Raw genomic sequence first — 49,490 nt, 5'->3', positions numbered from 1 at the left:
CGTTGCGGTTACCCGGCAACGGTTTTCCGAGCGCGACGACCAGTTCGGTGTCGGCGTCGATGACGACCTGGTGGTTGGTGGAGTACCGGTAGTTCTTACTCTGCGCGGCGAGGTTGTGATCACGGGTCGGGACCAGGGTGCCGTCCACGATCAACACCGCACCACGGCCGAACCGGGCGCGGGGCCGTAGCGCCAACGCCGGTCCCAGGTCTTCGATCACCCGGGCCGCCGCTGATTTCGATATCCCGAACACCGCCGCGAGTTGACGCATCGTGAGGTTGGTCCGCCAGTAGGTGGCCACCAGCAGCACCCGGTCTTCGAAACACAACCCCCAGGGCCGGCCCCGCAACGGCCGGTCGGCGCCCTCGCGCCGCAACTGGGTGATCAGGCGAGCGAACGTGCGGGCCGCAGCCCGGAGAACAACTCCACCATCACCGGGTCAGCCGCCGAGATCACCACCGGTGACACGATACCTGTTGCCACTCAACAACTTACGGGACATCCCTTCGCAGCGGCCGGCCACCGTCGAGCTGGTAGGCGAACCGCCCGCAGGGGAGTGCGCATCGACGGCGGTACCGGAGGGTGTGAACGGAACGGGTAGGCACCCGGTGTCGGCGCCCTGGACGAGGTCGGCCATCTCGAAACAGGCAGTGCCTGCAAACAGTTCTGGTCCGTGTTCATGCGACATGGGCTCGCGCATTCGAGCGTGCTGGGCGAGGCTTCCACATCCACGATCTTGCGATGCATAAGCTGGATCACGCCTGCGCCGTGGCGGCGGTGTAGGAACGCAGGGGAAGGTCTCGCCTGTGAGCAATCGGCTGAGGCGAGACGCCCTGTCCCGGGTCTCGAGAAGGTGGGGTATGAGGAAGCTGGGTATGTCTCGTCGGTCGAGGCCTGCGGGCTCATCCGCACTGGGTTGGCCGACGGGATGGTGCCAAGTCAATAGTGAGTGAAAGCGAGGTGTCGGGCGACAAACGCTGGTCAACAAGTGTCGTCCGCACACGCGTGGGGGTGAGCCCGGGTCACGGGTGGTGGGGATGAGTGGTCCCCCGTCCCCACACGCGCGGGGAGCACGTCCGGGGCTGCTGCACGATGCGGTAGGCGGTGAGGTCGATGTGGGCGTTGATGTCCGCTGGTGGGCTGCCGGTGGCGGATAGTTCCACGCGAATACCTCCGGTGGGGCTCAGCTCGACCAATTCCGCGATGGCGTCCAAGCGTCTGGGGGCCGGGTCCTCGGTCAGGTCCACACACCGCCGACTCCCGCTCTTCTGCTCGCGCGGTAGCAACTTAGATGTCATACAGCTGGGGTACAAATACCTGGAGAGAAGGGGTCGGTATGACGCACAACAAGGACGATGAGGCGATACCCAACCCCAACGGTTGTCGGTGGTGCGGAGTGGATCGCGACGAGCATCTTCAACGCTGGGACCCTACCGCCGAGTGGCACACATGGGTCGAGCCCACCTCGGCGCAAAGAAAGAAGCGGATGTTGGCGCGACGGGCTCGTGGCCGAAGCTCGCTCGACTTGCTAGCCGGCTAGCACGCGCAGGTCAGCGAAGATCCCTCTTAGCTCACTCGGCACATCCTCGGGGCGATCGAGTCGGACAGCGACCTCCCACAGCATCTCAGGCTTGCCCGACGGGTGATGGCTACTGAATTCCTTCAGCATCTGCTCGACGTCGGCGCTGAACTTCTTCCGACCCCGGTGGTCGGCGAAGTGCTCGGGTGTCCAGACACCGTCTCTCGGCCAGGCCTCGTTCGCGGTTCGTGCCCAGGTCTCGTCGTCGAACAGCTCCTCCAATTCATCGGCGCCCGACCTTTGCCCCAGCATTCTCGTGATTTTGTCCGTGTCTTGGCCGAAGTGCCGGACGAGGTTGCCCTGCCGGAAGATCCGGCTCTTTCGCTCACTGTCGGCGTCGATCATCAGCATCACACTACGCCTGTGTTTGTGAAGGTAGCTAGCGAGTTGCAACGCACCGTCGTTGCCACCGCAAGCCCACAACGCGATCCCTGCAGCTTGCAACGACATGCCCTCGGACAGATTGAACAGTATCGGAATGGCCAGCTTTTCGGTCTCGCCCTCAACCGCAAGAAAGCAACGTTCGTGGAGCAAGACGGAATTGCGCAAGCCGACTGCAGTGGCGATCGCGCCGAGGTGGCGGTCGAACTCGGAGTGATCCGCGCTACCCATGCGCTGCATCACCGTTCGGCGTGCGCCGTCCAAGTGAAGCAACACCACATCTCGAATATCCACACCGTCGATGAGGTTCATGGAGTGGGTGGCGACGACAACGTTGACGTGCGTTGCCAGCGCCTGCCGTCGAATGATTTCCATGACCTCGCGCTGGAAGTGATAGTCCAGATGCGTATCCGGTTCGTCGTAGGCGATGATGACCTGGACAGGCGGCTCGACGTCTGGATCGTCGTCGCTGCCAGCAGGTTCGGCCAGTAGCTCACTGGTTCCTTCCCACACAGCCATCGAGATCCGGCGGGTGCTGCCGCGACCGGAGTGGTCCAAGCGCACCGCCTCCCCTGACGCCCGCTCCAACCGAAGGGAAACCGAGCGCAAGGCCGGGGTGACGCTTACCTCGGATTCAACTGTGACAGAGGTGATATCGGGGCACCGCTCCACGATGTGGTCGGCCAATGGCTTCGCTTCGATAGTCATGCGGTCGCGTGCGTCGGTTTCCAGCTGGCGAACACGGCCCTGTACGTCTTCCTCGGCCAGGTAGTTCTTGAATCGCACGCTCAGCACTGAGCGGATAGCTTCCTCCGGCGCCGATTGCCCTGCAAACTCGGCGATCCGTGGAAGCCGACCCAACAGGGCGGGAGGCATTCCACTCCAGCCTGCATAGCTGGAGTGCTGTCGACCGTAGTCGACCAGGCTGGCCAGTATCTGAGGCTTCGTCAATTTCGTCGTGCGGATCCCGTACTTGGCCGCCAGTTCCTTGAGTTCGGGGACCACCTTTCCGGCGAGGTCCCGCAGGTCTTCGTCGTCGGGCACCGGGCCCCAGATCTCGTACCGCGGCACGAGATCAGCGTCGGCCGAGCGCCGGAGACGCAGGAGAGCAGGTTGACACAGCTTCTCCTGCTCCCAGTGGTCCAGGCGAAATTCGCCTACTACCTCTGTGGTCGCGCAACGGCCGCCGGACTCGCCGGAGACGTAGGACCGATCGTCCTCTGTCAGGACGTGCGAGTCGAGAAGGAACGCGAGCGCGTTGAGCGCCGCAGACTTTCCGCCGTCGTTGGGACCCGCAAGGATCGTCGGACCACCGATCGGGATGTCCGTAACGTCGGCGAGTGAACGAAACCCGCGCACAGAGTACTTCTCAAGATGCACTTGCCAACCATCCAAGGCAGATCGTTGTGTAGGCCGTAACTCTCGACCCGTGGCCCGGATTCCGAACGCGGGCTATGGGTCCCAGAATCTACCAGGCAACACGGCCCGTGAAGAATCGGACACATTAGACGCCAACGTCCAGAACGGGAGTGGCGGGCCGCGACAGTTCTTCCACTGTGATCGACGCATTGGCCAGCCTCCGCGTATCCACCCGCAACAGCTGGTCACGCGAGTGGCTGGCCGGCTCCTCCCCGCTCATGCGAGGAGCACACCACGTCAGCCTAGGTCGCACTCCAGACACCCGACCCACTTTCGTTTCAACCCCTATCACCGTGGTGAGGGGTGCGCGGGACCTCGCAGGTTCAATGATCACCCGCGCCAGATCGAGAGGCACAGTTGCCCAGCCGACCTGCACGCAGCCGGGATCGGCGCCTCAGATCCGACCTGAACCTGCCCCACTTCAGCTTTCGCGCAGGGCGCGGGCAGTACCACAGCGAGTCACATCGCGATATCCGCGGCCTTGAGACCCACACGGCCGGGCGCTGAAGCCAGCGCGGGGGCCTGAGGTGCTCAAACGTTTGGATCGGTTCCAGCTCCGCCGAGCGTGCCGGGCTCGTCGTCGGACTGCTGGCCGCCGCCGGACGTGCCGCGCTCACCGATGTTGTGTCTAGTACGTTCACCACCGGACCATCGTCGACTCCCACCGAGCACCGCGCCTGAACCTTGCCGGGGCGGGACGGGGCTACTGCGCATGAGTAGCCCCGCACGGTTGCGCACAACAGCGATTTCAGTGTCGCAACACAAACCGAAGGATAGTGACCCCCAACCCAAGTGTCGCGACAAACGCAGCGCCGGCAGAGGCAGCGGTGTTCATGTTCGCCTGGCCGGAGCCGAGGATCGTCAGCATCGCGCCCAGCAAGCCCACAATGATGGCGAGCTCGATCACCATTATCAAGGCAAGGATCATCGTGGATCGCCTGGGCTCATCGCGCCGAGATTCAGCAGGCCGCATTGACATCGCCTTCTCCGCCCGCGACTACATCCGCCATCGGAAAGCACACGGCAAGGCGCATCGACGGCCCGCCCGGACGGCCGCGCAACGCTAGCCGGTCGCGTAGCTGAGGTTGTGCGGCACGGCGAGTCGACGTCACAGCCGAGGACGTGTGCGTGTGGGGAGAGCGGGTAGTGGATCGCCGGGTCATCTAGATCCTGTCTCGCTATTCGAGGTGGGTATGCGCCGAACTAGTCGTTGAGCGCCGACACCCGAGGTGCGGGTGCTAAGAGCTCGACGAGATGTGCTGGCACCCAATGGCACTCGTGCATCTGCAAGCGCATCTGCAAGCACGGTCGAGGATGCTAGCTCGAGAAGGAAAGTTCTGCCAATGGGCAAGTCAAACTTGCCAGTTAGCTGGGATGGGCGGCCGATAGGCAAGAGACTTCGTGCAAGTGGCATAGTGTTCCCATGGAGCGCGGTGGCTGGAAGCGCTTGGCGGAGCGAGTGGTTGCCAGGCGAGTCGAAGTAGGGATGCCCACGCGTCAAGCGCTGGCGGATGCCACAGGGCTGAGCTACCGCTTGCTCGGCGATCTCGAGCGTGGCGACCGCCCGGTGTCGGATGGCTCTCTGGCAGTCGTTGAACAAGCGCTCGGGTGGACCGCCGGCGTCGCGCGGAAGATAGTCGACGGTACAGCTACCGGCATCGGTGCAGCTGACTTCGATGGCCTGCTTTCCGTCGAAAGCGATGTCGCCGTGCGAGATCCTTTGTCCGCCATAGAGCGTTCGAGTTCTTCCGGGTTGCTTGACCGTGTCGGCCGACCACCGCTGGTTCCACGTCGGATCGCCCGAGTGGACTGGAATGAAGAACTGGTGCCAGGTGTGCGACCGACAGTGCTGCGGATTGCGTTAGGAGAATTCCTTCGTACTCGGCGTGACCAGCTCGGGTATTCACTTGAGCAGGTTGAGGCCGAAATCGGTTGCACCACAAAAGACCTGGCGGAGGTCGAGCAGGGCGCGGCGTTGATCGGACGGCAAGGGGCGTCGGTCGTCCTGAGCCTGTACGGGGTATACGACCGGCAGATTCATCAAGAGTTCTGGGAACTGGCGGAAAGCGCCGATCGGTCCGGATGGTGGACCACCTACACCGACGTCCTCCCCGATTGGTTCCAGCCATACATCGGAATGGAGCAGCGGGCCAAATCAATTCGCACATTCGAGTGTCAATACGTACCAGGAATACTGCAGACACCGTCCTACGCGCGCGCGGTAATCCAGCAGATGAGTCGACCCAGCGAGGTGTCACGCAAGGTCTCGGTGCGGATGCAACGGCAACGCGTGCTACATGAGCCTGGTGGTCCTACCCTGTGGGCCGTGATCGACGAGGTGGCGTTGGCCAGGTCGCCACAGGGCATAGCAATGGAAGAACAGGTCGGGCACCTGGCGAGGATGTCCGAGGAACGGAACATCACGATCCAGATTCTTCCGGCACATCGCTATCAGGCACCGAGGTCGTTCAGCGTTTTGAGGATGCCGAACGGAATACCTGACATCGTCTATATCGAAGAGTTGACCAGTGCGCTGTATTTGGATCGACTTGACGAAGTGGAAGAACATAGGAAGCAGATAGACCGAATCGGTATCGCAGCATTGACACCGATCGAGTCGGTTGAGTTCCTGCTGGAGCTACATGAACGCCTTCGCCATGGCGGGGCCGGTCCGGTTATCAGCCCGACAGGATATGAATGGTCGTCGGGCGCCGACGTTGTGGCCTGAGTCTCGGGTGTGCACCAGATTGTGATGTCGGGCCCGCCACTACCGCGGTCCAGATAGCTTGACTGGCAACCTGACTGCTCGCCAGCTGCGCCGAAAGCTGGGCACATCTCCGGATGGTTCGTTCGATCAGCGGCGCTGATTGCATCTCCAAGGCGATAAGACTTCCTAACAGGTTCTGTCGGGTAGCGACGAGTCCTGTTGTAGTGCAGGATGTTTCGTCGTGGCAGCGCCGTGGATCGTGGACGACCAGCTGTGGGCAGTGATCGAACCGCTACTGCCGGTCAAGGCGGCGGGAACACCGGGACCAGCACGGATGAACGATCGGTTTGTCCTGCAAGGGATCTTGTTCGTGTTGATCACCGGCATCGGGTGGGAGGACCTACCGCAGGAGCTGGGGTTCGGGTCCGGCATGACCTGCTGGCGTCGGCTGCGCGACTGGCAAACCGCCGGGGTGTTCGAGGCCGTGCACACCGCCCACTGCCACCGGGCGGGCTTGATCGATTTCGACCGCGTCATCCCCGACGGCTCGCACGTACGGGCCAAAAAAGGGGCGCCGACACCGGTCCCAGCCCGGTCGACCGCCGCAAAACCGGAGCGAAACACCACATCCTGACCTGCGGCAACGGATTTCCACTCGCCATCGTTCAGTCAGCGGCCAACGTCAACGACCACCTCGTACTACCCGAGCTCCTCGACCGAGTACGTCCACTACGAGGACGTCCCGGCCGGCCACGGGAGAAGATCACGACCCTGATCGCGGACAAAGGTTACGACTATCCGCGGGTCTACGACGAACTCGAACGTCGGCGGATCACCGGCTACATCCCACGGCGAGGCACCCGCGACAAAGTTACCGCCGGCCGCTGGATCGTCGAGCAAACACTGGCCTTGCTGCACCAATACCGGCGCTTAGCCATCCGGTGGGAACGCCGCACCGACATCCACCAAGGATTTCTCGACCTCGCCGCCGCGCTGATCTGCTGGCGACGACTCAGCAATCGAACCTGATAGGAGCTCTAAGGTCGCCCGGCGTCGTGGCCGAGAGAAGCAGACCGACTTCCGTCGGCCAAAAGGTGAGGTCGCTGTCAGCCATGGCGACCTTCGACGTGGTCGCGATCGTCCCACTGCGCTGAATCAGCCGCATGGGATGATCGTTCTCCACGCGGGCTCCCATCCTCGCAAACAGTTTCGGTGACCTTGATCGAACACGCGATATGGTATCGACGTAGGGCTGGAGCGCCTCCAGCGATTGGCCAGTCTGGTCCCCACACCCGACTCGACAACCTTGTGCGTGACCTTCTTCTGCGGCTCCTGAAACTTCGCGTTGTGTCCAGCACGGGCATCTCGATCACCGCGCATCCTGCTCGGTCAGCTGAATCCCGCGTTTCCGCTCAACGAGGTAGAACAGAATGTTCTCGATCGCGTCGGCTTGAACTCAAGCAGCATGCGCGTATGTTGGCGCCACGCAACTTCCCCAGGATGCTTCGCGACCGAGGTCATCGGGAGGACCTGCCTACTTCAGCGGATGCCGTCCCACAGGCCCCAGCGGGGAGTTGTCTTCGTCGTACGAGCCAAGAAGCACAAGCCCACATCCAAGAACCGTCGCCAGTCGATCGATGCGACGCGTCACAGGCACGTTCCGATCGCGCCGGGACTCGACAGTCAGCCCCTCCGTTACGTGCAGCAGAGCCTGCTCCAGCGCCGACAGATTCAAGCGGTCCTGGCTGCGTTCCCAGGTGTCAGCACGTCCCGAGGTGCGGTGTTGAATGTCGGCCCAATCCACAGGCCGCCGGGGATGTCGAGGGTGTGACATAACTGTCGTGGACTTGGTGAGTGAGTCGGTGACGCAATGGTGCCTGCCATCGTTGGCACCCAATTCACTGGGTGAGAGCACTACTGAGTTCTCCAGTACGGTGCCGGCGAGATAGGCGTCGTTGAAGTCATCCTGTGTGTGGAAGCAAGGTGCGACGTAGTAGACATCGCCGATTTCCCGGCCGGCGTTGACTTTTCGCTCAAGTTCTAGCAGTCGCTGGTGCTGATGTTCGTCAGTGTCAACGGCGAATCGGTAGTGCGGGTTGCCGATGTGGTCCCATGTGGGCGAGCTGGGATGGCGTCGGCTGACGAAGGTTGGGCGCTTGAATTGAAGGAACAGTGCGTACTCCACCATCGACAGCTTGGCATCCCAACCAAGTCTCTCTTCAAGCAGCAGTGATGGAAGCACAGGTGCGCCAGACCTACGGTAGATCCCGCTGAGAACACTTTCGGCTTCACGAATCGCGGCATAGCCAAAGCTGAACTCTGAAAAGTCGGTCTCCACGAGTTGCGCCCCCTAGATCATAGTTCCGCTGCCCACGAAACCGGCGACACTGTAAGCCCTTGCCGCAGATAAACAACGGCTCTACTCTACAACGCTCCGAGTGAACGCACTGGCCGCCGATCGACCGGTGCGGGCCGCCCATCCCGACGGGCAAGGGCGGCCGCCATGCGACCGCTCTCTGGCACCGGCCAGCTCAAAGACCATCCCCGCAGATGGGGGTGCGTAAGCTCGAAGCTTACACTCGGGTTCGCACCGCACCAGCAGTGTGGTTTTGGTGACGAAACCGTAGCAAAAGACTGTGCGGCACAGTGCGGCAGAATGTATCTCGGGCCTCGTGGACCAACCCCGCGGGTGCGGGTCCGGCACACCGTTCTTGCAACGTATGACACCGAGCAGCGCATGCGACCACGACTGGTCGCCGCGACGATCTGACTGCCATCCCACGCCCCTCGCGCTGGCCGCTGGCCGCTGGCCGCTGGCCGCTGGTGAGGAGGATTCACGCCAGCGCCCGCTGGCGTGCTGAGCTTACGTCGTTTCACTGCCGAGACCCTCCGACGAAGGCTGAAATCACCGCGATGATCCTGACCGCCGGTAATGCACGTATATTGCACGAAAAAAGCAGGTCATTACCCCAAGGGCTGTGACCTGCTGTTTTGCGGTGGTCCCAGCTGGTTTCGAATCAGCGACACAGCAGAGCTCTCGTAGCGATGCGGTTCGCCTCGACCGACCAGACGACCGAGGCGACCCCATCCCCATGCAACCCCACGCCACGACGGCGCCCGGGCGGATTCACCCTAGGCGCTCAGCACCACCGATATCGGAGCCACGCCAACGAAATCACAAGAGGCAGGCCGATTCGCTCGAGAATCGTTGAACCCCGCGCAACACTGCGGGGCCCTGCACAGCGACGGCCGCGGCACAGGCCGACCATGAACCATGACACTCCTTCGATGCCCCACCGCCTGGACTTGCCGCAGAGTTCCACGTGACCCACCTACGGCCATTCCCTCGCGCTTCGCTGGGGTCGGAATACCCCGTCTCAACGCCTGCCCTTGCGGGGAGGTCTCCGAGTACTGGACAGGCGACCAGTTTCAAAAGTGTGGGGTTTCTGTGAGAAATCGGCCAACCACGTCAAATCTCCGGGTATGAGAAAACCCCCTCCGACCGAGGTCAGAGGGGGTTTTGCCTGTCGGGCTGACAGGATTTGAACCTGCGACCACCTGACCCCCAGTCAGGTGCGCTACCAAGCTGCGCCACAGCCCGTTCTTGCCCCCGTCGCCGGGTGCTCGAAAAGATTACCGCACCTTTCCGCGAAGGTACTAATCGGCTGGTAGACGGCGGTTTCTGTGGGTCTTATATGTGCTGAAGCACGCATCTCGAGGAGCGTCAGCGGACACTCCGGCGCCCCCTCGAAACCAGTGCATCCCGAGCCGGGTGACCGCGCCCGGCGATGCCTCTGAACCGCACATCCGCCCACAGCCGACGACGAGAGGTAGCTGAGCACAGCCGATCTCGCAGGAGTCAGCGTGGTCGGCAACGCGGCCGAGCCGACCGGCAGCGGCGGCGATGACGATGAACACGAAAGCTTCGGTTCGGTTGGTCGATGGGGTCAGTTGCCGGGCGAACGGGGCCGGTGCAGGTAGCGGGTGTCGGTGACCTGATCGCCTGCGAGGCTTATCCCGGAGGAACGAACCTCGACCGATCTGTGGTTCGACATTGCTCGGCTTCCCGGTGCCATAGTCTTCGCAATCGAACTTCGGTGGTGGCGCCCCCGTAGCGGCCGGACGATCGCGATTCGTCCCGAGCCGAAGTCGGCAACCGTGAAAGTGGAGGAGCACAGGCGAGCGCTTCGTGACGGGCGCATCGAACTGCCGGCGGTCGGGAGCGTACAGCAGGTCGAGCCGCCGGGTCGGGGGTTCGATGGGTGGTGGGCCGATAGGTCACCTGAGGCGCATCTACCGGCCCACCCGACCTATCGGCCCACCGCCGAAATGACGGCGGTGTCACTGATTTCGAGCAGCCGACGGCGTGCCTTCGGATCGTCGGCCTGCGCGTGCGGACGGCTCTGCCTGGTGCCGTTGAAGTACCGGCCTGTCATCCGCGACAGGCCGGGGTCGCAGATCAGCCGGAGGGTCGCGTCCGTGCCTTCGGCGACGGTGCTGATCGGCGTGACGCCGGATTCCAGCACCATGGTCGTCGCCATGAGGGTGGCCGGGTGCAGGGCGTTCACGGTGACACCGGTCCCGTCGAGTTCCTCGGCGTACTCGATGGTCGCCATGATCATCGCCAGCTTGGCTCGGCAGTAAGCGGTGTACACGTCGTAGTCGTGCTCGGGCGTCGGATCGTCGAGGTCGATCTCCTGCTGACCGGCAGAGGCTACGTTCACCACCCGGGCCGGAGCCGAGGTCCGTAGCAGCGGAAGCAACCGCCGCGTCAGCCGATAAGGGGCCAGATGGTTGACCGCCCACAGCAATTCGTTGCCGTCGGCGCTGAGCTCGCGTCTCCCGTCCGGCCGGCCGCCGGTGCCGGCATTGTTCACGAGCACATCCAATCGCGAAGTGCGGGCGATGATCTCGTCGGCCAGCCGGTCCACCTCCGCAAGTCGCGACAGGTCGGCCAGGATGATCAGCGGAACGTGTCCGCTTGCTGCTGACACTTCGGCGGCGACCGCTGCGGCCCGATCGGGGTTGCGGCCGTGCAGGATCAGCCGGGCGCCCGCTGCGCCGAGCCGCACCGCGAGGTCGCGGCCGAGTCCGTCCGTCGCACCCGTGATCAGCACTGTTCGATCGACCATGCGGTCGATATCGTTGTCGCTCAGAGTCTTTCCTTGCGGTCTCATGTCCCGTCCTCGGTCCGGATACTGACCGACGTTGCGGTCAGGTCGAGCGCGACGTGTGTGCCGAGCGGCGTGTGCACGACGCGCGGCTCACCGGTGGCCGGCATCGGCAGGCCGTTCACGACGACCTCGACCCAGCGGACGATGGCGTCGCCGTCGCGCTGCGAGTGACGAACGATCTCGACATCACAGGGGATCGGCTCCGTCATCGACGACGAATCCGCATTCACTGCGTCGTCTCCGCCGTGGCGACGAGCGTGGCTCGACCCAGGATGTGGCCGGCGATGGTGAATCCGAGCAGAGCCGGCGTCGAGTCGGTGGCGATGCCGACGTCATCCACGTCCAGAGCGTGCACGGTGACGAAATAGCGGTGCTCACCGTGCCCTGCCGGCGGTGCCGCACCGATGTATCGAGGTCGGCGCGCGTCGTTCGGCAATTGGAGGGAGCCGAGCGGCAAACCGCTACCCGCGTCGTCCCCCGCACCCTCGGGAAGGGTCGTGGCCGTGGCCGGGATGTTGGCGACGGCCCAGTGCCAGAAGCCGGAACCGGTGGGGGCATCGGGGTCGTACACGGTGACGGCGTAGCTCTTGGTGCCCGCGGGTGCGCCGCTCCAGCTCAACTGCGGGGAAAGGTCTTTGCCACCGGAGGTGCCGGAGGACCACTGGGCGGGTGGCCAGGCGGCGCCGTCGCTCACCGTGGTGCTGGTGACCGTGAACGAGGCCGCCTCGGGAAGACGGGCGAAGGGATCGTTTGCGCTCATCATGTCGCGCCTTTCGAGTCGTACCAGACGAACAAGATCGACGATATCAGAAATAATCGATGATTTTGTAAATCATCTATGATTGAGTGATGACGCGGACAACCCCCACCCCGACCCAGCCGGCGAAGCAGATGCTTTCCGAGCAGGTCTACGCACAACTGCGGAACGCGATCATGCGCGGCGAGTACGCGCCCAGTGACGCGCTCAAGCCGCAGGATCTAGCCAGGCAACACGGCGTGAGCCTGGCCGTGGTGCGCGAGGCGCTGGTTCGGCTGGTCGGCGAGGGCCTGGCCGAACGGCTGACCAATCGCGGCTTCGCGGTCCCAGCTTTTACCGCTCACCGCTGGCAACAGATCGGGGAGGCCCGCCGGACCATCGAGCCAGTCCTGCTACGCATGTCGATCGAACGTGGTGACGTCAACTGGGAAAGCGACGTACGGGCCGCCCACCACCGCTTGGCGCGCACCCCGGCATTCACCCCGCAGGATGGCGAGTACTACAGCGAAGAATGGGCCGAGGCCCATCGGGTATTCCATCGCACACTCTTGGAAGGGTGCGGCAACCCGGTGCTACTGGAAACCTTCGACCGGCTGTGGGTCGCGAGCGAGCTGGCCCGCCGCTGGTCGGCACAGCGCACCCCTGGGCGCGACGGCATCGACGAGCATCGCCGATTGGAGGAGGCAGCGCTGGCCCGTGACCCCGACACTGCCGCCGACATACTGACTCGACACCTCACCCTGACGACGGCCGCACTGACAGAGCAAGAAGGCTGACACCGGGGAATCATCACCCTCGCCCATCGACGGAAAGCCGAGCAGCTCGCGTTATGCGCGGGGGTTCAGGCCAGGACGGCGGGCTTCAGCACCTCGCGACACCACTGGCGGAAGTCGGTAGGGGCGGGCGAGGTCAGGGACTTCTGCTCGGCGTCGTAGATGCCGGCATTCTGGGCGATGGCCATGTCTGCCAGGCCCTGCGCCCAGGCTTCACTCATCCCGTATTGCGTCATCGTCGTCTTGCTTCCGTCATGAACAACCGCCTCGAAACGCTGGCCGCCAACCCGCTGGGCCGGGCCCTGTAATCGGAGATGTACGCCGATGCGACCTGCGGGGCGAACGTCGCCCGGTTCGCGTTCCTCAGCCCCGCGGCGAGGCGGTTCTACCTCGACTGGGAACGGATGGCCCGCTTCGCCGTCGGCGCGCTGCGCACCGAGGCCGGGAAGAACCCCTACGACCGGGAGCTGTCGAACCTGATCGGTGAACTGTTTACCCGCAGTGACGCTTTCCGCGTGATGTGGGGCTCCCAGGACGTCTATGCCTTCAGCCAGAGCACCAAGCGCCTCAACCATCCGCTCGTCGGCGACCTGGTACTCGACCAGGAGACCATGCCCTGCCGGATGACAGCGGCCTGAGCGTGGTCGTCTACAGCGCGCCCCCTGCAACCGCCGCCGAGGAGAGCCTGAAGCTGCTCGCCGGCTGGTCCGCCACAACCGGACAGGAGCAGCACCCGGAATCCACCGGCGAGCTTCGTCCGCGGCACTGCGGACCTAGTCCGGCGGCAGCCATTCTTTGCTCAGCCTGAGGCCGCGAGCCGGGTGGCGTCACCGGGCGCGCATCACCACCTCCGCTCGGGGTTCCGCAGGGGCGGGCAGCACCGGACTGCGGCCGGTCGGTCCGCCCGCCGTGCCCGCGACCGGCGAAGTGTTCACCCCCACCGGGCCACAGCCTGTGCCCGTCCCCCGCGCTCCACGATCCCGGCATACCTTGTCGACCGGGCCTACTCGGATTCCGAGGCCTCGCGATGCACCACCTGGGCGTCGGTCCCGGGCGACATGATGCTCTCGTGGCCATCTTCAGCCCGCACCCGGTAGGGAGGCGCGCCGTCGTGGCCGAGTACTTCGACGATCTCGACAACATGATCGTGTTGCCCGACGACCCTGCCATGCACGACCAGCCGGTCGCCCTTCGCTGCATACATGAGTAGCCTCCTCGTCGACGGTGACTGATCTCCCGAATCCAACGGTACGACTGGGACGAACTCTCAGCCAGCGATGGCACGCAGATACGCCGCGCCGCGCGGTGAGATCTCGTAGCCGGTCTCCAAGCTGTGGGTCAGGCCGAGATTCTTCAGCTTCCGTACGTCGAGCTTGAACGAATCCTTGTCTCTGCCGAGACGCTCCGCCAGATCGGCCGCACGGCGACCGGGATGCTCCGCCACGGCAGCGAGAACCATATCTGTCCATGGTCCCCGGCGACTCGCCTTGTCCAGCCGGGCCAGCGCCGCGGAGATCTCGGCAACGTCCTGCGAGGACAAGTCCGCATCGCTCCTCAACGCCACCCGTTCGTCGGGCCCTACGTAGCGGACCTCGATCCGGAAGACCGGATCTTGCGGAGAGCCACGCAGGGCGGCTTTCACGGCTTCGGCGTCACGCTCTCCGGCGCGGTGCGCGGCGGCGTTCGAGATCTCGTGTGGCTCGATCCGGTCGACGCGGACGATCTCGACGATCCCGGCGCTGGTGTGCAGGGTGCCGCCGACCCGAACTCTGGGTGCCGCCCAGCGCCGGAACACCGTCGAAACCTCGCCGGCGGCGACACCGCGTGCGATGCGGTCGGTCAGAATCACTGCGCGTCCTCCCTGAGGCGGCCCGGTGACCCGATCGTAGCGTCGTGAACTTCAGGCGCTGATCGGCGCGGCCGTCACTCCGTAGCCGAGGTTGCCGAGGACTTCGCTGGTCGCCTTCGCGAAGTTCAGGGTGATGAAGTGCAGGCAGGGGGCGCCCTCGTCGATCAGACGTCGGGTCATCTCCGTCGCGATGTCGATTCCCTCGGCCCGCACGGCGGCGAGGTTCTCCTCCGGCCCGTCCCCCGCGGCGCGGCGCAGGCGTTCCATCAGCCGCTTCGGCAGCGACCGGCCGCTCAGCTCTTCCGCGCGCTGGACGGTACGCAGTGAAGTGATCGGCATCAGCTCGGGGATGATCGGCTTGGCGCCCTCGATCGGGTCGGCGGCCAGCACCCGGTCGCGCAGGCGCAGGTAGTGCTCCACGTCGAAGAACATCTGCGTGATCGAATACTCCGCGCCCGCACGCAGTTTCGCGACGAGGTGACGGGTGTCGTGATCGAGGTCGGGCGAGCGGTGGTGGCCCTGCGGGAACGAGGCGACACCGACGTGGAAGTCACCGAGGTCGCGCACGATGCGCACCAATTCCTCGGCAAACTCGACGCCCTCGGGATGCTTGCGCCACTCACCGAGCGGATCACCCGGCGGATCGCCGCGCAGGACGAGCACGTTGCGGATGCCGGAATCGGCGTAGGAGCCGATCAGTTCGCGCAACTCCGCGACGCTGTGCCCGACGGCGGTGAGGTGCGCGACCGGCAGCAGGGTGGTCTCGGTGGCGAGCTCACCGGTGATCCGCGCGGTGCGGTCCTTGGTCGACCCGCCCGCACCGTAGGTCATCGACACGAACGCCGGGTGCATCCGCTCGAACTCGCGCACCGTCCGCCACAGCCTCGCCTCACCCGCGGCATCACGCGGCGGATTGAACTCGACCGAGAACGGCACTCCCCGACTCGCGTGGGTCCGCAGACTCTGCGCGACCGACGGAGTCCGGGAGATCAACGGGGTCGGCTGCCCGTCGGTCGTGGGTCGTTCGGCACCGGTCATCGACTCTCCCCCAGTTCCACTAGTAGGTCGCCGCCCTCGACCTGCTCACTTCGCCACGGCGATTCGCCTCACGATACCGCCGCGCGGCGCGGAGACGGCCGCTTCCGGCTTCATCCGGTCACCACCGAATCACCTTCGGAGACAAGGCGACTCCCCGGCGAGCTAGGCCACGACCGCCCGTTGCGGCACTCCGACGTACTCGCTCAGTGGCCGGATCAGGGCGTTGGATTCGCCCTGCTCGATGATGTGCGCGGTCCAGCCGGTGATCCGGCTCATCACGAAGATCGGGGTGAAAACCTCGATGTCGAATCCGAGCAGGTAATAGGCGGGGCCGGTCGGAAAGTCGAGGTTGGGCTTGATGCCGGTGGCCTCGTGCATGGTGTGTTCGAGCGTTTCGTACATCCGCACCCATTTGCCGCCGTCGGTCGCGGCGGCGATGTCCAGGAACGCCCTTTTCATCGTGGGCACACGGGAATCACCGTTCTTGTAGACCCGGTGGCCGAAGCCCATCACCTTTTCCTTGTGCGCCAGCTTCGTGCGCAACCACTCCTCGGCCAGCGCGGGATCGCCGATCTCGAGCATGTCGTGCATGACCGCTTCGTTCGCGCCGCCGTGCAGTGGGCCCTTCAACGCGCCGATGGCGGCGGTGACCGCGCTGTAGATGTCGGACAGCGTCGAGGTGACGACCCTGGCCGCGAAGGTCGAGGCGTTGAAACTGTGCTCGGCGTAAAGGATCAGCGAGACCTCGAACGCCTTCACCAGCTCCCGCGACGGGATCGTACCGAAGCACATGTTCAGGAAGTTCTCCGCGTATCCCAGATGCGAGTGCGGCGCAATCGGATCCAGGCCGTGGCGGCGCCGGTGGTCGGCGGCCACGATGGTCGGCAGCACGGCGAGCATCCGAAGTGCCTTGGCGCGGTTGGCCTGTGCCGAGTTGTCGTCCTCGGCCGGGTCTTCGGCGCCGAGGTAGCTGATCGCGGTGCGGACGATGTCCATCGGATGGCAGTTGTCGGGCATCTTCGCCACCAGCGACAGCAGCGACCGGTCCGCGCGCCGGGACGCGCGCTCCTGCTGGCGGAACCGTTCCAGCTCGACATGATCGGGCAACTCACCACGCCACAGCAGATAGGCCACCTCCTCGAAGGAGCAGTGCGCGGCCAGGTCCTGCACGGCGTAGCCGCGGTAGGTCAGCGAGTTCGTTTCCGGGACCACCTTGGAGATCGCGGTGGTGTCGACGACGACACCGGCGAGTCCCTTGTAGATGGTCGGTACGGCGATCTCCGTCATCACTGGTCCCTTTCCAGAGCGAAATTGAAGATGTCGGAATCGAATTCGTTGTAGCGCTCGTACTGCAGCAGTTCGTAGAGGCGGCTGCGGTGCTGCATCCGGTCGAGCAGACCGGATTGGGTGCCCTGCTCGTAGATCTCGCGCAGCCCGGCCTCCGCGGCGAACATCGCCAGCCGCAGCGTGGAGACCGGGTAGATGACGGCGTTGTAGCCGATGGACTCCAGCGTCTGGGCCGAGATCAGCTCGGACTTGCCGAATTCGGTCATGTTGGCCAGCAGTGGTGCCGTGACAGCCGCGCGGAACTTCTCGAATTCGGCTGCTTCGGAGAGGGCTTCGGTGAAGATCAGATCCGCGCCCGCGTCGGCGTAGGCCTTCGCTCGGTCGATCGCCGCGTCGATGCCTTCGATGCCCGCGGCGTCGGTGCGGGCGCAGAGGACGAAGTTCGGGTCCCGCCGCGCCGCGACCGCTGCCCGTAGGCGCCGCACCATCTCTTCGACGGGGACCACGGCCTTGCCGTCGAGGTGCCCGCACCGCTTCGGGTTGACCTGGTCCTCGAAGTGGGCGCCGGCGATCCCGGCGTCCTCTAGGAAGGTGACCGTGCGGGCCGCGCTCATCGGCTCACCGAAGCCCGTGTCGGCGTCGATGAGGACCGGAAGGTCGGTGACCCTGGCGATCTGGCGGCCGCGCTCGGTGACCTCGCTCAGCGTGGTGAGCCCGATATCGGGCAGGGCGAGGTCGGCGGAGACCACCGCGCCCGAGACGTAGACGCCCTCGAAGCCGATCTCCTGGATCAGCTTGGCCACCAACGGATTGAACGCGCCGGGGATTCGCTGGATCCGGTCCGAAGCCAGACCGGCCCGGAACGCGGTGCGCTTGTCGGCGGCCGAAGTCGCCGATGCCAGCAGGCCGGTCATCAGAACAATCCCTTCGGCAGCTTCGGCGCGCGGGCGAGCACCTCGTCGGAGACGGTGAAGTTCAGCCGGCCCAGCTCCTCGGCGGACAGGTCGGGGGTGCGCTGGGCGACGTCGAGGAAGCGGTCCTGCTCGGCCGGGTCGATGACACCCTCGGCGAGCGTGCGGAACTTCGCGATGTACTGGTCGCGGGCGAACGGGCGGGCGCCCAGCGGGTGGGCGTCGGCGACGGCCAGCTCGTCGACGATCACCTCGCCGCTCTTCAAGGTGACCTCGGCGCGGGCACCGAAGGCCTTCTCGTTCGGGTCGGTGGAGTGGTAGCGCCGGGTCCATTCCGGGTCCTCGGCGGTGGAGATCTTGCGCCACAGCTCGACGGTGTCGGGGCGCTGCGCGCGCTCGGGGGCGTAGGAACGCTCGTGGTGCCAGGTGCCGTCCTGCAGGGCGACCGCGAAGATGTACATCACCGAGTGGTCGAGGGTTTCCCGCGACGCCGTCGGATCGAACTTCTGCGGGTCGCCGGAGCCGGTGCCGATGACGTAGTGGGTGTGGTGACTGGTGTGCAGCACGATCGTGGCGATCTCGTCGAGATCGCCGATGCGGTCGCGCATCCGGCGGGCCAGGTCGATCGGCGCCTGGCTCTGGTACTCGGCCGAGTGCTCCTTGGTGTAGGTGTCGAGGATGCCGCGCTTGGGCTCGCCGGGGCCGGGCAGCGGCACCGAGTACTCCGCGTTCGGCCCGCCCAGCAGCCAGGCGATGACACCGTCCTCGCCCTCCCAGATCGGGGCAGGGGCGCCCTCACCGCGCAGGGCGCGATCGACCGCTTCGACGGCCATCTTCCCGGCGAAGGCCGGTGCGTAGGCCTTCCAGCTCGAGATCTCGCCTTTGCGGGACTGGCGGGTGGCGGTCGTGGTGTGCAGGGCCTGCCCGATGGCCTGGTAGATCGTCTCGGTGTCCAGGCCGAGCAGGGTGCCGATACCGGCCGCGGCCGAGGGGCCGAGGTGGGCGACGTGGTCGATCTTGTGCTCGTGCAGGCAGATCGCGCGCACCAGGTCGACCTGGATCTCGTACCCGGTGGCCAGACCGCGGATCAGGTCGGCGCCGCTGCGGCCGGTGTGCTGGGCGACGGCGAGGATCGACGGGATGTTGTCACCAGGGTGCGAGTACTCCGCGGCCAGGAACGTGTCGTGGAAGTCGAGCTCGCGCACCGCGACTCCGTTGGCCAGCGCCGCCCACTCCGGGGAGAACCGGCCGGGCACACCGAACACCGCGGCGCCGGGCCCGTAGGGATGCGCCAGCGCCTGGGCGCGCGCGTTGGCCACCGGACGGCGGGTGATCGAGGCCGCCGCCACCGCCGCGTTGTCGATGATCCGGTTGACGATCATCTCCTCGGTCTCCGCGGGCACCGGCACCGCGTCGGTGGCAACCTCGGCGATCCGCCACGCGAGGTGTTCCTCTCGCGGGAAGTCCTCGGCGGAACGGTGCGTGCGGACGAGATGGTTCTTCACGGTGGCGGCCTCCAGGAGCGGTGAATTTCGACTGCTTGTTTCGCACGTTACACACGGCGCGATTACCGCGAAACACACCGCAAATGCCAAATCTTGTGGACGAAAATCAGCGAAGTTGCGTAAGTTGTGAAAGCCACCGCTGCTAGATTGGGCGCTATGCAGAAGATGTACGCGGGCGCACGGCTGCGGACGCTGCGTGAACAACGGGGGCTGTCCCAATCGGGGATGGCGAAGGTGCTCGGGCTATCGGTGAGCTACGTCAACCAGCTCGAGAACGACCAGCGCCCCTTGACCGTGCAGGTTCTGCTGCGGCTCAACGCCACCTTCGACCTGGACATGGGCTTCTTCGCCGCCGACACCGACGCCCGGCTGCTGGCCGACCTGCAGGACGTGTTCGCCGACGACCCCGACGCCTACTCGGTCACCAACGCCGAACTCGACGACCTGATGACCCGGGTACCCGGTGCGGCCAGGCTGTTGGTCAGCCTGCATCGGCGCCTGCGCGGAGCCACCGAGCAGCTGGAACAGTTCTCCGCGGGCATCGAGGGCTCGACCGTGGAACCCGGCACGGCGATGCCCTACGAGGACGTCCGCGACTTCTTCTACGACCGGCGCAACCACATCCCCGAACTCGACCATGCCGCCGAGCACCTTTTCACCCAGAATCGGCTCAGCATCGGCGGTCTGGATCTGCAGCTGACCAGGCTGCTGCACGAACGCCATGACATCACCGTCACCATCCGCTCCGACAACCCCACCGACCCCGGCCCCAAGCGCGTCTACGACCCGCAGGCTCGCCGGATCACCCTCGCCCGCAGGCTCTCCCCCGGCCAGCGGGCCTTCCAGCTCGCCACCCAGCTGGCGTTCCTCACCCATGCCGGCACCATCGACACGCTCACCGCGTCGGTGGAGACCATGCCCGCCGGCTCCCGTGAGCTGTTGCGGATCGGTCTGGCGAACTACTTCGCGGGGGCATTGATCCTGCCCTACACCAGGTTTCGCGACGCCGCCGAAGCACTGCACTACGACATCGACCTGCTGTCGTCGATGTTCGAGGTCGGCTTCGAGACCGTCTGCCATCGGCTCTCGACCTTGCAGCGCCCGAACCAGCGCGGGGTCCCGTTCTTCTTCGTCCGCACCGACCGCGCGGGCAATATCTCCAAACGGCAGTCCGCCACCGCCTTCCACTTCTCCCGGGTCGGCGGCAGCTGCCCGCTGTGGGTGGTGCACGAGGCATTCACCACTCCGGGCCGGATCCGCACCCAGATCGCCGAGATGCCCGACGGGCGCAAGTACCTGTGGCTGGCCCGCACGACCGACGAGAGCACACCCGGATACCTTTCTCCCAAAAGGGATTTCGCGATCGGCCTTGGGTGCGACCTCGCCTACGCCGAGAAGCTCGTCTACTCCCACGGGCTGCCGATCCACGACGAGACCACCGCGGTCCCGATCGGCGCGGGCTGCAAGATCTGTGAACGGCCCGACTGCGCCCAACGTGCGTTCCCCCAACTGGGCCGGGCGATCCGCGTCGACCAGAACCGGGCCGCCAATATCCCCTACACCCCGGCCGATCGGGAAGGCGGACCGCGCACTCCGTGACGGTCGGCAGGGTGCGGGCTACGCTCGTGGAGTGCCCGACACCGAGGCCTCGCCGCCACCACGCAACGGCGCCGGTCTCGCATCGCTGGTGCTCGGCATCGTCGCCTGTGTTTTCTCGTTCATCCCGTTCGCCACGGAGTTCGTTGCGGTGCCGTCGTCTGTCGCCGCGGTGGCCGCGGCGTTCATCGGGTGGGACCGGATCGAACGCGGGGTCGCCACCAACCGCGCCGACACCGTCGCCGGTGGTCTGCTCGGCGCGTTCGCGCTCGCCACGAGTGTGCTCGTCTACCTCGCGACCCACAGCGGCGATGCGGTCTAGCAGCATCCGGCCCGGGAGCTTGCACTCCCGGGCCGGATGACTCCTGATGTCAGACCATCTCGGGCACACGCAGGTGAGCGAACCCCAACCTGAACTCCGCCACATCGAGAATCCTGGCACCCGTGACCCGGGTCGCCATCGACCTGATCCGATCGGCGTGTTCGCGGCTGCTGTCGAGCTCCTCGCGGCTCGCCCAGACGGTGGAGCCGACGCCGCGGCCGGTCGCCCGGTCGACGAACAGGCTGGCGCTGCGGAATCCTTCGAGCTTCTCGAACTCCGGCATCAGCTGTGATTTGAACGTGTCGATCGCCTGGTCGATACCGGACGGATCGACCTGCACCCAGGTACACCGGGTGCACGCGTTCGCGCCGGCCAGGTGATCGCGATGCATCACCGCGACTTCCCACTCCTCGACCTTCTCGACCGGCCCGTGCAATGCCTGGGCCAGACCTTCACGCAATGGCTGGACGCGCCGGCTGCTGGCATGCAGTGCGTCCTCGGATTCCCACGCGGTTGTGGCGATGCAGCGCCCTGTCGACCTGTCCACCATCAGCGACAGACCGACCCAGCCTTCCAGCTCGGGCAGATTCGGCATCACCTCATTGCGCAGGTATGCGAGTCCGCCGTCGATCGACGACGGCTGGGCTGCAATGGTGCTTGAACGTGCGTACACGAGCCACCTCCTGCTCCCTAAAGGCGGCACCCCGGTGGGCGCCACCGGACATACCCACTGTCCTCCACGGTTACCGTCCGCACAATGGCTCAGAGGACGCGGCGGTTCGGCGGACGCGGGTCCCTACAACTTGTAGCCGATCTGACGCAGTAGCTGTCGACGGTCTGCCTGATCGTCGGCACTTTCCACGCCCAGTGGTGCTGACCCGTCGACCACTCCGACAATTCCGCGGCCCAGCTCGGTCTGAGCGATCAACACATCCACGGGATTGGCGGTGGCACAGAATATTCCGCAGACTTCCGGGACATGCCGGATCGCGTTGAGCACATTGACCGGATATCCCTCCCGCAGGAAGACGATGAACGAATGTCCCGCACCGACGGCGAGTGCGTTCGTCGTGGCGAGCTCGATCAGATCGTCGTCGTTGCCGGAGTGCCGGACCAGGCACAACCCGGACGCCTCGCAGAATGCCAGCCCGAACCGCAGGTGGGAACTGACCCCGACCAGCGCCTCGTGCAGATCCTCGACGGTTTTGATGAAGTGCGCCTGCCCGATGACGACGTTGAGATCATCCGGCTTGTCGATGCGCACGGCTGTCAGCTCCACATCCAGCATTCTGCGCCGCACCGATGCCGATGCACAGCACGTCTCGGCACCGATTTGCTTGCGCAGCCCCGATGGGCCGAAAAAGGCCGGATTCAGGTGCCCACAGGTATTGACAGAACGAAAATCCGGAGAAGACTGTACATATACCAGAACACCGGAAATGAGCCAGGCTGTTCGATGGAGACGTCTGTTGACAGCGGTGACGATTTTCGAGGATCTGGCTAGGCCCCCGGCAAGCCAATCGAATGCCAGAGTCGTCAGCGACGACTGAAGCTCATGGATTCGATGGAGACTACCGGGGACTGTTCTGTGTGGGGGTCTTTCTACTTGGCGTCTCCGTAACACTCCACCACAGCGGTGGTGAACGGGAACCGTACCGGTGTCGATCCGAAAGCGAGCCGGCCTGCGGTCTCGGCCGCGGCGGCGATCGCGGCGGTCACCGTTGTCGCCTCCTCCGCCGGACAGTGCACGATCACCTCGTCGTGCTGGAAGAAGACCAGTTCGGCGCGCAGACCGGCGATCGCATGACGCACACCGGCCAGCACCAGCAGGGCCCAATCGGCGGCGCTGCCCTGCACGACGAAATTGCGGGTGAACCGGCCACGGGCTCGGGCCGCGGAACTGCTGCCATATCCCCCCGGATTCTCCTGGGACGGGTCGGGTTCCTCCGGCGCGGCGACCGACAGCGGCGGGCAGGTGCGGCCCAGCCACGTGCGCACCAGGCGGCCTTCCTCGCCGGCGCGCGCCGCGTCGTCGACATAGGCGACCGCCGCCGGATACCGCCGCCGGAGCCCGGCCAGGTGGATCAGGGCATCGCCGGAGGTCTGGCCGTAGATGGCGCCTAGCAGGGCGATCTTGGCTTGGGCGCGGTCGCCGCCGAATCCGCGGGCCGCCAGATCCGCGTACAGATCCTCCCCACGACCGGCCACCTCCATCAATCCGGGGTCGCGCGATACGGCGGCGAGCACGCGCGGCTCCATCTGATCGGCGTCGGCGACCACCAGACACCAGCCGGGGTCGGCACGGATCGCCTGCCGGATCACCTTCGGAATCTGCAGCGCCCCACCACCATTGGTGGTCCAGCGGCCCGTCACCGTGCCACCGGGCAGGTACTCGGGACGAAACCGGCCGGCGTGTACCCACTGTTCGAGCCAGGACCAGCCGTGCGCGGTGTACAGGCGGTACAGCGACTTGTAGGCCAGCAGTGGCGCCACGGCGGGGTGGTCGACCTGCTGGAGTTCCCATTTTCGGGTGGACGACAGCTCGATCCCGGCGCGGGCGAAGGCTTTGACGATGTCGGCGGGCAGGTCGGGCCGAACCCGGACGGCGCCACCGAAGGCGCGCGACACCTCATCGGCCAACTCCGCCATCCGGCGCGGTTCCGGCGCACCGGGAACCCGCTCCCCCAGCATGGTGTCCAGCAATTCGCGGTGGACATCCGCGCGCCACGGGATCCCGGATCGCGACATCTCCGTGGCCACCAGCATGCCCGCCGATTCGGCGGCAAGCAGCAGCCGCATGCGTTCCGGATGCTCGGTCTGCGCCGTCCTGGCGACCTGACCCGCGTAGACGTCCAACAGCGCGGTGAACTCGTCCGTGCCGGGCGGGAGCGGTACCGGCGCCGACTCGAACAGCGACGGCTGGGATTCGGGAGCCCGTGCGGGAGCGTCCGGCGGGACCGGCAGGTTGTGCAGGCGCGCCCAGGCTGCCGCCAGGGATCGCGCCTGACCCGCCTGACCCTCCTCGTGCCCGATCAGCAGGGCTTCCGCGGCCTGCACGTCGTAACAGCGCTCCACGCGCACACCGGCCGCGAGCAAGGTCCGGTAGATCTCGGCGGTGGATCGCCACACCCACCGCTCGACCTCGGGACGCGAGCGCACCGCCTCGGCCAGCGACGGCTCGTAGACCACCGGTCCCGCGGGCCGGCCGTCCCGCTCGAGGGGACACAAACGAGCACCACCGTCACCCCACTCCGCCACCGCCCATCGCACGTGACCGAGTCTGGCAGCGGGGTCCGACAACCCTCGGTGGCGGCGGCTACGCGGCACGGCTTTCGGGGCGTACCGTTGACTGTCCGGTTGCCGGGCCGCACAGTTGGTACTGCAGACTTTGCGCGTGTCGTGGTGGTGTCCACAGGATTGCCGCTGTTCACATGGGGTATCAGCGTGATTGATCGCACACGGAGAGGATGCGATGACGATGCGCGGCCGACGGAATCGACGTGATCGGGAAATTCGCGAAGTACGAGAGATCCACGCCAGGCCATCCCATCAAGTCGCCAAGTTCTTGCTGTCTACGCTGCTGCTGGTCTGGGTCGGGTCCGGGATGGTCGCGGCTATGCAGCGGAACTACTTCACCAATCCGCCGGTCAACTGCGGCGACTGGGGCACGATCGCCGTCACGCTCGTGGCGGGCCCCCTCAACTATCTGGGGGCGAACCCGAAGATCACCGAGTGCCAGCTACCGGAGCCGAGCCAGTGAACGGCGCAGATGCCGGGCGGATCGTGGTGCCGAGGAACTAGCCGTTCATGTCGACGACCGGAGGGCCTGCCGTCCAGCCGCCGTCCACGGCCAGCTCGGCGCCGGTCGTGTACGAGGCAGCGTCGCTGAGCAGGTAGGTGACCGCTCCGGCGAGTTCTTCAGGTCGCCCGACTCTGCCCAGCGGCGCGTTCGGAAAGCCGCCCTCCGCCAGACTGATTCCGGTGGGCGCGGTCATCGGGGTGAGCACCATTCCGGGGTGTACCGAGTTGACCCGGATCCGGTCGCGCGCGAGCTCGACCGCGGCGACCTTGGTGAGCCCGCGCACACCCCACTTGGCCGCGCCGTAGGCGCCTGTGTGCGCCAGGCCGACCAGCCCGGCGGCCGAGGAGATATTGACGATGGAACCACCACCGGCCGCCCGCAGGGCGGGCACCACCGCGTGGATGCCGATGTTCACCGATACCAGGTTGACCTGGATCACCCGCTGGAACGTCTCGAGCGGCTCCTCGACCAGCGGCACACCCGAGGCGGTCACCCCGGCATTGTTCACCAGGCCGGTCAGTGTGCCGAAGGCACCGACAGCGGTGTCGACGGCCTGCTGCCACGACGCCGGGTCGGTGACATCGAGGTGTACGAACCGGGCGCGCTCCCCCAGCTCGCCTGCGACGGCGGCGCCGTCCTCGTCCAAGAGGTCACCGATCACGACACTGCCGCCCGCGGCGACGATCCCCTGCGCGAAGGCCGCGCCCAGACCGCGCGCTCCACCGGTGACCAGCACTACTTTGCCCGAAAGCTCCATCACAAATCCCTTTCTCACCGGATACCGAAGACTGCGCCGCCACCGAAGGCCGCGCGATGTGACACCGGCTGTCCACCGTCGATATCGGTGATCCCGTATTCGACGGCCGCCTCGGCGGTGATCACCGTGCTGCCGCTGCGGGTGCCGATCTCGGGATCGGTGGCCAGCGCCAGGACCACCCTGCCGACGAATTCCGGTGTTTCCGCACCCGCGATCGGGAACCCCTCGATGTCCTCGACACCCATGGCCAGCACCTGCTCGGTGCGCACGATCCCGGGCCACAGCGACACGGTGCTCACACCCGTCCCGCGCAGCTCCACGGCCATGTCACAGGCCATCTTGTCCAGCCCCGCCTTCGACATCCCGTACAGCACCGAGTGCAGGTAGCCGCGGGTGCCGAACGAGGAGATGTTGGCGATGACGCCGCTGCCGCGGGCGACCATGCGCCGCGCCGCCTCGACGGAGGCGACATAGTGCGCGCGCAGGCCGACGCCGATCAGCGTGTCCCAGTCATCGACGGGCCGCTGCCAGAACGGGTCGCTGAACCCGGCGAAACCGTCGGGATTGGCCCAGACGTTGTTGACCAGCAGGTCGAGCCCGTCCTGTTCGGCGGCGATGCGGGCGAAGACCGCGGCGATCTGCGCGTCGTCACGATGGTCGCACCGCACGGCGATGCCGGTGCCGCCGCGGGCGCTCACCTCGGCGGCTGCCGCCTCCAGCGGGCCACCGCCATCCGCGCTGCCCCGTCCGGTCAGATACACGGTCCATCCCGCGGTGCCGAGCGCCAGCGCGATTCCCTTGCCGACGCCGCGGCTGGCGCCGGTCACCAAAGCGATCTTCGACATGTCCGGGGCCCTACTGCGCGATCCGGCAGGCGTCGTCGAGCGGCCGGGTGATCGCCCACAGCCGGTGGAACGTGCAGGTCGCGATCTTCCAGCGGCCGTCCTCCAGCCGGTATTCGTCGGCGTATTCGCCGGTGGCGACGGTCTCGGTGCGCTCGATGAGGTTGACCTGGCGGAACCGCAGCGTCCACCGGCCGCTCGCGGTGCCGTCCGCGCGCACCGTGATGTCGGGGTGCACGCCGTGGTGCATGTCGAGGATCGCGTGCTTGCCGTCTACCTGCTGCAGGGCGATCGAGGCGAAGACCGCGGCCATGCCGTCGGCATCCATCGCACCGAGTTCGCCGTAGTCCAGCGCCGAGCCGACCGCGACGAAACAGTCGCGGAACCCTTCGGGGTCCTTGGCATCGCAGGCACGGAAGTAACGATGCTTGAGCGCGGTGATCGACTCGATCGCCGCCAACCGCGCCAGATGCGTCGCGGCGTCGTCGGGCTGGGGGGTTGCCGTCATGAAACTCACCGTATGACCTGGCGGATGTCAGCGCCTGCGCGTCTTCCCGCTCATCGGGAACGGACCGCGGATTTTCGGCGGTTTCCCGCGCACCGTCCCTGGGTAAAAAGATCCCGATACCCGTTCGCGGAACCGGCGACGGGACGCGGATTCCGCGACGTACACCACGGGAGAAACACAGTGTTGAGTTTGCTCGGCGTCAACCGCCGCACCGAGACGGCCGACAGTTGCCCCGGCGCGCCCACCTCGGCCGGACTGCTGGAATCCGGTGACATCGTGGTCACCCCGCGTCGTAGCTACCGCGTGATCAGCACGAGCTTCGCCGGCGGCGCGCATAACGCCGGACGCGTGATCGCCGATACGGTCGACCTGGTGACCGGACGCCTTCGCGTCTTCGAATTCCCCAGCACCGACACCACGGTCACCGTCCGAGCGGCATAGCCCCGCCCGGATCACCCTGCGCGAGAACTGGTCTCGCCCTCGGCGCGCAGGTTGTGCGGCTTGCCGAGTCCGCGATGCGCGCGGATCAGCAGCGCCGCGCGGAGATAACACAGACCGGTGACGTCGTTCAGATCGAAGCCGGTGAGCTGGCCGATCCGTTTCAGTCGGTAGTCCACCGTATTCGTGTGGATGAACAACTCGCGCGCGGTCCGCGAGCGCTGCAAATTCGTCGCCATGTACACCTCGAGCGTCTGCAGCAGTTCCGGATGCGCTTCGAGGGAATCGACGACCGAGCTCAGGTAGTCGCGGGCCGGGCCCTGCCTGGTCAGCTGATATTCGAATGCCAGTTGATGCGGACGATAGACCCTGCTCGAGCCACCGAGCCGATCCACTATTTCGACCAGTTCATGGACCTGTTCGGCCGCGCGCGGAATGTCCGCGGGTATCGCGGTCGTCGTCACCGCGCGCACCGGAACCTGGGCCGCCTCGGACAATCCGGCGATCAGTTCGTCCAGTTCGAGTTCGGAGAACTCCGAGGTGGGCAGCAGCAGGGTGCCGCCGTCGACACTCAACAGCGACAGCACCTTGCCCACACACCGGTTCGCCAGCTCGGCCTGCACGCGACGCAGCTTGCGCCGGGCGACCACATTGCCGTCGAGCGAAGGGATGAATTCCTCGACATGGGGCGGCAGCGCGAGCGCGACGACGTGATAGCTGTCGGCGACGGTGATGCCGCATTCCCTGGCCATCGTCGAGGTGTTCTGACCACCGAGCAATGCCGAGGTCAACGTGTGGACGGCGGTGTGGTGCTCACTGACGACCGAACGCAGTTCCCGCACATAGGCCATGGATACCGCCGAGGTGATCATGTTCTGGATGTCGGTCAGCCGCCGGGCCACACCGACGACGGTCTCGTGGTCCTGGTTGGTGACACCGGCGATGACGAGGTCGAAACCGAGTTTGAACCCTTCGTGCACGGCATTGTGGATGGTGTCGATCGGGATGCCCTCCCGCGCCCAGTCCGCGGCCGCGGCTTGGATCTGTTCCAGCCGCCCCGGTAGGTCACGCCCGTCGAGCGCGCCCCTGGTCAGCTCCAGACACACCCGGGTCACCGTGGTGACATCACCGTCGAGTACCTCGCCGGGCAGTGTCGCGCACGGCACGACATTTTCGATGAAATGGCCCACCATCTGACGGGATATCGTCCGCACATCCTTCAAGGGGTTCGACACCGGACGGCCCGCTGCGGTCAAGAACGGCGCAATGGATGGTGAGACAGCCATGATGAATCCTTCCCAACCCAGATCACTGGGCAAGCCCCCAATCTACCGTGTACCACAAACCGCCGTCCTGGCTTCGCTTGTGATAAACAGCAACGGAAATCCGGATCAATTATGGATTCCGACAACACCATCGGACGGTTCGATCGCCCCCGAGCCTGCCACCCGGTGGTGGCGAATGAACGTTTCCGCCACCACCGGGGGCACTTCGGCTAGCCGGTCAGAGGCACAGGCTGAGCTCGATCGGGCCGACCGGGAGAGGCAGACACACTTCCACCGAACCCGCAACGGGGGCAGGGGAAGCCGCGGTGGCGGTACCGACACTCAGGGCGCCCGCGGACAGCACCAACGCGGCGACGGCGAGCGGACGAGCAGTTCTGGCGTTCATACAGTTCCTCGATTGCATTCTGTGAAACATCCCCATCTCGGGGACATCTCGATCAGATCACAGGAAACTCCGGAAGCAATCATAGTCCGCGCAGGTTTTGACCTTCCTCCGCAGCATTCGCCGAATCGTCATAGATATCCACAAGATTGAGCGTCGGCATCATCGTCGCATCGCGTCAATCGGGGTCGAACGCGCGTAGCACCGCAGCGACCAAGGCGTCGGCGAACTCGTCGTCGAGGCCACCGGAACGCTGTAGCCATCGCTGGGTCAGCGGCCCGTAGAGCATGTCGACGATCAGATCCAGATCGGCGTCGGCGTGGATCTGGCCGGCGCGCCGCGCACTCTCCAGCCGCCGCTTCTTGGCCGCACGCATCGGTTCGTCCATGCGCTCGCGATAGACGGCGGCGAGATCGGCGTCATTGAGCATCTCGGTCGTCAATGCCCGGATCGGGGCGGCGAACTCGGGGTCGGTGAACTCGGCGGCGGTCGCGCGCAGCACCGTGGTCAGGTCGGCGGCGATATCGCCGGTGTCCGGCAATTCGATACCACCGCCGTCGGGATTCTCGGCCGCGGCCAGCAGGGCATCGAAGACCACAGCGCCCTTGGACGGCCACCACCGGTAGATCGTCTGCTTGCCGACTCCGGCACGCGCCGCGATGGCCTCGATCGTCAGCTTCGCGTACTCGATCTCGCCGATGAGTTCGCGGGTGGCGTCGAGGATCGCCACCCGGGATCGCTCGCTGCGGCGGGTGCGGTCGGGCATGGTTCTGACCATGAGCACAGATCCTATCCAATAACGGAACGGTACGTCTCGTCTTGACAAGCGAAGCGCGTCGGCGCATGATCGTCATCGTCAACGAGACGAACCGTCTCGTTCCAGCGAGAGGAGCCGCGCATGACGCGTGCACACCACGAACCCCGCACCTGGTTCATCACCGGCGCCTCCCGCGGCCTCGGCCGCGCCTTCACCGAGGCCGCACTCGCGGCCGGGGATCGCGTCGTCGCCGTCTCCCGTGACGTCACGCCGCTGGCGGATCTGAATGCCGAGGGCCGACTGGTCGCCTTCGACCTCGACGTTTCCGACCGTGCGGCAGTCGAGCGCGGCGTGGAACGGGCCTTCGCGGCGTTCGGCCGGATCGACGTCGTGGTGAACAACGCGGGCGGTGTGGTCCTCGGCATGATCGAAGAGATCACCGAGGAACAGGCCAGAGCCCACCTGGACACAAACCTCTTCGGCGCCCTCTGGGTGAGCCAGGCGGTGGTGCCCCGACTGCGCGAGCAGGGCTCGGGGCACATCCTCCAGGTCTCCTCGATGGGATCCGCTGGAGGATTCGCCGCGACCGGCCTCTACGGCGCGGGAAAGGCCGCACTCGACAGCATGAGCGAAGCGCTGGCGATGGAGGTCGAGCGGTTCGGCATCAAGGTGACGATCCTGCAGCCCGGCGGCTACGAAACCGGCCTGTTCACCGCCGGATTGACGATGACGGAACAGAATCCCGCCTATGCCCCACTGCGCACCTGGCTCGACGACATGTGGAGCGAATCCGAGGACGCCGACCCCGCACTGGCGGCCTCGGCCGTACTGGACATCGTGAACCTGCCCGAACCGCCCAAGCGAGTCATCCTCGGCGATGCCGCCTACGACATGGTCCAGCAGCTCGTCCAGGCCCGTACCGCCGAAACCGCGAAGTGGGAACACCTGAGCCGTCGGGCAGGGTGACCGAGTTCAGCGCAGGAACGCTGTCAGCACCGGGTTGACCTGCGCCGGGCAGTCCTCATGGACGGTGTGCCCGCAGCCGGGGACAACGGTCGCCGTCGCCTCCGGGATCCGCGCGGCCAGCTGGTGGGCTTGGGATGTGGGGAGCCAACTGTCCCGCTCGCCCCACAGGACGAGAGTCGGCGCGGTCACCTCGGCGAGCCCGGCGTCGGTGAGCCGGTAGTCCAGATTGCGCCACAGCGACAGGAATCCGGCGCGATTGGCCGGTCGGGAGAACGGCGCGTACAGCTCGTCGATCACCTCGTCGGTGACCAGGTGCCGATGCTGGAAGGTGCCGCGGATGTTGTCGGCGTAGAGGTCGCGAGTGGTGAGATTCGTGGCCAGCTCACCGAGCAGCGGAGTGGTGAACAACGGTGTGACAGGCGCCTTTTCGGCGTCGATGCCGGGCGAATCGAGCAGAACCAGTCGCTCGACTCGATCCGGATGCTGTTGTGCGAAGTACAGACTCCAGGCGCCGCCCCACGAGTGCCCGGCGATGGCCGCCCGCTCCAGTCCGACGGCATCGAAAAATGCCTCGATGGCTTCCGACATCGCGGGCAGGTCGTAGGCGAAGTCCTCGCGATGCACCTCGGTGTAGCCCTGACTGGGCAGGTCGACGGCATACACCGTGTGCTCGGCAGCCAGTGCCGGAACGACGTCTCGCCAGGAATAGCCCCACAATCCGCCGCCGGCGATCAGCACGACGGGTGAGCCGGTCCCGGTCCGCGTGTAGTGGAATCGGGCGAGATCGGTCTCGGCGTAGTGGGACCCGATGCGACTCAGATACGGCGAGCCGTCAGGCCCGTCGGCGTGGGCCACCGGCACGGCGATCGCGGCGAGAACCGCAGCGGTTGCCAGCGCGAGGCGGGTGGACAGCGTTCGAATACTCATGGGGGCGCCTTCTTCTCGACGGGATGACTACTCCCAGGACGAGCGAGCAGCGCCCGATGTGACGCGACATGACATGGTTCACAGCTTTGGTCGCCTGTCGCGAAATCTATTCTCATAATCATCAGTTTTTGAGATGGCGGTAGATGGTCGCCCGGGAGACACCGAATCGGTCGGCGATCTCCTCGGCGGTACCGCCCGCCAGATAGAGCGAACGCGCCTGTCCGACCTGCTCGTCGGTGAGCGCGGCGGGCCGTCCACCGTTGCGGCCTCGGGCGCGGCCGCGGGGCCGAGGCCGCGCGGGCTCCCCGAGCAGCGCCCGCGCACCGTCCAGGATCAGCCCGCGGAGGGTGTCGGTCGGTACGTCCCGGAACAGCACCACCGGGTCGGCCAGACCGGCGACCACCTGACAGGCCAGCACCCTGTTCTCGATCCTGTCGTCCGGGCCGGCGACCAAGTCGTTGGCCAAGGCGATCGCGGCCCGGAACCGGTCGGCTACCGGCGCCTGCACCAGCAACGTCATGTCTTTGACGAGCATCGTCAGCGTGTGCCGATGGCGCAGGTGGACATCGACGTAGCCTTCGATCGCCCGCCATCGCACCTCGTCGGGATCGGCGCCTGCTTCGGCGGCGGCCAGTGTCGCTTCGAGCTCGTCCAGCAGCGGCACCGTGAGCTGGTGCAGAATCTCGTCTTTGGCGTCGAAGTGGTAGTAGAGGGCGGCTTTGGTGATGCCGACCTCGTCGGCGATGGCCTGCATCGAGGTGGCCCGGTAACCGCGGGCGGCGAACAGGACCCGCGCCGCGGCCAGGATCCGCTCCGATGTCATCGAATCACTTACCAATGGTCAGTCTTTTCGCTAGAGTGCTTACCGACAGTAAGTCTATTCCCGCGGGGTTGATCCGTATGCGAACCACAGTGTCCTTCCCGGTAGCCGGCGTCCGGTGTACCGGCTACCTCTACTTGCCCGCCGATTCAGGGCCGGTGCCGTGTGTGGTGCTGTGTCACGGCTTCAGCGGAACGATGGACCGGCTCTTCGACTACGCCGAGATGTTCGCCGCGGCAGGCTCGGCAGCGTTGGTCTTCGACTACCGCGGCTTCGGCGAGAGCGACGGCGAACCGCGCCAGGTGCCCGACATCGCCGGTCAACTCGACGACATCCGCGCCGCGGTCGCCTTCGCCCGCGGCCACGAGCGCATCGACCCCGACCGGATCTTCCTGTGGGGGAACTCGCTGGGCGGAGCCCACGTGATCACCGTCGCCGCAACGGATCCCCACATCGCGGCCGTCGTCGCGCAGATCCCGTTCAACGGATTTCCCGACCGCGTGGCGGGCCGCTCGACCGGTGACACCCTGAAGCTGCTCGGCGCGATCGCCTGGGATACCGTGCGCGGCAAACTCGGGATGCGGCCGTACTACATCCCGATGGTCGGCCATCCCGGCGACCTGGCCGTCACCGCGACACCGGAGGCCGAGGAGCATATCCGGACCCTGACCGGCAGCGGAGAAACACTGTGGCGCAACAGCATCGCGCCGCGCGCCCTCCTGCAGATGATGCGCTACCACCCGGCCGAGTCCGCCGCCCGCCTGTCCTGCCCGCTTCTGGTCTGCGTCGCCGCCGACGACCAGGAGACACCGCTGGAAAACAGCCGCGCGCTGGCCGATCGCGCGCCGCATGGCGAGCTGCGGATCTACCCCGGCACACATTTCACCTTCTACACCGACCCGGAGTTGCGCCGACGTGTAGTCGCCGACCAGATCGAGTTCTACCGCCGGACCGACGACGCGCCACCGACCGACATGACGTGAGCTGAACTCCCGCAGTGGTTTTTGCGGCATGTTTACGGGTAGGTGCCTCGGGAACCCGGTCGGTCTCGCACACGGTCGGGCGGGTTCGATTCGTCACCGCTCGACTAGGAGTACCGCATGACCGGAGCACACACCAACACCCTCACCCACGTCACCATGGGGCTGGGCTGGGACCCAGCCCAGCCGGCAGGCACCGTCGTCCCCCGCGGCACCGACATCGACCTCAACGCCGCGGCACTGTCTTTCGCCGCCGACCGTTTCGTCGACGCCGCATTCCACGACCAGTTGATCTCCCGCGACGGCGCCGTGCGCCACCTCGGTGACAGCGTCACCGGAGACGGCGACGGCGACAACGAAGTCATCGTCGTCGACATTACCCAGCTCAGCCCCGACATCTCCACTGTCGTCTTCCTCGTCACCTGCTACACCGGGCAGCGGTTCGGCGAGATCGACAACGGCTTCTGCCGCATCGCCGACAATGTCACCGGCACCGAACTGGCCCACATCGACCTGGGCGCCGCTCGCGACCACACCGGCTTCGTCCTCGGCAAACTCCATCGCCCCCACGGCGATTGGGTGTTCACCCTGATCGGCGAGCCGATGCAGGCGCAGCATGCCGCCGAAGCCGTTCCCCAACTCGGCACCTACCTGGCCTGAGCCCCGGATCGGCCGGTAGCGCCGCCTATTCGATCAGGTTCTCGCTTTTCAGCCAGTCGTAGGCGACGTCGGCGGGGTCTTCGCCGTCGATATCGACGCGGCCGTTGAGTTCCTGCATGAGGTCGTCGGTGAGGCGTTCGGAAATGGTGCCGAGCAGGGGGCGCAACTGGGGGTTGGCCTCGATGACAGTGCCGCGGACCACAGCGGTGCCGCTGTAGGGGAGGAAGAACTTCTTGTCGTCGTCGAGGACGCGCAGGTTCAGGTTCTTGACCCGGCCGTCGGTGGTGTAGACCATGCCGAAATGGCACGGGGCGCTCTTGGCGGTCGCGGTGTAGACGACGCCGGCGTCCATTCTGGTGACGTTGCCCGCGGGGACGCCGTTCGGATCGTTGTAGGGGATACCGTATTTCGCCAGCATGGGAATGAAACCGTCGGAGCGGCTGAAGAATTCGTCGTCGACGCAGAAGGTGCGGTCGGCGACCGGGAGCGCGGCCACATCCGACAGCGACCGCACGCCGAGCCGGTCGGCGGTCGGTGTCGACGCGGCGAAGGCGTAGGTGTCGTTGAAGTTGGCCGGCGCGAGCCATTCGAGGTCGTAGTCGCGCTTTTCGATGTCGTGGACGCGCTGCCAGAGTTCCTGCGGGTCGGCGATCGTCTCGGTCTCGTTGTGGTAGTTGACCCAGCCGGTGCCGGTGTATTCCCACAGCACGTCGGCGTCGCCGTTGAGCTGGGCCTGGCGCGAGGAGGCCGAACCCGGCGCTCCGGTCAGATCGGTGACCGACGCACCCGCCGCGGCCAGATAGGTCGCGGTGATCTTGCCGAGCAGCACACCCTCGGTGAAGCTCTTCGACGTGACGACCAGCTTCGCGCCGTCCAGCGGCCGTTCACCGCCGGGCAGGCTCGCGTCGTGGAAGGTCCCCGACGAGCTCACCAGACCGCACCCGACGAGCAGCGTCGCCGCGAGCGCGGACATCAGCGTGACCAGCCGCGCTCGTCTCATGAGATACCTCGCGGGGTCGCGGCAAGTTCGACGAGCCTGCCGAGCCAGTCGATGATCAACGCCAGCAGCCCGACGAGCACGGCACCGGAGATCAGCAGCTTGGGCAGGAACAGGGTGACACCGGTGGTGATCAGGGTGCCGAGGCTGGTCGCGCCGATGAACGTGCTCAGCGTGGCGGTGCCGACCAGGATGACCAGCGCGGTCCGCACACCGTTGAGGATCACCGGCACCGCGAGCGGCAACTCGACCTGGACCAGGGTCCTGGTGGCCGAGAAGCCGATGCCGCGGGCGGCCTCGATCGTGCGGTGATCCACCTGCCGCAGCCCGACGATCGTGTTCTGCAGGATGGGCAGGATCGCGTAGACGACGAGACCGACGACCGCCGTGCGGAATCCGGTGCCCAGCCAGAAGGTGAACAGCACCAGCAGACCGACCGCGGGCGCGGCCTGTCCGATATTGGCGATATTGACCGCGATCGGCTCGAGCCGCTGCAACGCGGGCCGGGTGAGCGCGATTCCCAGCGGGATCGCGACGACGACCACGATCAGCGTGGCGACGAGGGTGAGCCGGATGTGTTCGAGGATCGTGGTCTGGAGATTCGCCCAGCCGAGCGAGGCCTGCTCGGTCGGGGTGAAGGTCGAGGCCCGATACCAGAGCAGGTAGCCGATCCCGATCACCACGATGACGAGCGGTTCGAACCACACGTCGATCGGGATGCGGCGCAGGCGGTTCATGCCGGTCCGGGTTCGTCGGCGGCGACGACCGGCGTCGGCGTGGGATCGGAGCCGTCGACATAGGTTTCGTAGGAGGGCTCCTCGGCGACGCCGTTGCCCTCGGCGAGCTTGGTCTGGATCACGTCGGTCACCGAGCCGATGCTCAGCGAGCCGACGACAGCGCCACGGCCGTCGGTGACGAGAGTGGCGCCCTGGCTGGCGGCGAGCATGGCGTCGAGCGCGTCGTTGAGCGTCGAGGATTGCGCGACGACGGGCAGCCGCCGGTCCAGGTAGTCCGAAACCTCCGGCTTACTCGCCACTTCCGTCAGCGAGGGCCACGAGCGCGGCCGTCCCGACTCGTCCACCACGACGACCCACGTGTGTCCGGCTGCTTTCGCGCGCGCGATCACGACCGAGGCCGACTCCCCGATCCGCGCGGTGGTCACCGGGTCGACGTCGACATCCCGCACCCGCGACACCGTCAGATACGCCAATTTCGCGCCGGACCCGACGAATTCCTCCACGAACGGTGTCGCCGGATCGGTGAGGATCTCCTCCGGGCGCGCGTACTGCTCGACGTGCCCGCCCTCGGACAGAATGAGCACCTTGTCACCGAGCTTGGTGGCTTCCTCGAAGTCGTGGGTGACGATCACGATGGTCTTGCCGAGCTCGTGCTGGATCGCGATCAGGCTGTCCTGCAACCGAACCCGGGTGATCGGATCGACCGCGCCGAACGGTTCGTCCATCAGCAGCACCGGCGGGTCCGCCGCGAGGGCACGGGCAACGCCGACACGCTGCTGCTGGCCACCGGACATGTCCTTGGGCAGGCGGTCGGCGAAGGTGCCTGGGTCGAGTCCGACCAGATCCAGCAGGTATTCGGTGCGCTCGGCGATGCGCTTGTTGTCCCAGCCGAGCACCCGCGGAATGGCGCCGATGTTCTTGGCCACCGACCAGTGCGGGAACAGGCCGCCGGACTGGATGACGTAGCCGATCGACTGCCGCAGCTTGTCGGGATCCTCCCGGGTGACGTCGCGGCCGCCGATGAAGATCCGGCCTTCGGTCGGCTCGATCAGCCGGTTGATCATCTTCAGCGTGGTCGTCTTGCCGCAGCCGGACGGGCCGACGAAGGCGACGATGTGGCCCGCATCGATCTCCAGGTCGAGCCGCTCGACCGCGGGCTTGTCCTGCCCCTTGTAGCGTTTGACCACCGAGTCCAAGGTGATGGACGCACCGGTGACATTGCGAAGATCGGTCATGCGAGTCCCTTGGCGATCGTGAGGTGTCCGAGCAGGACGAGAAGCGCGTCGAACACCAACGCGACGGCGACGATGAGAATGGTTCCGGTGAGCGCCATTTCGAGGGAATTGGCACCGCCGAGCCGGGACAGACCGTTGAAGATCAGCGAGCCGAGACCGGGCCCGAGAACATAGGCGACGATCGCCGCGACACCGACGATCATCTGGGTCGACACCCTGATCCCGGTGAGGATCACCGGCCAGGCGATCGGCAATTCGACCGTCAGCAGGATGCGCCACCGCGACAACCCGATCCCGCGCGCCGATTCCACGACCGACGCGGGCACCGATCGCAGTCCGACGATGGCGTTGCCGATCACCGGCAGCGCCGCGAAGAACGCCAGCATGATGAACGACGGGACGACACCGAGCCCGAACGGGACGAGCAGCAGCGCCAGCAGTGCCAGCGAGGGAATCGTCAGCGCGACCCGGCTCGAGGTCAGCGTGAGTGCGGACGCCAGCGGCAGCCGGTACACCGCCACCGCGGTGAGAATGGCGACGACCGTGCCGACCAGCACCGTCTGAAAGGCCAGCGACGCATGCTGATAGGTGAGGAACGCCAGCACCTCTCCCCGCCCCTGGATATAGCTCCACAAGTTCACGGCATTCCCATCGTCAGGCTGGGCCAGTGGTATGCGCCGTCGAAGGGTAATCGATACGGCGTGCTCGTCCGGGGATGCGCGAGCGGACGTCCGCTATGCCGCCCGGCGCAACGGGACGGCCGCGTAGGGCTCGGCGTCGCCCGCGATGACCGTGCTCGACCTGCCGTCGACCCCGACCGGGACCTGCCCGGCCAGCGTGATGCGGGTGAGCCTGCGATGCTCGCTGCCGTCGTAGTCGTCGACCGCGTAGTGCTGGGTGGCCCTGTTGTCCCAGATGGCGACATCGCCCAGTGACCAGTCCCAGCGCGTGGTGTGTTCCAGGCGGGTCACCCGATCCTGGAACAGCCGGAACAACGTCCGCGACTCGGTGCTCGACAGGCCGACGATCTCCTTGACGAAGCAGCCGAGCAGCAGGGCACGTTCACCGGTCTCGGGGTGCACTTCCACCACCGGGTGCTCGGTTTCGAAGTAGGTGGACTCGAACTCGCTGCGGTAGGCCCGGTCGATGTCGTCCGGGCTGTCCTCGATGTCGGCGGCGTAGTCGTAGCGGTTCGTGTGTCGCGCGCGCAGGCTCTCGGCCAGCCGCCGAAGTGGTTCGGGCAGCGCGTTGTACGCGGCGACGGTCGAAGCCCAGGTGGTCGATCCGCCGTAGCTGGGCAGCGCGACCGCACGCAGGATCGAGGCCTTCGGGACGCGGTCGACGAAGGTGACATCGGTGTGCCAGACGTTCGAGCGGGTCTGGTGGGAGTCGATGGCCAGGCTCTTCGCGCCGGCCGAGGTGACGGTCGGATGCGGGGTGGTGGGGTCACCGAGCAGCTGCGCGAACTCATATTGCCCGTCCTCGGTGAGGTGGTGCTGGTCGCGGAAGAAGATCACTTTGTGCTCGGCGAGCGCGGCCCGGATCGTGGCGACGGACCGGGCGTCCAGGTCGCCGCCGAGCCGCACACCGTCGATCCGCGCGCCGATGTGGGCACCGAGCTTGACCACCCGCACCGCGCTGCCCGGAACGGCTGCGTCATCGATGGACATACGGAGGCCTTTCGCTCGAACCTGGACTATCAGGACAAACGAAACCAGCCCGGCCGCACCGCGACCAGCTTTGGATTCACCTCGAGCAGAAAGGCACAGCGAACCGTCCTGATTACCGCACCGGAGCGTCGACCGATCCCACGATGCCGCGGGCGATGGAGGCGGTGAGCCGGTTGGTCACCGGACCGGCCAGGCGCAGCAGCGGCCGCAGCGCCGGTCCGCCTTCGACGGCGAACGTCCAGGTCAGCCGCGTGCCCGTAGTGGAGGGCGTGAGCTGGATGTCCTCGGCGAAACGACGCAATCCGGGGATGGTGGCGGAATCGACGGTGAAGGTCATCCGGCGTTCGTCGTCCCAGCGGTAGAAGCGTTCGGTCAGTCCGGCGACACCGGCCAGGGTGACGACTCGCGTGGCACCGACGCCGAACGGGGGCGGCGAGGTCCAGCGCATGCCGGTGACAGCCGACGACCAGGAGACCAAGGCGTCGTCGGCGGTCAGCGCGGCCCACACCGCGCTCGGCGGCGCGGCGATCTCGACGACATGGACATAGCGGTTCGGGGCGGTGGCGAGGAAGCGGTCGTCGGATTCGTGCAGGGCGTAGGTCGGCATGGGCGTGTTCGTCCGTTCTGTCGTGGCGACTGGGTGTTTCAGTGGTCGGACCTGCGCGCGCAGCCGGACAGCCCGTTCCAGCACAGTGCGGCGATGACCTCGACGGCATCCTGCTTGGCAATCGGCCGTCCGGCGTCGAGCCAGTGGCGGGCGGCCAGGTGGCTGGTGCCCACCAGGCTCCAGGCGTACATGTCGGCGGGCGCGGCGGCGACACCCACCGCGCGGAGTTCGGCGGCAACGAGATCGGCGCAGGCGCGCATGGCGCTGCGCACCCGCCATTCGATACTCGGTTCGCTGGGGACCGGCGATTCGAAGACCAGCACGTGACCGCCTGGATCCTCGTCGACGAAGTCGAAATACACCGATACCGCGCCGCGCACCTGGGACCGCGGGTCGGTGTCGGCGGCGACAGCGGCGCGGACGCCGCCGACCATCCGGTCCAGATACTGTTGCAGCACAGCGAGATACAGGTCCAGCTTGTTCGCGAAGTGGTCGTACAGCACCGGTTTGCTGATCCCGGCGCGGGCGCTGATCTCCTCCATCCGCGCGCCGTGATAGCCGCCTGCGACGAACACGTCTCGCGCGGCGACGACGACGGCGTGCCTGCGGTGCGCCCGCCTGCCGTCGCCACGCACGCCGCGCGCGGAGATGATCCCCGCCCCGGCGCCCGGCAGTACCGGGCGCCGGGGAGTCGTGTTCGTCGTCATGACACTCAGCCCAGTGTTTCCCCGGCGGCGGCCTTGGCCCGCAACGACTCCGGGACCTCGAACCGGTCACCGTAAGCAGCCCGCAACTCGTCGGCCCGCGCGACGAAGCCGGCCAGGCCACCCGCGTACTGGTTGATGTACTGGATCACGCCACCGGTCCACGCCGGGAAACCGATCCCGAAAATCGAGCCGATATTCGCGTCCGGCACGGTGCGCAGCACACCTTCGTCGAAACACCGCACGGTGTCGAGAGACTCAGCGAACAGCATCCGTTCCTGCATGTCGATGAACGGGATGCCGTGATCCTCGCGGGTGTACTTCTCCACCAGGCCGGGCCACAGGCCCAGCTTCTTGCCGTCGGCGTCGTACTCATAGAAGCCGCGGCCCTCGAGCCGGCCGGGGCGGTCGAAGTCGTCGACCATGGCGTCGACGAGCGGGTACGCCTTCGAGTCGACCCAGCGCTTGCCCTCGGCGAGCAGGTTCTCGCGCAGACTGCGCCGGATCTTCTGCGACAGCTTCATGTTGATCTCGTCGGTCAGTGCCAGCGCACCGACCGGGTACCCGGCCTGGGTGGCGGCCTGTTCGACCGAGGCGGGGTGCACGCCCTCGGCGACCAGCGCGATGGCCTCGTCCATGAACTGGCCGATGACCCGGCTGGTGAAGAACCCGCGGCTGTCGTTCACGACGATCGGGGTCTTCTTGATGGCCAGGGTGTAGTCGACGGCGCGCGCGATCGCCTCATCGCTGGTCTGCTCACCGACGACGATCTCCACCAGCGGCATCTTGTCCACCGGGGAGAAGAAGTGCAGACCGATGAAATCCTGCTGCCGCTGCACACCATCGGCGAGATCGGTGATCGGCAGCGTGGAGGTGTTGGACCCGAGCAGGGCATCCGGGTTCACCAGGTGTTCGATCTCGCCGAACACCTTCTTCTTCAGACCCGGATCCTCGAACACGGCCTCGACGACGAAGTCGCAGCCCGCGGCATCGGCCGGGTCGGCGGTCGGATGGATGCGCCCGAGGATCTCGTCGTACTTGTCCTGGGTGATCGCGCCCTTGCGCAGCGCCTTGTCGAGCAGCTTGCGCGAGTAGTCCTTACCGCGCTCGGCCGCCTCGATCGTGACGTCCTTGAGCACGACCTGCATGCCGGCGCGGGCCTGCACATAGGCGATGCCCGCGCCCATCATGCCCGCGCCGAGCACGAGGACCTTCTCCGGCGTGCGCACGGGGAAGCCTTCGGGGCGGCTGCCGCCCTTGTTGATCGTCCCCAGATCGAAAAACAGGGACTTGATCATGTTGGTCGAGACCTGACCGCAGATCAGGTTGGTGCAGTAGCGGGTCTCGATCGCGAACGCGGTGTCGATATCGACCTGCGCGCCCTCGACCGCCGTGGCCAGCACCGCGACCGGCGCCGGCATCGGCGCGCCCTTGAGCTGCTTGCGCACGTTCGCGGGGAACGCGGGCAGGTTCGCGGCCAGCGCGGGGCTCGACGGTGTACCGCCGGGGATCTTGTACCCCTTCACATCCCACGGCTGCGCGGCCTCGGGGTTGGCCGCGATCCAGGCGCGGGCTTTGTCGAACATCTCCTCGCGGGTGGCGGCGACCTCGTGGATGATCCCGACCTGCAGCGCCTTGGCAGGCTTCATCCGCTGGCCCTGGCCGACGACATTGAGCACCGCGTTGGTGATGCCGAGCAGTCGCACGGTCCGGGTGACGCCGCCCGCGCCGGGCAGCAGGCCGAAGGTGACCTCCGGCAGGCCGAGCAGGCTGCCCTTGGCGTCGAGCGCGATTCGGTGATGGGTGGCGAGGGCGACCTCGAAGCCGCCGCCGAGCGCGGTGCCGTTGATCGCGGCGACCACCGGCTTGCCCAGCTGCTCGATGCGGCGGAACGCGGCCTTGTAGGTGTCGAGACCGAGGGCGATCTGCGGCGCGGTCTCCGGGGTCGCGTTCATCAGCAGGTTCAGGTCACCACCGGCGAAGAACGTGTCCTTGCCCGAGGTGAGGATGACACCGTCGTAGGTGTCCTTCTCGGCCTCGAGCCGGTCGACGGCGGCGGTGAGGTCGCGGGCGAACGCCTCGGTCATGGTGTTCGTCGACTGGTTCGGGTCGTCGATGGTGAGCACGAGTACCCGGTCGGCGCCGAGCTCCCAGGCAATCATGGTGTCGGTCATGGTCAGATCCTCTCGATGATGGTGGCGATGCCCATGCCGCCGCCGATGCACAGCGTGATCAGCGCGCGCCGCGCTCCCCTGCGCTCGAGCTCGTCGACCATGGTTCCGGTGATCATGGCGCCGGTGGCTCCCAGCGGATGGCCCATGGCGATGGCGCCGCCGTTGACGTTGAGCTTCTCGTCGGGGATGGCCAGCTTCTTCTGGTAGTTGAGCACCACCGACGCGAACGCCTCGTTGAGCTCGAACAGGTCGATGTCGTCGACCGTGAGCCCGGCCAGTGCCAGCACCTTCTCCGTCGCCGGGACCGGCCCGGTCAGCATGATCGTGGAATCGCTGCCGCTCACCGCGGACGCGACGACCCTGGCCCGCGGCGTGAGACCCGCTGCGACACCGGCGGATTCGCTACCGATGAGGACCAGCGCCGAACCGTCGACGATGCCCGAGGAGTTGCCGGCGTGATGGACGTGGTTGATCTTCTCGACGTGGTGGTAGCGCTGCAGGGCGACCGCGTCGAACCCGCCCATCTCCCCCATCGCCGCGAACGACGGGGTCAGCCCGGCCAGGCTGTCCACCGTGGTGCCCGGGCGCATGAACTCGTCGTGGTCGAGCAGCACGGCACCGTTGATGTCCTTCACCGGGACAACGGATTTGGCGAAGTAGCCACCCGACCAGGCCGCCGCGGCCTTCTCCTGCGACCGCACCGCGAACGTGTCGACATCCTCGCGGGTGAAGCCCTCGATGGTGGCGATCAGGTCGGCGCCGATGCCCTGCGGCACGAAGTAGGTGTTGTAGTTGGTGACCGGGTCCATCGCCCACGCGCCACCGTCGGAGCCCAGCGGGACGCGCGACATCGATTCCACGCCACCGGCGATCACCAGCTGCTCCCAGCCCGAGCGCACCTTCTGTGCCGCGGTGTTGACCGCCTCGAGGCCCGAACCGCAGAACCGGTTGAGCTGCACGCCGGCGACGGTGTCGGGCAGTCCGGCCGCGAGCGCCGCGGTCTTGGCGATGTCGGCGCCCTGGTCGCCGACCGGGGAGACCACGCCGAGGACGATGTCATCGATGGCCGCCGGGTCGAGCCCGGGATACCGGGCCTTCAGCTCCTCGATGAGCCCGACCACCAGGTCGAGCGGTTTGACGCCGTGCAGGGCGCCGTTCTTCTTGCCGCGTCCGCGCGGAGTGCGGATCGCGTCGTAGATGAATGCCTCGGTCATGGTTCCTCGAAACTGTGTCGTGTGACAGGTCAGCGATGGGTGAAGTGCGCGGGCCGCTTGTCGACGAAGGCGTTCATGCCTTCCTTCTGGTCCTCGATCGCGAACAGCGAGTGGAAGACGCGGCGCTCGAAGCGGATTCCCTCGGCGAGGGTGGTCTCGAAGGACCGGTTCACCGCTTCCTTGGCGATCATGGTGACCGGCAGCGACTTGGCCGCGATGGTCTCGGCGACCTCGGCGGCGGTGTCGAGCAGGTCGTCGGCGGGCACGATGCGCGAAACTAGACCCGCCCGTTCGGCTTCCTCGGCGCCCATGTTCCGGCCGGTCAGCACCAGGTCCATCGCCTTGGCCTTGCCGACCGCGCGGGTCAGCCGCTGGGAGCCACCGATGCCGGGGATCACGCCGAGTTTGATCTCGGGCTGGCCGAATTGCGCGGTGTCGGCAGCGATCAGGATGTCGCACAGCATGGCGAGCTCACAGCCGCCGCCGAGGGCGTACCCCGCGACCGCGGCGACGGTGGGCTTGCGGAACTGGGCCAGGCGGTCCCAGCGGGCGAAGAAGTCGTCCATGAACATGTCCATGTACGACTTGGGCTGCATCTCCTTGATGTCGGCGCCCGCCGCGAAGGCCTTGGCGGAGCCGGTGATCACCACCGCCCCGATCTCGTCGTCCCGCTCGAGTTCGTCCAGGGCGGCGACGATGTCGTCGAGGACCTGGGTGTTGAGCGCGTTGAGGGCCTTCGGCCGGTTGAGGGTGATCCAGCCGACGCGGTTCTTGCGCTCGAGCAGGATCGTGTCGAAGTCGGTCACTCGGATCCCTCCCCGGAGCGGTCCCGGATGTCGGTGATGATCGCGGAGAAGTCGCGTCCCGCGTCGGTCTGGTTGAACCGCTCGTAGATGGCGGCGGCCAGTGCGCCGAGCTGTCCGTCGATCCCGTTGGCGCGCAAGGCGTTCGCGGCCAGAGTGAGATCCTTCGACATCAGCGCGGTGGCGAAGCCGGGCTGGTAGTCGTTGTTGGCCGGGCTCGCCGGCACCGGTCCGGGGACCGGGCAGTAACTGGTCAGCGCCCAGCTCTGGCCGGAGGCGGTGGAGACCACGTCGAAGAACGACTGGTGGCTCAGGCCGAGCTGCTCACCGAGCACCAGCGCCTCGGACAGCCCGATCATGGAGATACCGAGCAGCATGTTGTTGCAGATCTTGGCGGCCTGGCCGACACCGGCGTCACCGCAGTGCACGACCTTGCCACCCATCACCCCGAGCACGTCGCTCACGTCGGCGAAGTCGGCGGCCGCGCCGCCAACCATGAAGGTGAGGGTGCCCGCCGTCGCACCGGCCACACCACCGGAGACCGGGGCGTCCAGCGGCCGGTGACCGGCCGCGACCGCCTGTGCGGCAGCGGCTTTCGCGTCGGCGACGTCGATGGTGGAACAGTCGATGAACAGGGTGCCCGGTGCCGCGGCCGGCAGGAGCTCGGCGTACACGTCGAGGACGAGCTTGCCGTTGGGCAGCATGGTGATCACGACGTCACGGTCGACGGCGGCTTCGGCGGCGGTGACCACCACCGACGCACCCTCGGCGCGCGCCTGCTCCTGCGCGGCGGGAACCGGGTCGAAGGCGAGCACGTCATAGCCCGCCCGCACCAGGTTCGCCGCCATGGGCGCGCCCATGTGGCCGAGTCCGAGGAAACCGATCTTCTTGGTCATCGCTGTGCCTCCTGTGTGGTCGCGCCGAGTTCCTTGTCGCCCAGCTCGGCGAAGTACGCCGCCACCTGCGCGTCGGTGACCTCGGCCAGGGTCGCGGGCTCCCACCGCGGATTGCGGTCCTTGTCGATGACCTGGGCGCGGATCCCCTCGACCAGATCGTGCGAGCCGAGCGCGGCGATCGAGACCCGGTACTCCTGGTCCAGCACCGCCTCGAGGCTCGGCAGCTCCCGCGCGGCCCGCAGCGACCGCAAGGTGACCTTCAGCGCGACAGGCGATTTGGCCAGCAGATCGTCGCGTGCCTTGGTCGCCTCGGGCGAGTCGGCGGTCTGCAGGCGGGCCGCGATCTCCTCGACGGTGTCGGCGCTGTAGCAGGCATCGATCCAGCTCTGCTGGGCCAGCAGGTCCGAGGCAGGCGCCTGCTCGGCGACCGCCGCGATCGCCGCGTCGACGTCGGTGGTGCGCAGCCCGTCGAGCAGCGCCGGGAGCGCGTCGGACGGCACATAGTGGTCGGCGAAGCCGGCCGCGATGGCATCGCCCGCGCTCATCCGCGCGGTGGTCAGCGCGACGTGGGTGCCGAGCTCGCCCGGCGCCCGCGAGAGCAGGTAGGTGCCGCCGACGTCGGGCACGAAACCGATCCCGACCTCGGGCATCCCGATCCGGGAGCGTTCGGTGACGATGCGGTGGCTGCCGTGCCCGGACAGGCCGACACCACCACCCATCACGATGCCGTCCATGAATACCACGTACGGCTTGGGGTAGCGGCCGATGAGGGCGTTGAGGATGTACTCGTCGCGCCAGAACACCCCGGTCGGCGAATCGGCGCCCGCCGTACCGCCTTTCGCGTCGGCATGGATGGCGACGATGTCACCGCCCGCGCACAGCCCGCGCTCACCCGCGCCGGTGACGACGACCGCGCGCACCGCGGCGTCGTCGGCCCATGCGCGCAGCGCGTCGGTGATGGCCAGTGCCATCGGATGATTCAGCGCGTTGATGGCCTTGGGCCGGTTCAGGGTGATGAGGCCGAGACCGTCTTCGACGGCGATCAGCACTTCGGGTTCGTCGGTCATGCCGCTCCTGTCAGCGTGCGGGCGACGACCACCCGCATGATTTCGTTGGTGCCCTCGAGGATCTGATGGACCCGCAGGTCGCGAACGATCTTCTCCAGTCCGTATTCGTGCAGGTAGCCGTAGCCGCCGTGCAGTTGCAGCGCCTTGTTGGCGACCTCGAAGCCTGCGTCGGTGGCGAAACGCTTGGCCATCGCGCACAGTTCGACCTTGTCCGGCGCCCCCGCGTCGAGCGCGGCCGCGGCCCGCCACAGCAGGGTCCGTGCCGCTTCCAGCTCGGTGCGCATGTCGGCCAGGTCGAACTGCAGGGCTTCGTTGCGCGCCAGCGGCTTGCCGAAGGCGTGCCGTTCGGCCAGATACGGCACGGTCTTGTCCAGCGCCGCCTGCGCACCGCCGACCGAGCAGGCCGCGATATTGAGCCTGCCGCCGTTGAGCCCGTTCATGGCGATCGCGAAACCCTCGCCCTCGGCGCCGAGCCGGTTGGCTACCGGCACCCGCGCGTCCTCCAGGATCACCTGGCGCGTCGGCTGCGCGTTCCAGCCCATCTTGCGCTCGTTCGGTCCGACGGTCAGGCCGGGAGTGTCGGCCGGGACGATCAGCGCCGAAATGCCGCGCGCGCCTTCCTGACCGGTGCGCACCATCATCACGTACACGTCGTTGGCGCCCGCACCGGAGATGAACTGCTTGGCGCCGGTGAGGACGTAGTCGTCGCCGTCGCGAACGGCCTTGGTGCTCAAGGCCGCCGCGTCGGACCCGACGCCCGGCTCGGTGAGGGCGTAACTGCCGAGCAGTTCCATCGACGCCATGCCCGGCACCCAGCGGTGCCGCTGCTCCTCGGTGCCGTAGGCGTCGATCATCCAGGTCGCCATGTTGTGGATCGAGATGTAGGCCGCCACCGCGGGGCACCCGGTGGCCAGCTCTTCGAAGATCCGCACGGCGTCGAGCCTGCGCAGTTGCGAACCGCCGACGTCCTCGCGCACATAGATGCCGCCCAGGCCGACCGGGCCAGCCTTGCGGAGCACATCGACCGGGAAGTGTTTGCGCTCATCCCATTCCAGCGCGTTGGGCGCGAGGAATTCGTCGGCGAACTGGCGCGCGGTCTCACCGATCGCGCGCTCGTCGTCGTTGAGTGTGAACACGGCCGGTCAGTCCATCGTCGGGATGACGAACGCGTTGGACTCCTTGAGCCCCGCGGGCCAGCGCTGGGTCACCGTCTTGGTCTTGGTGTAGAAGCGGATCGAATCCGGGCCGTGCTGGTTGAGATCACCGAAGCCCGAACGCTTCCAGCCGCCGAAGGTGTAGTAGGCGATCGGCACCGGGATCGGCACGTTGATGCCGACCATGCCGACCTGCACGCGGGTGGCGAAGTCGCGGGCGGTGTCGCCGTCGCGGGTGAAAATGGCGACGCCGTTGCCGTATTCGTGCTCGTTGGCCAGGCGCAGGCCCTCTTCGTAGTCGTCGGCACGGACGACGGTCACGACGGGACCGAAGATCTCCTCCTGGTAGATCCGCATGTCGGCGGTGACCTTGTCGAACAGGCTCGCGCCGACGAAGTAGCCGTCCTCGGCGCCCTCGACGACCAGCCCGCGGCCGTCGACCACCAGCTCGGCGCCCTCGTCGACACCGATCTGGACGTAGTTGTTCACCCGGTCCACGCCGTCACGCCCGACCAGCGGACCGAAATCGGCGCCCGGATCGTCGGACCGGCCGACATTGAGCTTGTGCACCCGCTCGGTCAGCTTGGCGACCAGCCGGTCGGCGGTCTCCTCCCCCACCGGCACGGCCACCGAGATCGCCATGCAGCGCTCGCCCGCGGAACCGTAGCCGGCGCCGATCAGCTGGTCGGCGACATCGTCGAGGTCGGCGTCCGGCATCACGATCGCGTGGTTCTTCGCGCCACCGAAGCACTGGGCCCGCTTGCCGTTGGCGGTCGCGGTCTCGTAGATGTACTGCGCGATCGGGGTCGAGCCGACGAAGCCGACGGCCTTGATCCGCGGGTCGTGCAGGATCGTGTCGACGGCTTCCTTACCGCCGTTGACCACGTTGAACACACCCGGCGGCAGACCCGCCTCCAGGAACAGCTCGGCCAGGCGCAGCGGCACCGACGGGTCGCGCTCGGACGGCTTGAGCACGAACGCGTTGCCGCACGCCAGCGCCGGACCGGCCTTCCACAGCGGGATCATGGCCGGGAAGTTGAACGGGGTGATGCCGGCGACGACGCCGAGCGGCTGACGCATCGAGTACACGTCGATGCCGGTGCCCGCGCTCTCGGTGTACTCACCCTTGAGCAGGTGCGGGATGCCGACGGCGAACTCGATCACCTCGAGGCCGCGCTGGATGTCGCCCTTGGCGTCGGCGATGGTCTTGCCGTGCTCCGACGACAGCAGTGCCGCCAGACTGTCGATCTCGTCGTTGACCAGGGTCAGGAACTTCATCAGGACCCTGGCGCGCTTCTGCGGGTTGAACGCCGCCCACACCGGCTGCGCGGCGGCCGCGTTGGCGATCACCGCCTCGACCTCGGCGGTACTCGCCAGCGGAACCCTGGCCTGCACCTGCCCGGTGTTCGGATCGAACACGTCACCGAACGCGCCCGAAGCGCCCTTGACGTGCTGTCCGTCGATGAAGTGGGTGAGTTCGCGAACCATGCCAGTCCTTGTCGTGGGTCGGTGCACCCGGGGGCGCAGTTGAAAGGTGATCCAATAGTTGGATGTCCTATCAATTGATACCATGGCAGCACTATTGGCACCTTGTCAACACTTTGCCAAACTATTGACAGACTGCCAACAAGTGCTCACTCTGGTGCGCAAGTCCATCGACAACTGGGAGAGGAACCCGATGAGCACCGCCGATACCGACCGCGGCACCGACGCCGAGTCGGAGCTGCAAGGCCTGGCCGAACTGGCCCGCAACTTCTTCGCGAACACCGTCGCGCCGCACCGCGAGGAGTTCGCCGCGCAGGGCTTCCC

At 66.6% G+C, this 49,490-nt stretch carries 50 protein-coding genes, 1 tRNA gene and 1 pseudogene (1 of these 52 only partly in view); 13 read left to right on the top strand and 39 right to left on the bottom strand.

Annotated features, from left to right (window positions below; translation table 11 throughout):
* Both IEY60_RS30255 and IEY60_RS30250 read right to left on the bottom strand, forming a co-directional pair.
* Positions 1–432, bottom strand: a pseudogene (locus IEY60_RS30255) (transposase family protein); the annotation flags it as partial.
* Between the two features lie 1,096 nt (positions 433–1,528).
* Positions 1,529–3,340, bottom strand: a complete 1,812-nt coding sequence (locus IEY60_RS30250; RefSeq protein ID WP_189033913.1) for an AAA family ATPase — start codon at positions 3,338–3,340, stop codon at positions 1,529–1,531.
* A gap of 866 nt (positions 3,341–4,206) precedes the next feature.
* Here IEY60_RS30250 and IEY60_RS36070 point away from each other — a divergent pair.
* From IEY60_RS36070 to IEY60_RS30235, 3 genes are all read left to right on the top strand, one after another.
* Positions 4,207–4,446, top strand: a complete 240-nt coding sequence (locus IEY60_RS36070) for a hypothetical protein (protein ID WP_229740259.1) — start codon at positions 4,207–4,209, stop codon at positions 4,444–4,446.
* A 356-nt stretch (positions 4,447–4,802) separates the two neighbouring features.
* Positions 4,803–6,107, top strand: coding sequence for a helix-turn-helix domain-containing protein (locus IEY60_RS30240; protein WP_189033911.1), 1,305 nt, complete (start codon positions 4,803–4,805; stop codon positions 6,105–6,107).
* 220 nt (positions 6,108–6,327) lie between these two features.
* A protein-coding gene (locus tag IEY60_RS30235) for an IS5 family transposase (protein ID WP_373291789.1) occupies positions 6,328–7,115 on the top strand; the annotation gives its coding sequence in 2 pieces (ribosomal slippage) (positions 6,328–6,661 and positions 6,661–7,115; 789 coding nt in all).
* Between the two features lie 505 nt (positions 7,116–7,620).
* Here IEY60_RS30235 and IEY60_RS30230 read toward each other — a convergent pair.
* The 5 genes from IEY60_RS30230 to IEY60_RS30210 all read right to left on the bottom strand — a co-directional run bounded on the left by IEY60_RS30230 (position 7,621) and on the right by IEY60_RS30210 (position 12,020).
* Entirely contained in the window at positions 7,621–8,424 is an 804-nt protein-coding gene (locus IEY60_RS30230) for a hypothetical protein (protein ID WP_189033909.1), read from the bottom strand.
* Between the two features lie 1,189 nt (positions 8,425–9,613).
* Positions 9,614–9,687 (bottom strand) — tRNA-Pro (locus IEY60_RS30225).
* Positions 9,688–10,396: 709 nt separating this feature from the next.
* Positions 10,397–11,263 (bottom strand): SDR family NAD(P)-dependent oxidoreductase, encoded by an 867-nt coding sequence (locus IEY60_RS30220; RefSeq protein WP_229740258.1) that lies wholly within the window; start codon positions 11,261–11,263, stop codon positions 10,397–10,399.
* Entirely contained in the window at positions 11,260–11,469 is a 210-nt protein-coding gene (locus IEY60_RS30215; RefSeq protein WP_189033908.1) for a hypothetical protein, read from the bottom strand. The genes IEY60_RS30220 and IEY60_RS30215 overlap by 4 nt, the downstream gene beginning before the upstream one ends.
* 17 nt (positions 11,470–11,486) lie before the next feature.
* Positions 11,487–12,020: a YbhB/YbcL family Raf kinase inhibitor-like protein gene (locus IEY60_RS30210; protein WP_189033907.1), complete on the bottom strand. Its 534-nt coding sequence runs from the start codon at positions 12,018–12,020 to the stop codon at positions 11,487–11,489.
* Positions 12,021–12,109: 89 nt separating this feature from the next.
* Between IEY60_RS30210 and IEY60_RS30205 the strand changes: the two genes are divergently transcribed.
* On the top strand, positions 12,110–12,793 hold the full coding sequence (locus tag IEY60_RS30205) for a GntR family transcriptional regulator (protein ID WP_189033906.1): 684 nt from the start codon (positions 12,110–12,112) through the stop codon (positions 12,791–12,793).
* Between the two features lie 65 nt (positions 12,794–12,858).
* Here the strand turns inward: IEY60_RS30205 and IEY60_RS30200 are convergent, their stop codons facing one another.
* On the bottom strand, positions 12,859–13,011 hold the full coding sequence (locus IEY60_RS30200; protein WP_189033905.1) for a hypothetical protein: 153 nt from the start codon (positions 13,009–13,011) through the stop codon (positions 12,859–12,861).
* A 93-nt stretch (positions 13,012–13,104) separates the two neighbouring features.
* Here IEY60_RS30200 and IEY60_RS36065 point away from each other — a divergent pair, with 93 nt between their 5' ends.
* Positions 13,105–13,428: an MmyB family transcriptional regulator gene (locus IEY60_RS36065; RefSeq protein WP_229740257.1), complete on the top strand. Its 324-nt coding sequence runs from the start codon at positions 13,105–13,107 to the stop codon at positions 13,426–13,428.
* Between the two features lie 365 nt (positions 13,429–13,793).
* Here IEY60_RS36065 and IEY60_RS30190 read toward each other — a convergent pair whose 3' ends face one another.
* The 6 genes from IEY60_RS30190 to prpD all read right to left on the bottom strand — a co-directional run bounded on the left by IEY60_RS30190 (position 13,794) and on the right by prpD (position 19,380).
* Positions 13,794–13,994: a DUF1918 domain-containing protein gene (locus IEY60_RS30190; protein ID WP_189033904.1), complete on the bottom strand. Its 201-nt coding sequence runs from the start codon at positions 13,992–13,994 to the stop codon at positions 13,794–13,796.
* A gap of 63 nt (positions 13,995–14,057) precedes the next feature.
* Entirely contained in the window at positions 14,058–14,639 is a 582-nt protein-coding gene (locus tag IEY60_RS30185; RefSeq protein WP_189033903.1) for a hypothetical protein, read from the bottom strand.
* A gap of 51 nt (positions 14,640–14,690) precedes the next feature.
* A complete protein-coding gene (locus tag IEY60_RS30180; RefSeq protein WP_189033902.1) occupies positions 14,691–15,677 on the bottom strand; it encodes a methylenetetrahydrofolate reductase in 987 nt (328 codons plus the stop codon).
* Positions 15,678–15,839: 162 nt separating this feature from the next.
* Entirely contained in the window at positions 15,840–16,964 is a 1,125-nt protein-coding gene (locus IEY60_RS30175; RefSeq protein ID WP_189033901.1) for a bifunctional 2-methylcitrate synthase/citrate synthase, read from the bottom strand.
* Positions 16,964–17,878 carry a methylisocitrate lyase gene (gene prpB / locus IEY60_RS30170; RefSeq protein ID WP_189033900.1) on the bottom strand — a complete coding sequence of 305 codons (915 nt, stop codon included), beginning with the start codon at positions 17,876–17,878 and terminating at the stop codon, positions 16,964–16,966. Before prpB ends, IEY60_RS30175 begins: the two co-directional genes overlap by 1 nt.
* A complete protein-coding gene (prpD, locus tag IEY60_RS30165; RefSeq protein ID WP_189033899.1) occupies positions 17,878–19,380 on the bottom strand; it encodes a 2-methylcitrate dehydratase PrpD in 1,503 nt (500 codons plus the stop codon). Before prpD ends, prpB begins: the two co-directional genes overlap by 1 nt.
* Before the next feature lie 156 nt (positions 19,381–19,536).
* Here prpD and IEY60_RS30160 point away from each other — a divergent pair, with 156 nt between their 5' ends.
* Complete coding sequence (locus IEY60_RS30160) at positions 19,537–20,979, top strand: short-chain fatty acyl-CoA regulator family protein (protein WP_189033898.1); 1,443 nt, start codon at positions 19,537–19,539, stop codon at positions 20,977–20,979.
* Positions 20,980–21,010: 31 nt separating this feature from the next.
* On the top strand, positions 21,011–21,298 hold the full coding sequence (locus tag IEY60_RS30155) for a hypothetical protein (RefSeq protein ID WP_229740256.1): 288 nt from the start codon (positions 21,011–21,013) through the stop codon (positions 21,296–21,298).
* Positions 21,299–21,347: 49 nt separating this feature from the next.
* Here IEY60_RS30155 and IEY60_RS30150 read toward each other — a convergent pair whose 3' ends face one another.
* From IEY60_RS30150 to IEY60_RS30140, 3 genes are all read right to left on the bottom strand, one after another.
* Positions 21,348–22,016, bottom strand: a complete 669-nt coding sequence (locus tag IEY60_RS30150) for a hypothetical protein (protein ID WP_308426140.1) — start codon at positions 22,014–22,016, stop codon at positions 21,348–21,350.
* 78 nt (positions 22,017–22,094) lie between these two features.
* Complete coding sequence (locus IEY60_RS30145; protein ID WP_189033897.1) at positions 22,095–22,586, bottom strand: adenosine-specific kinase; 492 nt, start codon at positions 22,584–22,586, stop codon at positions 22,095–22,097.
* Between the two features lie 314 nt (positions 22,587–22,900).
* Positions 22,901–24,568, bottom strand: a complete 1,668-nt coding sequence (locus IEY60_RS30140; protein ID WP_189033896.1) for a bifunctional 3'-5' exonuclease/DNA polymerase — start codon at positions 24,566–24,568, stop codon at positions 22,901–22,903.
* Between the two features lie 202 nt (positions 24,569–24,770).
* Here IEY60_RS30140 and IEY60_RS30135 point away from each other — a divergent pair, with 202 nt between their 5' ends.
* Positions 24,771–25,058, top strand: coding sequence for a hypothetical protein (locus IEY60_RS30135; protein ID WP_189033936.1), 288 nt, complete (start codon positions 24,771–24,773; stop codon positions 25,056–25,058).
* A 37-nt stretch (positions 25,059–25,095) separates the two neighbouring features.
* Here the strand turns inward: IEY60_RS30135 and IEY60_RS30130 are convergent, their stop codons facing one another.
* The 3 genes from IEY60_RS30130 to IEY60_RS30120 are packed head-to-tail and all read right to left on the bottom strand — an operon-like array spanning position 25,096 to position 27,207.
* Complete coding sequence (locus tag IEY60_RS30130; protein WP_189033895.1) at positions 25,096–25,857, bottom strand: glucose 1-dehydrogenase; 762 nt, start codon at positions 25,855–25,857, stop codon at positions 25,096–25,098.
* Positions 25,858–25,871: 14 nt separating this feature from the next.
* On the bottom strand, positions 25,872–26,702 hold the full coding sequence (locus IEY60_RS30125; protein ID WP_189033894.1) for an SDR family NAD(P)-dependent oxidoreductase: 831 nt from the start codon (positions 26,700–26,702) through the stop codon (positions 25,872–25,874).
* A 10-nt stretch (positions 26,703–26,712) separates the two neighbouring features.
* On the bottom strand, positions 26,713–27,207 hold the full coding sequence (locus tag IEY60_RS30120; protein ID WP_189033893.1) for a nuclear transport factor 2 family protein: 495 nt from the start codon (positions 27,205–27,207) through the stop codon (positions 26,713–26,715).
* Between the two features lie 180 nt (positions 27,208–27,387).
* Between IEY60_RS30120 and IEY60_RS30115 the strand changes: the two genes are divergently transcribed.
* Positions 27,388–27,648: a hypothetical protein gene (locus IEY60_RS30115; RefSeq protein WP_189033892.1), complete on the top strand. Its 261-nt coding sequence runs from the start codon at positions 27,388–27,390 to the stop codon at positions 27,646–27,648.
* Between the two features lie 11 nt (positions 27,649–27,659).
* On the opposite strand, the gene IEY60_RS30110 is transcribed toward IEY60_RS30115, so the two are convergent.
* The 3 genes from IEY60_RS30110 to IEY60_RS30100 all read right to left on the bottom strand — a co-directional run bounded on the left by IEY60_RS30110 (position 27,660) and on the right by IEY60_RS30100 (position 30,091).
* Entirely contained in the window at positions 27,660–28,931 is a 1,272-nt protein-coding gene (locus IEY60_RS30110; protein WP_189033891.1) for a PucR family transcriptional regulator, read from the bottom strand.
* 217 nt (positions 28,932–29,148) lie between these two features.
* Positions 29,149–29,316: a hypothetical protein gene (locus IEY60_RS30105; RefSeq protein ID WP_189033890.1), complete on the bottom strand. Its 168-nt coding sequence runs from the start codon at positions 29,314–29,316 to the stop codon at positions 29,149–29,151.
* Between the two features lie 175 nt (positions 29,317–29,491).
* A complete protein-coding gene (locus IEY60_RS30100; RefSeq protein ID WP_189033889.1) occupies positions 29,492–30,091 on the bottom strand; it encodes a TetR/AcrR family transcriptional regulator in 600 nt (199 codons plus the stop codon).
* Between the two features lie 120 nt (positions 30,092–30,211).
* Between IEY60_RS30100 and IEY60_RS30095 the strand changes: the two genes are divergently transcribed.
* Positions 30,212–31,036, top strand: coding sequence for an SDR family NAD(P)-dependent oxidoreductase (locus tag IEY60_RS30095; RefSeq protein WP_189033888.1), 825 nt, complete (start codon positions 30,212–30,214; stop codon positions 31,034–31,036).
* 6 nt (positions 31,037–31,042) lie between these two features.
* On the opposite strand, the gene IEY60_RS30090 is transcribed toward IEY60_RS30095, so the two are convergent.
* Together IEY60_RS30090 and IEY60_RS30085 are read right to left on the bottom strand one after the other, a co-directional pair.
* A complete protein-coding gene (locus tag IEY60_RS30090; protein ID WP_189033887.1) occupies positions 31,043–31,963 on the bottom strand; it encodes an alpha/beta fold hydrolase in 921 nt (306 codons plus the stop codon).
* Between the two features lie 121 nt (positions 31,964–32,084).
* Complete coding sequence (locus IEY60_RS30085; RefSeq protein WP_189033886.1) at positions 32,085–32,786, bottom strand: TetR family transcriptional regulator; 702 nt, start codon at positions 32,784–32,786, stop codon at positions 32,085–32,087.
* Positions 32,787–32,863: 77 nt separating this feature from the next.
* On the opposite strand from IEY60_RS30085, the gene IEY60_RS30080 reads away from it, so the two are divergent.
* Together IEY60_RS30080 and IEY60_RS30075 are read left to right on the top strand one after the other, a co-directional pair.
* On the top strand, positions 32,864–33,766 hold the full coding sequence (locus IEY60_RS30080) for an alpha/beta hydrolase (protein WP_189033885.1): 903 nt from the start codon (positions 32,864–32,866) through the stop codon (positions 33,764–33,766).
* Positions 33,767–33,883: 117 nt separating this feature from the next.
* Entirely contained in the window at positions 33,884–34,423 is a 540-nt protein-coding gene (locus IEY60_RS30075) for a TerD family protein (RefSeq protein WP_189033884.1), read from the top strand.
* Positions 34,424–34,448: 25 nt separating this feature from the next.
* Here IEY60_RS30075 and IEY60_RS30070 read toward each other — a convergent pair whose 3' ends face one another.
* The 14 genes from IEY60_RS30070 to IEY60_RS30005 all read right to left on the bottom strand — a co-directional run bounded on the left by IEY60_RS30070 (position 34,449) and on the right by IEY60_RS30005 (position 49,169).
* Entirely contained in the window at positions 34,449–35,423 is a 975-nt protein-coding gene (locus IEY60_RS30070) for a glycine betaine ABC transporter substrate-binding protein (RefSeq protein WP_189033883.1), read from the bottom strand.
* The gene (locus IEY60_RS30065) at positions 35,420–36,157 is read right to left on the bottom strand and encodes an ABC transporter permease (RefSeq protein ID WP_189033882.1); all 738 of its coding nucleotides are present in this window, start codon (positions 36,155–36,157) and stop codon (positions 35,420–35,422) included. Before IEY60_RS30065 ends, IEY60_RS30070 begins: the two co-directional genes overlap by 4 nt.
* Positions 36,154–37,392, bottom strand: coding sequence for an ATP-binding cassette domain-containing protein (locus tag IEY60_RS30060; RefSeq protein WP_189033881.1), 1,239 nt, complete (start codon positions 37,390–37,392; stop codon positions 36,154–36,156). Before IEY60_RS30060 ends, IEY60_RS30065 begins: the two co-directional genes overlap by 4 nt.
* A complete protein-coding gene (locus IEY60_RS30055; protein WP_189033880.1) occupies positions 37,389–38,033 on the bottom strand; it encodes an ABC transporter permease in 645 nt (214 codons plus the stop codon). The genes IEY60_RS30060 and IEY60_RS30055 overlap by 4 nt, the downstream gene beginning before the upstream one ends.
* 93 nt (positions 38,034–38,126) lie before the next feature.
* Positions 38,127–39,062, bottom strand: coding sequence for a TauD/TfdA dioxygenase family protein (locus IEY60_RS30050; protein ID WP_189033879.1), 936 nt, complete (start codon positions 39,060–39,062; stop codon positions 38,127–38,129).
* Positions 39,063–39,174: 112 nt separating this feature from the next.
* The gene (locus IEY60_RS30045) at positions 39,175–39,669 is read right to left on the bottom strand and encodes an SRPBCC family protein (protein ID WP_189033878.1); all 495 of its coding nucleotides are present in this window, start codon (positions 39,667–39,669) and stop codon (positions 39,175–39,177) included.
* Between the two features lie 38 nt (positions 39,670–39,707).
* Positions 39,708–40,376, bottom strand: coding sequence for a TetR/AcrR family transcriptional regulator (locus tag IEY60_RS30040; protein ID WP_189033877.1), 669 nt, complete (start codon positions 40,374–40,376; stop codon positions 39,708–39,710).
* Positions 40,377–40,381: 5 nt separating this feature from the next.
* Entirely contained in the window at positions 40,382–42,547 is a 2,166-nt protein-coding gene (locus IEY60_RS30035; RefSeq protein ID WP_189033876.1) for a 3-hydroxyacyl-CoA dehydrogenase NAD-binding domain-containing protein, read from the bottom strand.
* A 2-nt stretch (positions 42,548–42,549) separates the two neighbouring features.
* Positions 42,550–43,761 carry an acetyl-CoA C-acetyltransferase gene (locus IEY60_RS30030; RefSeq protein ID WP_189033875.1) on the bottom strand — a complete coding sequence of 404 codons (1,212 nt, stop codon included), beginning with the start codon at positions 43,759–43,761 and terminating at the stop codon, positions 42,550–42,552.
* A gap of 29 nt (positions 43,762–43,790) precedes the next feature.
* Positions 43,791–44,567, bottom strand: a complete 777-nt coding sequence (locus IEY60_RS30025; RefSeq protein WP_189033874.1) for an enoyl-CoA hydratase — start codon at positions 44,565–44,567, stop codon at positions 43,791–43,793.
* Entirely contained in the window at positions 44,564–45,460 is an 897-nt protein-coding gene (gene mmsB, locus IEY60_RS30020; RefSeq protein ID WP_189033873.1) for a 3-hydroxyisobutyrate dehydrogenase, read from the bottom strand. The genes IEY60_RS30025 and mmsB overlap by 4 nt, the downstream gene beginning before the upstream one ends.
* Positions 45,457–46,527, bottom strand: a complete 1,071-nt coding sequence (locus IEY60_RS30015) for an enoyl-CoA hydratase/isomerase family protein (RefSeq protein ID WP_189033872.1) — start codon at positions 46,525–46,527, stop codon at positions 45,457–45,459. Before IEY60_RS30015 ends, mmsB begins: the two co-directional genes overlap by 4 nt.
* Positions 46,524–47,663: an acyl-CoA dehydrogenase family protein gene (locus IEY60_RS30010; protein WP_189033871.1), complete on the bottom strand. Its 1,140-nt coding sequence runs from the start codon at positions 47,661–47,663 to the stop codon at positions 46,524–46,526. The genes IEY60_RS30015 and IEY60_RS30010 overlap by 4 nt, the downstream gene beginning before the upstream one ends.
* A gap of 6 nt (positions 47,664–47,669) precedes the next feature.
* Positions 47,670–49,169 (bottom strand): CoA-acylating methylmalonate-semialdehyde dehydrogenase, encoded by a 1,500-nt coding sequence (locus tag IEY60_RS30005; RefSeq protein WP_189033870.1) that lies wholly within the window; start codon positions 49,167–49,169, stop codon positions 47,670–47,672.
* Between the two features lie 190 nt (positions 49,170–49,359).
* Here IEY60_RS30005 and IEY60_RS30000 point away from each other — a divergent pair, with 190 nt between their 5' ends.
* Positions 49,360–49,490, top strand: the start of a protein-coding gene (locus IEY60_RS30000; RefSeq protein WP_189033932.1) for an acyl-CoA dehydrogenase family protein. The gene runs 1,027 nt beyond the window's last position; the window shows 131 of its 1,158 coding nt (coding positions 1–131); it begins with the start codon at positions 49,360–49,362; its stop codon lies off the right edge, out of view.

It is taken from the genome of Nocardia rhizosphaerihabitans (genome assembly GCF_014646295.1).
Classification (GTDB): domain Bacteria; phylum Actinomycetota; class Actinomycetes; order Mycobacteriales; family Mycobacteriaceae; genus Nocardia; species Nocardia rhizosphaerihabitans.
This window is presented reverse-complemented; position numbering and strand designations above follow the sequence as displayed.

What these genes read in the sequence shown, in the direction of transcription:
- IEY60_RS30080 (WP_189033885.1), top strand. Translation starts at nt 32,864, where the DNA reads ATGCGAACCACAGTGTCCTTCCCGGTAGCCGGCGTCCGGTGTACCGGC.
- IEY60_RS30005 (WP_189033870.1), bottom strand. Translation starts at nt 49,169, where the DNA reads ATGGTTCGCGAACTCACCCACTTCATCGACGGACAGCACGTCAAGGGC.
- mmsB (WP_189033873.1), bottom strand. Translation starts at nt 45,460, where the DNA reads ATGACCAAGAAGATCGGTTTCCTCGGACTCGGCCACATGGGCGCGCCC.
- IEY60_RS30120 (WP_189033893.1), bottom strand. Translation starts at nt 27,207, where the DNA reads ATGACGGCAACCCCCCAGCCCGACGACGCCGCGACGCATCTGGCGCGG.
- IEY60_RS30110 (WP_189033891.1), bottom strand. Translation starts at nt 28,931, where the DNA reads ATGGCTGTCTCACCATCCATTGCGCCGTTCTTGACCGCAGCGGGCCGT.
- IEY60_RS30210 (WP_189033907.1), bottom strand. Translation starts at nt 12,020, where the DNA reads ATGAGCGCAAACGATCCCTTCGCCCGTCTTCCCGAGGCGGCCTCGTTC.
- IEY60_RS30145 (WP_189033897.1), bottom strand. Translation starts at nt 22,586, where the DNA reads ATGCTGGATGTGGAGCTGACAGCCGTGCGCATCGACAAGCCGGATGAT.
- IEY60_RS36065 (WP_229740257.1), top strand. Translation starts at nt 13,105, where the DNA reads ATGTACGCCGATGCGACCTGCGGGGCGAACGTCGCCCGGTTCGCGTTC.
- IEY60_RS30095 (WP_189033888.1), top strand. Translation starts at nt 30,212, where the DNA reads ATGACGCGTGCACACCACGAACCCCGCACCTGGTTCATCACCGGCGCC.
- IEY60_RS30240 (WP_189033911.1), top strand. Translation starts at nt 4,803, where the DNA reads ATGGAGCGCGGTGGCTGGAAGCGCTTGGCGGAGCGAGTGGTTGCCAGG.
- IEY60_RS30215 (WP_189033908.1), bottom strand. Translation starts at nt 11,469, where the DNA reads ATGACGGAGCCGATCCCCTGTGATGTCGAGATCGTTCGTCACTCGCAG.
- IEY60_RS30085 (WP_189033886.1), bottom strand. Translation starts at nt 32,786, where the DNA reads ATGACATCGGAGCGGATCCTGGCCGCGGCGCGGGTCCTGTTCGCCGCC.
- IEY60_RS30035 (WP_189033876.1), bottom strand. Translation starts at nt 42,547, where the DNA reads ATGACCGACACCATGATTGCCTGGGAGCTCGGCGCCGACCGGGTACTC.
- IEY60_RS30135 (WP_189033936.1), top strand. Translation starts at nt 24,771, where the DNA reads ATGACGATGCGCGGCCGACGGAATCGACGTGATCGGGAAATTCGCGAA.
- IEY60_RS30070 (WP_189033883.1), bottom strand. Translation starts at nt 35,423, where the DNA reads ATGAGACGAGCGCGGCTGGTCACGCTGATGTCCGCGCTCGCGGCGACG.
- IEY60_RS30200 (WP_189033905.1), bottom strand. Translation starts at nt 13,011, where the DNA reads ATGAGTGAAGCCTGGGCGCAGGGCCTGGCAGACATGGCCATCGCCCAG.
- IEY60_RS30090 (WP_189033887.1), bottom strand. Translation starts at nt 31,963, where the DNA reads ATGAGTATTCGAACGCTGTCCACCCGCCTCGCGCTGGCAACCGCTGCG.
- IEY60_RS30030 (WP_189033875.1), bottom strand. Translation starts at nt 43,761, where the DNA reads ATGACCGAGGCATTCATCTACGACGCGATCCGCACTCCGCGCGGACGC.
- IEY60_RS30075 (WP_189033884.1), top strand. Translation starts at nt 33,884, where the DNA reads ATGACCGGAGCACACACCAACACCCTCACCCACGTCACCATGGGGCTG.
- IEY60_RS30015 (WP_189033872.1), bottom strand. Translation starts at nt 46,527, where the DNA reads ATGACCGACGAACCCGAAGTGCTGATCGCCGTCGAAGACGGTCTCGGC.
- IEY60_RS30060 (WP_189033881.1), bottom strand. Translation starts at nt 37,392, where the DNA reads ATGACCGATCTTCGCAATGTCACCGGTGCGTCCATCACCTTGGACTCG.
- IEY60_RS30220 (WP_229740258.1), bottom strand. Translation starts at nt 11,263, where the DNA reads ATGAGACCGCAAGGAAAGACTCTGAGCGACAACGATATCGACCGCATG.
- IEY60_RS30100 (WP_189033889.1), bottom strand. Translation starts at nt 30,091, where the DNA reads ATGGTCAGAACCATGCCCGACCGCACCCGCCGCAGCGAGCGATCCCGG.
- IEY60_RS30180 (WP_189033902.1), bottom strand. Translation starts at nt 15,677, where the DNA reads ATGACCGGTGCCGAACGACCCACGACCGACGGGCAGCCGACCCCGTTG.
- IEY60_RS30160 (WP_189033898.1), top strand. Translation starts at nt 19,537, where the DNA reads ATGCAGAAGATGTACGCGGGCGCACGGCTGCGGACGCTGCGTGAACAA.
- IEY60_RS30125 (WP_189033894.1), bottom strand. Translation starts at nt 26,702, where the DNA reads ATGTCGAAGATCGCTTTGGTGACCGGCGCCAGCCGCGGCGTCGGCAAG.
- IEY60_RS30130 (WP_189033895.1), bottom strand. Translation starts at nt 25,857, where the DNA reads ATGGAGCTTTCGGGCAAAGTAGTGCTGGTCACCGGTGGAGCGCGCGGT.
- prpB (WP_189033900.1), bottom strand. Translation starts at nt 17,878, where the DNA reads ATGACCGGCCTGCTGGCATCGGCGACTTCGGCCGCCGACAAGCGCACC.
- IEY60_RS30105 (WP_189033890.1), bottom strand. Translation starts at nt 29,316, where the DNA reads ATGAACGCCAGAACTGCTCGTCCGCTCGCCGTCGCCGCGTTGGTGCTG.
- IEY60_RS30050 (WP_189033879.1), bottom strand. Translation starts at nt 39,062, where the DNA reads ATGTCCATCGATGACGCAGCCGTTCCGGGCAGCGCGGTGCGGGTGGTC.
- IEY60_RS30040 (WP_189033877.1), bottom strand. Translation starts at nt 40,376, where the DNA reads ATGACGACGAACACGACTCCCCGGCGCCCGGTACTGCCGGGCGCCGGG.
- IEY60_RS30065 (WP_189033882.1), bottom strand. Translation starts at nt 36,157, where the DNA reads ATGAACCGCCTGCGCCGCATCCCGATCGACGTGTGGTTCGAACCGCTC.
- IEY60_RS30175 (WP_189033901.1), bottom strand. Translation starts at nt 16,964, where the DNA reads ATGACGGAGATCGCCGTACCGACCATCTACAAGGGACTCGCCGGTGTC.
- IEY60_RS30205 (WP_189033906.1), top strand. Translation starts at nt 12,110, where the DNA reads ATGACGCGGACAACCCCCACCCCGACCCAGCCGGCGAAGCAGATGCTT.
- IEY60_RS30190 (WP_189033904.1), bottom strand. Translation starts at nt 13,994, where the DNA reads ATGTATGCAGCGAAGGGCGACCGGCTGGTCGTGCATGGCAGGGTCGTC.
- IEY60_RS30045 (WP_189033878.1), bottom strand. Translation starts at nt 39,669, where the DNA reads ATGCCGACCTACGCCCTGCACGAATCCGACGACCGCTTCCTCGCCACC.